Below are 57,671 nucleotides of genomic sequence, written 5' to 3'. Positions count from 1 at the left end.
CGTCCGCTTCTGGTGGTACGGCGACGGCAGCGGCCGCAAGCTCACGTTCGAGATCAAGGACGGCGGCGCGCACGGCGAGGCGTCCGAGCTGTGGAACACGACGTTCACCGACGACTTCTCCGGGTGGAAGCAGGTCGAGCTGCCGTTCACGCAGTTCGCGTACCGCACCGACTACCAGCCGGTCGGCGGCATCGACCACGTCCTCGGGCTCGACGCGATGTGGGGCTACGCGGTGACGCTGCCCGTCGGCTCGAAGTCCGGGTTCGCCATGGACCACGTGGAGCTGTACGGCAAGGCCGACCAGTCGCTGCGCGCGCAGGTGGCGACGGACGCCGCCGTGTACCCGGTGCGGGAGGGCGGCTCGGCCGAGGTGAAGCTGTCCGTGACGACCACCGGGAACGTACCGGTCGAGGACGCCGTCACCGTCGAGTACGCCACCGAGGGCGGCACCGCCGGCCCCGGCAAGGACTACACCCCGGTCTCCGGCAAGGTCACCTTCCCGGCGGGCACCGCGTCCGGCGCGACGAAGACGGTCACCGTGGCCACCACCAAGGACCGGGAGAGGGCCGAGTCCGCCGAGACGATCCCGCTGAAGCTCACGGTGACCGGCGCCAAGGCGCCCGCCGAGACCCCGCAGGTCGTCGTCGACGCGCACGGACTGCCGTACCTGGACGCGAAGCTCCCGGTGAGGAAGCGGGTCGCCGACCTCGTCTCGCGGATGTCCCTGGCGGAGAAGGCCGGGCAGATGACGCAGGCCGAGCGCGGGGCCGTGGGCACCGGCGGCGACGTCGCCGCGTACGACCTCGGCTCGCTGCTCTCCGGCGGCGGTTCGACGCCGACGCCCAACACCCCGCAGGCCTGGGCGAAGATGATCGACGGCTTCCAGCTGCGGGCGCAGGCGACCCGGTTCCAGATCCCGCTGATCTACGGCGTGGACGCGGTGCACGGCCACAACAACCTGACCGGCGCGACGATCATGCCGCACAACATCGGCATCGGAGCCACCCGCGACCCGGAGCTGGCCGAGAAGAGCGGTGCGGTCACCGCCTCCGAGGTCCGCGCCACCGGCATCCCGTGGGACTTCGCGCCCTGCCTGTGCGTCTCGCGCGACGAGCGCTGGGGGCGTTCGTACGAGTCCTTCGGCGAGGACCCGGCCCTCGTCCGCTCGATGGAGACGATGATCCAGGGCTTCCAGGGCCGCGCCGACGGCAGCGACCTGGACCGCGGCGACAAGGTCCTCGCCACCGCCAAGCACTACGTCGGCGACGGCGGCACCGCGTACGGCTCGTCCACCACGGGCACGTACACCACCGACCAGGGCGTGACCACGGTGACGCGCAAGGAGCTGGAGGCCGTGCACCTCGCGCCGTTCGACGACGCGGTGAAGCGCGGCGTCGGCACGGTGATGCCGTCGTACTCCTCGCTCGACGTCGTCGGCGACGCCGAGGGCCCGGTGAAGATGCATGGCAATTCGGCGATGATCAATGACGAGTTGAAGGGCAGGCTGGGCTTCGACGGGTTCGTGATCAGCGACTGGAACGGCATCGACCAGCTCCCCGGCGACTACGCGAGCGACGTCCGTACGTCGGTGAACGCGGGCGTCGACATGGTGATGGCTCCGTACGCGTACAAGGACTTCCGCGACGACCTGGTCGCCGAGGTGAAGGCCGGGCGCGTCACCGAGAAGCGGGTGGACGACGCCGTCGCGCGCATCCTCACGCAGAAGTTCCGGCTCGGCCTGTTCGAGAAGCCGTACGCGGACACGTCCCGGATCGACGAGATCGGCGGCGCGGCGCACCGGGCGGTGGCCCGGCGGGCTGCGGCCGAGTCGCAGGTCCTGCTCAAGAACGCGGGCGGCGTCCTGCCGCTGAAGAAGTCCCAGAAGGTCTACGTCGCCGGGTCGAACGCCGACGACCTCGGCAACCAGACCGGTGGCTGGACCATCACCTGGCAGGGCCAGTCCGGGAACGTCACCGACGGGACGACGATCCTCCAGGCGATGCGGAAGGCCGCGCCGGACACCACGGTCGCGTACTCGAAGGACGCGTCGGCCGCCACGGACGGCTACGACGTGGGCGTGGTCGTGGTCGGCGAGACCCCGTACGCGGAGGGCGTCGGTGACGTCGGCAACGGCAACGACCTGGAGCTGACCGCCGCCGACAAGGCCGCCGTGGACAAGGTCTGCGGCGCCATGAAGTGCGTGGTCCTCATGGTCTCGGGCCGCCCGCAGCTGATCGGCGACCGGCTCGGCGACGTCGACGGGCTCGTCGCGTCCTGGCTGCCGGGCACCGAGGGCGACGGCGTCGCCGACGTCCTGTACGGCAAGCGCGCCTTCACCGGTCAGCTCCCGGTCACCTGGCCGAAGTCGGAGGCCCAGCTGCCGATCAACGTGGGCGACACCGCGTACGATCCGCAGTTCCCGTACGGCTACGGGCTCACGACCCTGACCAAGGTCCCGGCCGGCGGGGAGCGGACCCTCGCGTCCCTGGCGCGCGCGGCCCGGCACGTGCACGACGCGACGGCGGGCCGTGCGCTCGTCGCCCGGGCCCGCCTGATCGTCCAGGAGAAGGCGGGCGGACGGGTCACGGCGGGCTGGGCGAAGCCGTTCGCGGACGCCGACCAGCTGTCGCTCGGCGGGGACTACGCCGGGGCGATCGGCAAGCTGGTCGCGGCGTACCGGGCGGCGTGACGCAGCGGGTTCCGCGCGGTCGCCCCGGTGACCGCGCGGAACCCGTTCTCGTACCCGGCAACTGAGCACAGAGGCAGCGGAGTTGATGCCCGGGGCCGCCCCGACACGCCGACCGCACCGTCGCACGGCTCACCCGCGCCGGCGGCGCCTAGCATCACGACATGGCAGCCGATATCCGCATCGTCCGTGAGACGCCGCTGGCCCCCGCCGAGGCGTGGCGGCGCCTCACCGACTGGGAGCGGCACGGCGAGGTCGTGCCGCTCACCCGGGTCACGGTGACCACGCCGCCGCCGGTCGCCGCGGGCACCGTGTTCGTGGCGCGCACCGGGGTCGGCCGCCGGATCGGCTTCGACGACCCGATGGAGATCGTCGCGTGGCAGCCGCCGCGCCGCTGCCGGCTGCTGAAGCGGGGCCGCCTCGTCATCGGCTGGGCCGAGTTCGAGGTACGGCCGCTGGGGGGCGGCGGGTCGCGGGTGGAGTGGCGGGAGGAGCTGCGGGTGCGCGGGGTGCCGGCCGTGGCGGATCCGGTGCTCGCGGTGCTGGGGCGGTGGATGTTCGGCCGTGCGGTGAACGGGCTTCTGCGGGACAGGAGTTGACGAAGCAGGCAAGTCGGCCAACTCGTCCGCAACGCGGATGAGTTGTATCTTGTCGCCCTTGGTCACCCTCCTTCGTACGGAAGTGAGCTCCTCATGGCCATAGCCGTCTACGGCGCCACGGGACACACCGGACGCCTCGTCACCGCCGAACTCCTCGCCCGCGGCCAGGACGTGATCCTCGCCGGACGCAGCACCGGGCGGCTGCGCGCCCTCGCCGACGAACTCGGCACTCCGGAGCGGGTCGTGGTCCGCGCCGCACCCCTCGACGACAGCACCGCCCTGCGCCGGCTGGCCCAGGAGTGCGACGCGCTCAACCACTGCGCGGGCCCGTTCACCACCACCGGCGCCCCGGTCGCCGCCGCGGCGGCCGAGGCCGGGATCCCGTACGTCGACCACGCCATCGAGCCGCACCCGGTCAAGCACCTCTTCGACGCGTACCAGGGCACGGCCGAGCGCACCGGGGCCGTGCTGATTCCGCAGATGAGCTTCTACGGCGGCCTCGGCGACCTGCTCGCCGCGGCGGCCGCGGACGGGCTCGGGGACGTGGAGAAGGTCACCGTCGGCTACGCGGTGACGGGCTGGCGGATGACGCAGGGTGCGGTGGACACCGCGAACCTGCTGATCGGCGAGATCGACCGGATCTCGTACGCCGACGGCGCCCAGCGGATCGGCCCCGTCGAGATCCGCAACTCCGTCTTCCCGTTCCCGCCGCCGGTCGGGCCGCGCACGACGCTCGTGCCGTTCCCGTCCGGCGAGGTGGTCACGGTGCCCCGGCACGTCCCGGCCCGCGCCGTCGAAGTGCAGCTGACCGCCTCGACGTTCGAGGAGGAGCAGATCTTCAGCAGCGTCGACGCGAGCGCCGAGGAGCGGGCCGGGACGGAGTTCACGGTGGCCGTGCAGGTGGTGCGCAGCGGCGGTGGCGGACGTAATGCCCATGTCCGCGGGCGGGACATCTGGCGGGCCGGAGCACTGGCCTCGGTGGAGGCCGTGCTCCGGCTCACCGGTGGTGAGGGGCCGCGCAAGGCCGGGGTGTTCAGCCCGGCGGAGGCGTTCGAGGCGGCCCCGTTCCTGCGGACGCTGGCCGATCAGGGGGCGTTCGAACTGACCCTGCCCACGGCCTGAACCCGCTTACAGAACGGGCGGATTGGCGTAGCGGACGAGTTCGAGGGCCTGCTGCGGGAACCAGTCCCCCGCCTTGGGGTCGAGGTATCCGCGCTCGGGGTCCTCCGGCCCCTCGGTGCCGCGCAGGCACAGCCCGTCCGACTCCCCCGGCGTCTTGATCCACAGGCGTGCGTCCTGCAAGGGGTCGCCGGTGCGCAGGGTCGGGCGGGCGCCCAGGCCGCGGTCCGGCGGGTTGCACCAGTCCTGCGGGTCGGTGTACTTGCCGGCGGGCGGGGTCCACGGCCCCTGTCCGTTGCGGCTGGAGTCGGTGACGAAGTGCGCCATCCGGGACGGCGGGACGTGGACGTGCGCGTCGAGCCAGGCCTGCGCCTCGGCGCGCGGGACGCTCTGGCTCGGGCAGTCGGCCGCGTCGCCGCCGCCCTCGACGTACGCGATGCACGACGAGATCAGCTTGCCGTACCAGGAGTTGGCGTCGTCCGTTTGGTAGTTCGAGGCGTTGGTGTAGAAGCCGGAGGCCCGCCCCACACCGCCCTTGATCAGGCGCGGCACGATCGAGCTGACGGCGTGCCAGCCGGGGTGCCCGGTGTCGAGGTAGACGCGGGTGCCGCGCAGCGGTTCCAGCGTGTCGACGGCGTAGTTGACCTCGACGTACCGGGCGGCGGTCCTGGTGCCCTCGGCGTCGTCCTGGCCGCAGTCGGCGGGCAGCAGGGCGAGCGCGTCGGGTTCGAGGACGACCATGGCGTCGCGCGATCCGATGCCGCGCGCCACGGCGTCGATCCACGCCCGGTACTCGGCCGTGTTCGCGGCGCCGCCCGCCGAGTAGTTGGAGCAGTCGCGGCCGGGGATGTTGTAGAGCGCGAACACGGGGGTGGCGTCGGAGCGGTCGGCGTCCTTCACCACGTCGCGGGTGAGCTTCTCGACCTGGGCCGGGGTCTGGTCGCCGAACCACACGGCCTGCGGGGTGGCGACCATCGCCGCGACCCCGGCGGCGTCCCGGTACTGCCCGGCCTTGACCAGGTCCACGACCTGGCGCAGGGCGTCGGGGTTCGGGTCGGGGACGTAGAGGCGGGGGCCGCGCGCGGCGGCGTCGGCCGGTTCGTCCGCGCCGGCGCCGGGCGCGCCGGCGAGCAGTGCGGTCAGCGCAAGGGACAGGGCGGCCACGGCGGTCGAAGCGCGTCGCGCCGCGGGTATTCGGGCACGTCTGAAGGGACCTCGCACGGGTTCACTCCTGGGTCGCAAGGGCAACATGGGGCTTGCTGGGAGCGCTCCCATAAGAGGGTGGGTGTCGCGGCGCGTGGCGTCAAGGGCGGTGCAGGGGGCTGGTGTTGCCGGGTCGGCACCGTCGCACGTGGGTTCCGTTCCCGGGTGCCGGCCGAGTGAGCTTCTCGCGCAGTTCCCCGCGCCCCGGGAAGGCGACTTCGACTGCGGGTCCGGTGGGGGCTGGGTGCGCAGTTCCCCGCGCCCCTGGAAGGCGACTTCGTCTGCCGGTTCGGTGGGGGCTGGGTGCGCAGTTCCCCGCGCCCCTGGAAGGCGACTTCGACTGCCGGTCCGGTGGGGGCTGGGCGCGCCGTTCCCCGCGCCCCTGAAAGGCGACTTCGACTGCCGGTCCGGTGGGGGCTGGGCGCGCCGTTCCCCGCGCCCCTGAAAGGCGACTTCGACTGCCGGTCCGGTGGGGGGTCTCGCGCCGTTCCCCGCGCCCCCAGAAAAGCGGACTTCGTCCGCCGGTTCGGTGGGGGGTGGGTGCGTCGTTTCTCGCGCCCCTGGTGGCGTGCGCTGGGGTGTGGTCTTCCCCGGTGGGGGGATGGCGCACGCAGTGCGCATCTCAGGGGCGCGGGGAACTGCGCGAGGAGCCCCGCCGGGGGTGCACCCGGATCATGGCGGACGGAGTTACGGCGCCCCGCGGCGACGCTACGCCACGGATCCGATCCGCCGAGTCGCCCCCGCCTCGTGATGGATCGGCGTGTGCGCCCCGGTCAGCGAGACCCCGCTGCCGCCCCGCCGGTTGGCGACGATCTCCGAGGCGATGGAGAGGGCCACCTCCTCCGGCGTACGCGCGCCGAGGTCGAGCCCGATCGGGGAGCGCAGGCGGGCCAGCTCGATCTCGGTGACGCCGACTTCGCGCAGCCGCTCGTTGCGGTCGAGGTGGGTGCGGCGGGAGCCCATGGCGCCGACGTACGCGACCGGCAGGCGGAGCGCGTACTGCAGCAGCGGGACGTCGAACTTGGCGTCGTGGGTGAGGACGCACAGCACCGTGCGGCCGTCGACCTCCGTACGCTCCAGGTACGTGTGCGGCCACTCGATGACGATCTCGTCGGCCTCCGGGAAGCGCGTGGCCGTCGCGAAGACGGGGCGCGCGTCGCAGACCGTGACGTGGTAGCCGAGGAACTTGCCCATCCGGACGAGCGCCGACGCGAAGTCGATCGCGCCGAACACGATCATCCGGGGTGCGGGCACGGAGGACTCGACGAGCAGCGTGAGCGGCGCTCCGCACCTCGATCCCTGCTCGCCGATCTCCAGGGTGGCGGTGCGTCCCGCGTCGAGGTACGCGGCGGCCTCGCCGGCCACCGTACGGTCCAGCTCCGGGTGCGCCCCGAAGCCGCCCTCGGACGAGCCGTCGGCGCGGACGAGCAGCGCCCGGCCGACCAGGCCCGCGGGTCCGGACACGATCCGCGCGACCGCCGCCGCCTCCCCCGTGGCGGCGGCGGCCAGCGCGGCCGCCAGCACGTCCCGTACGGCCGGGTCCGCGGCACGTACGGGCGTGACGAGTATGTCGATGACGCCGCCGCAGGTGAGTCCCACGGCGAAGGCGTCGTCGTCGCTGTACCCGAACCGTTCGAGGACCGGCTCGCCGTCCTCCAGCGCCTGTCGGCACAGTTCGTACACGGCGCCCTCGACGCAGCCGCCGGAGACCGAGCCGATCGCGGTGCCCTCGCTGTCGACGGCGAGCGCCGCGCCCGGCTGCCGGGGCGCGCTGCCGCCGACGGCCACCACGGTGGCCACGGCGAAGTCGCGTCCCTGCTCGACCCACCGGTGCAGTTCCTCGGCGATGTCCAGCATCTGTCGGTCTCCTTAGCGGTTGCGTACGGGAATCGGCGGGCGTCAGTGGACGCCGAGCCAGCTCTCGATCGGGTTGAGGGCGAAGTACACCAGGAAGATCACCGTCAGTCCCCACATGAAGGCCCCGATCTCCCGGGCCTTGCCCTGGGCGATCTTGATGGCGACCCAGGAGATGACGCCGGCGGCGACACCGGTGGTGATGGTGTACGTGAAGGGCATCAGGACCACGGTCAGGAACACCGGGATCGCGGTGGCGCGGTCCGCCCAGTCGACGTGCCGGGCGTTCATCATCATCATGGCGCCGATGACGACGAGCGCGGCCGACGCGACCTCCTGCGGGACGATCGCGGTGACCGGTGTGAAGAACAGGCAGGCGGCGAAGAACAGGCCGGTGACGGCGGAGGCGAGACCCGTGCGGGCCCCTTCGCCGACGCCGGTGGCCGACTCGACGAAGACGGTCTGCCCCGAGCCGCCCGCGACGCCGCCGATCGCGCCGCCCGCGCCGTCGATGAACAGCGCCTTGGACAGGCCCGGCATGCGGCCCTTGTCGTCGGCGAGCTTGGCCTCGGTGCCGACGCCGATGATGGTGGCCATCGCGTCGAAGAACCCGGCGAGCACGAGCGTGAAGACGATCATGCCGACCGTCATCGCGCCGACCTCGCCCCAGCCGCCGAACTCGACGTGCCCGAAGAGCGAGAAGTCGGGTGAGGAGACGGCGCTGCCGTGCAGCTCCGGCGCCCCGTTGGCCCACTGCTTGGGGTCGATGACGTCGAGGGCGTTGAGGATCATCGCGACGATGGTGCCCGCGACGATGCCGATCAGGATCGCGCCGGGGGTGTTGCGCGCCTGCAGCATGAAGATCAGGAGCAGGGTGCCCGCGAAGAGCAGGACCGGCCAGCCGGCCAGTTCGCCGGTGGCACCGAGCGTGAGCGGGGTGGCCTTGCCGACCTGCACGAAGCCGGACTTGTAGAGGCCGATCAGGGCGATGAAGAGGCCGATGCCCATGGTGATGCCGTGCTTGAGGGCCAGCGGGATCGCGTTCATGATCATCTCGCGCAGGCCGGTGACGACCAGGAGCATGATCACGACGCCGTACATCACGCACATGCCCATGGCCTGCGGCCAGGTCATCTCGGGGGCGACCTGCGAGGAGATCACACCGGAGACGGAGAGTCCGGCAGCAAGGGCGAGCGGGACCTTGCCGACGAAGCCCATCAGGAGCGTGGTGAACGCGGCGGCGAAGGCGGTCGCGGTGATCAGGGCCTTCTGGCCCATGGTGTCACCGGCGGCGTCCTTGCCGGACAGGATCAGCGGGTTGAGGAGCAGGATGTACGCCATGGCCATGAAGGTCGTGACGCCACCGCGCACCTCTCGCGCGACGGTGGATCCTCGTTCGGATATGTGGAAGTAGCGGTCGAGCCAGGACCGTCCGGCGGGGACGCGCGAGCCGGAGCCCGCGTCCTCTGCGGTGGTCCTCGGCTCCACGGACTGCTGGGTCATGGTGCCTCGTTTCCCAAGGTTCACAGGGACACCCGCGAACTGCTCTGCTGCATGCGGGATTTGGGATGGCTGCACAACCCGGGGGACGGCCCGAGGCGCATGGAGGTCGGAGGACGGGGTCCTCCGAGGGGCCCGGCCCGGCCGGGGAGGGCTGGGCCGGGCAGCGGGCTAGGCGGAGGCCGTGCCCGTCAGGTGCTCGGGCCGGACGGGCGTCCGGTTGAGCTCGAGACCCGTCGCGTTCCGGATCGCCGCGAGGACGGCCGGGGTGGACGACAGGGTCGGTGCCTCGCCGATGCCGCGCAGCCCGTACGGGGCGTGCTCGTCGGCGAGTTCGAGCACGTCGACCGGGATGGTCGGCGTGTCGAGGATCGTGGGGAGCAGGTAGTCCGTGAAGGACGGGTTCCTGACCTTGGCCGTCACCGGGTCGACGACGATCTCCTCCATCACCGCGATGCCCATGCCCTGGAGCGTGCCGCCCTGGATCTGGCCGATGACGGAGAGCGGGTTGAGCGCCTTGCCGACGTCCTGGGCGCAGGCCAGTTCGATGACCTTGACCAGGCCGAGCTCGGTGTCGACCTCGACGACGGCGCGGTGGGCGGCGAACGAGTACTGCACGTGCCCGTTGCCCTGGCCGGTGCGCAGGTCGAAGGGTTCGGTGGGGCGGTGCCGCCACTCCTCCTCGACCTCCACGGCCTCGTCCTCCAGGACGTCGACCAGATCGGCGAGCACCTCGCCGCCGTCGGTGACGACCTTGCCGCCCTCCAGGAGGAGTTCGGCGGTGGCCCACGACGGGTGGTAGCTGCCCATCTTGCGGCGGCCGATCTCCAGGACCTTCTCGCGGACCAGCTCGCAGGCGTTCTTGACGGCGCCGCCGGTGACGTACGTCTGGCGCGACGCGGACGTCGAGCCGGCCGAGCCGACCTGGGTGTCGGCGGGGTGGATGGTCACCTGCGCGACGCCCAGCTCGGTGCGGGCGATCTGCGCGTGGACGGTGACGCCGCCCTGGCCGACCTCGGCCATCGCGGTGTGCACGGTGGCCACGGGCTCGCCGTTGATGACCTCCATGCGCACCCGGGCGGTGGAGTAGTCGTCGAAGCCCTCGGAGAAGCCGACGTTCTTGATGCCGACCGCGTAGCCGACGCCGCGGACGACGCCCTCGCCGTGCGTGGTGTTGGACAGACCGCCGGGCAGCTGGCGCACGTCCGAGCCCTCGCTGGACTCCCACTGGCGCTCGGGCGGCAGCGGCATCGCCTTGATGCGGCGCAGCAGTTCGGCGACCGGGGCCGGCGAGTCGACCGGCTGCCCGGTCGGCATGATCGTGCCCTGCTCCATCGCGTTGAGCTGCCGGAACTCGACCCGGTCCATGCCCAGGGCGTCGGCCAGCTTGTCCATCTGCGCCTCGTAGGCGAAGCATGCCTGGACCGCGCCGAAGCCGCGCATGGCGCCGCAGGGCGGGTTGTTCGTGTAGAGGGCGACGGCCTCGATGTCGACGTCGTCGATCACGTACGGGCCGACGGAGAGCGACGAGGCGTTGCCGACGACGGCCGGGGACGCGGAGGCGTAGGCGCCGCCGTCGAGCACGATCCGGCACTTCATGTGCGTGATCTTGCCGTCCTTGGTGGCGCCGTGCTCGTAGTGGAGCTTGGCCGGGTGGCGGTGCACGTGGCCGAAGAACGACTCGAACCGGTTGTAGACGATCTTGACCGGCTTGCCGGTGCGCAGCGCGAGCAGGCAGGCGTGGATCTGCATCGACAGGTCCTCGCGGCCGCCGAACGCGCCGCCGACCCCGGCCAGCGTCATCCGCACCTTGTCCTCGGGCAGGCCGAGGACGGGCGCGATCTGCTTGAGGTCGGAGTGCAGCCACTGGGTGGCGACGTACAGGTCGACGCCGCCGTCCTCGGCCGGCACGGCGAGTCCCGACTCGGGGCCGAGGAACGCCTGGTCCTGCATGCCGAAGGTGTAGTCGCCGGTGACGACGACGTCGGCCCGCTCGGCGGCCGCGGCGGCGTCGCCGCGGACGATCGGCTGGCGGTGCACGATGTTCGGGTGCGGGACGTGGCCGCTGTGGTGGTCGTCGCGGCCCTCGTGGACGAGGATCGCGTCCGGCGCGGTCGCGGACGCCTCGTCGGTGATGACAGGCAGCTCGCGGTACTCGACCTTGATCTTGGCTGCGGCGCGGCGCGCGGTCTCCGGGTGGTCGGCGGCGACCAGGGCGACGGGCTCGCCGTGGTGGCGGACCTTGCCGTGCGCGAGGACCGGGGTGTCCTGGATCTCCAGGCCGTAGTTCTTCACGTCGGTCGGCAGGTCGTCGTAGGTGAGGACCGCGTAGACGCCGGGGGTCGCGAGCGCCTCGCCGGTGTCGATGGAGACGATCTCGGCGTGCGCGACGGTGGAGCGCAGGATCTGGCCCCAGAGCATGTCCTCGTGCCACATGTCGGACGAGTAGGCGAACTCGCCGGTGACCTTGAGGGTGCCGTCCGGGCGGAGCGTGGACTCGCCGATGCCGCCCTTGGTGTGCGACCCCTGCGTGACGTTGAAGGGGATTCCGGTGGTGCGTGTGTCAGCCATGACCTCAGACCCCTTCAGGCTCGGACTGGCGCGCGGCGGCGAGCCGGACCGCGTCCATGATCTTCTCGTAGCCGGTGCAGCGGCACAGGTTGCCGGAGAGCGCCTCGCGGATGTCCGCGTCGGACGGGTTCGGGTTGCGCTCCAGCATCTCGTCGGCCGCGACCAGCAGACCCGGGGTGCAGAAGCCGCACTGGACGGCGCCGGCGTCGATGAACGCCTGCTGGATCGGGGCGAGTTCCGTGCCCTCGCCGGTCTGCGAGTCGGTGCCCTCGGCGGACCAGCCCTGCGCCTCCTGCAGCGTCGTGCCGCAGGAACTACCCGCACAGGAGCGGTTGTTGGCGTAGTCGGCGAGGCCCTCGACGGTGACGACCTCGCGGCCCTCGACCTGTCCTGCGGCGACCAGACACGAACACACCGGGACGCCGTCGAGCCGGACGGTGCAGGAACCGCACTCGCCCTGCTCGCAGGCGTTCTTGGAGCCGGGCAGGCCCATCCGCTCGCGCAGCACGTACAGCAGGGACTCGCCCTCCCACACGTCGTCGGCTTCCTGCTTGCGGCCGTTGACCGTGAAATTGACGCGCATTACGCGGCACCTCCCATGCGGTGGTCGTTGCGGTAGGACTCCCAGGCCCAGGTGAGCGTGCGGCGGGCCATGATGCCGACCGCGTGACGGCGGTACGAGGCGGTGCCGCGCACGTCGTCGATCGGGTTGCAGGCGGCGGAGCAGAGGTCCGCGAACTGCTTGGCGACCGACGGGGTGATGATCTTGCCGTTGTCCCAGAAGCCGCCCTCGTCGAGCGCCGCGTTGAGGAACTCCTCGGCGGTCGTGGCGCGGATCGGGGTCGGCGCGGCCGAGCCGATGCCGGTGCGTACGGTCCGGGACCCGGGGTGCACGGCGAGGCCGAAGGCGCACACGGCGATCACCATGGCGTTGCGCGTGCCCACTTTGGAGTACTGCTGCGGGCCGTCGGCCTTGTCGATGTGGACGGCGCGGATCAGCTCGTCGGGGGCGAGCGCGTTGCGCTTCACGCCGGTGTAGAACGCGTCGATCGGGATGCGCCGCGAGCCGCGGACGGACTCGACCTCGACCTCGCAGTCGGCGGCGAGCAGCGCGGGGTGGGCGTCACCGGCCGGGGAGGCGGTGCCGAGGTTGCCGCCGACGCCGCCGCGGTTGCGGATCTGCGGCGAGGCGACGGTGTGCGAGGCGAGCGCCAGACCCGGCAGCTCGGTCCGCAGGTGGTCCATGATCTGGCTGTACGGGACGGAGGCGCCGAGCCGGACGGTCTCCTCGCCCACCTCCCAGTCGCTCAGCTCGCCGATGCGGTTGAGGTCGAGGAGGTACTCGGGGCGCCGGTGGTCGAAGTTGATCTCGACCATGACATCGGTGCCACCCGCAATCGGCACGGCTGTGGGGTGCTCGGCCTTGGCGGCGAGCGCCTCCTCCCAGCTGGCGGGGCGAAGGAAGTCCATGAGCGGCTCTCTTCTGGTTCGTGGATCGTTCGATGCGATCGAGCCACGGATGTGCGGATCACGAAGGCTCGTTCATGTGCTGTTCACGCGGAGTGGCCCAAGTACACAGCGCTGTGCTCCGCCTGTGTCAGTCACGGAAACCATGAAGGAGTTGGCTGGCCCGCCGAGGTGTCTTGTAGATTCATATGAACGGAGGACATCAGTAACCTCTCCGTTTTCCTGAAGAAACGCAGGAAACAGTTCGAGACAGATCGGCGGCGACGACGACATGCGGCTGCGCGCATTGCTGGACACGGACGCGCTGGGCCTGCGGCTCCTCGGCGGCGAGGACGAGCTGGACCGCACGGTCCGGGGCGTGATGACCACGGACCTGAGCGACCCCAGCCGCTATCTGACCGGCGGCGAGCTGGTCCTCACCGGTCTCGCCTGGCGCCGGGACGCGGCCGACTCGGAGCGCTTCGTGCGGCTCGTGGTCGCGGCCGGCGTCGTCGCGCTCGCCTCGGGCACCGCCGAGCTCGGCTACGTCCCGGACGATCTGGTCGAGGCGTGCGCCCGGCACCGGCTGCCGCTGTTCGCGGTGAACGAGTCGGTGGCGTTCGCGACGATCACCGAGCACGTCGTACGGCAGGTCTCGGGCGAGCGCGCCGGTGACCTGGCGGCCGTGGTGGACCGGCACCGGCGGCTGATGACGTCGGGCCCGACGGGCGGCGGCCCCGACGTGGTCCTCGACCTGCTCGGCAGCGACCTGGACCTGCGGGCCTGGGTGCTGTCCCCGGCCGGCCGGGCCGTCGCGGGGTCGAGCGCGGCGGGGCCGGAACTGCCGGCGGACGTCTGCGCCCGGCTCGCGGGCGAGCACCTCGCGGCCACCAGGACGGGCCGCAGGGCTCCGCACCGGGTGACCGTCGACGGCACCACGTACTCGCTGTTCCCCATCCGCTCGGGCGCCCGTGGCGCGACGGCCCCGGGCTCCCGTGACGTGCGCGAGACGGTGCTCTCGGACTGGCTGCTCGCGGTCGAGGCGGACGCGGGCGACTGGCCCGAGGAGCGGCTCGACCTGCTGCAGGGCGTGACCCAGCTGATCTCGGTCGAGCGCGACCGGCGCGACGCGGCCCGCACCGTGCGCCGCCGCCTCGCCCAGGAGGTCCTCGAACTGGTCCAGACGGGTGCGGCGCCCGCCGAGATCGCGGCCCGGCTGCGCGTCGCGGCGCCGGTCCTGCTGCCCGGCCTGGGCGCGGCCCCGCACTGGCAGGTGGTCGTGGCCCGCGTCGAGTGGGCGGGCGGGGACGTCGAGGGCGGTCCGGTGGCCCAGTCGCTGCTGGAGGAGATCCTCGTCGACCCCCTGTCCTCGGGCCCCGAGCCGTCCGACCGGATCGCGGTGGCGCACACCGGTGACGAGGCGATCGCCCTGGTCCCGCTGCCGGCGGTCTCGTCCGAGCACGACGGCTCGGAGCAGGGACTGATCGCGGACACGCTGCTGGGCTCGGTCCGGGACCCGCTGGCGGCGGGCCTCGCCGACGACGGGCGCCTGACGATCGGCGTGAGCGCGGCCGTGCACTCCGCGGAGGGGCTGCGCGGCGCCCTGGAGGAGGCCCGGCACGCCCGCCGGGTGGCCGCCGCCCGTTCGGGTCTGGTCTGCGCGGCCGGGCACCAGGAGCTGGCGTCGCACGTCCTGCTGCTGCCCTTCGTGCCGGACGACGTGCGCCGCGCCTTCACGGCCCGGCTGCTCGACCCGCTGCGCGACTACGACCGCAAGCACCGGGCCGAGCTGATCCCGACGCTGGAGGCGTTCCTCGACTGCGACGGTTCGTGGACGCGCTGCGCGTCCCGGCTCCACCTGCACGTGAACACCCTGCGCTACCGCGTGGGCCGGATCGAACAGCTGACGAACCGTGATCTTTCGCGGCTGGAGGACAAGTTGGACTTCTTCCTGGCCCTGCGCATGAGCTGACCCCTCGTCAGCGCGTTACCGGTTACGGGGAAGGCCCGGAACCCCATCCCTTTGTGAAATCTTTCACCCAGCCCCTTGGCCGGGTGCCGTGATCCGTGCTGAGATGCCCCACGGCAACTCGGCTCGATGGCGTGCTCGGGGAGGGCAATGTGGCGCATACCGCCATGTCTGGTACCGGAACCAACGCAGGGGACGATCCACTCCAGACCGCGGTATGGCGGCTGCGCTCGCGCGGCTGCTGGGCCGATGCGGCGGCGCTCCTGGACCGCCACGCGGCGACGGACCCCCTGGCGGCCCTCCAGCGGGCCGCGCTCCTGGTGGAGCGGTGCCTCTACACGGAGCAGGGCTGGGCGGAGGCGGAGGACGCCCTGCGCGCCGCCGAGGCCGTCGCGCACACCGACGAGGAGCGGGGGGCCGCGGCCTGCGAGCGCGGCCAACTCGCCTATGCGGCAACACTGTTGAAAGTACGGGACCGGGTCGACGAGGCCCGGTCGGCGTTCGGCAGGGCGGCGGCGCTGATCGCTCCCGGTGCGGCCGGGCGGGCGCTGCTCGACTTCCGGCGCGGTCTGATGGCGGAGAACCTGACCGACGCCCCGCAGGCGGCCCGCTCGGCGTACCGCAGGGCCCACGCGGGGGCGACCGCGCACGGTGACGTCCTGCTGCTCTCCTTCACCTGGCGGCACCTGGCCGGGCTCGCGCTGCGGGAGGGGGAGCTGGCGGAGGCCCGGCACGGTTTCGCCGAGTCGCTGCGGCTCAGGGAGGAGCTGGGTTACCTGGTGGGCACGGCCCCGGCCCTGGTCTCCCTGGCGGAGGCCGAACCGGAACCGGAGACGAAGGCCCGCCTGCGAGCGGAGGCCGGCCGCCTGTTCCGCCTCCTGGGCGGCGTCCCGACGTGGCTGGCAGGAGCGCTGCCTGCGGCGGCCTGACGCGGCACCGGGGCCCACCCGACGCCCTGGCACGCGGCACCGTGCGCCGCCTTGCCCACCCTGCCGCCCCGGGCGGCAGACTGCCCAAGGCAGGGTGGGCCCACCGCCCCGCACCCAAGGGGCAGGCGAAGCCGCCCCTCCAGGGGCGCGGGGAACTGCGCGAGAACCCCCACCGCCCCGCACACGAGACAGCACGCGGCAGGCGAAGCCACCCCTCCAGGGGCGCGAGGAACTGCGCGAGAACCCCCACCGCCCCGCACACGAGACAGCACGCGGCAGGCGAAGCCACCCCTACAGGGGCGCGGGGAACTGCGCGAGAACCCCCACCGGCCCGCAGACGAGACAGCACGGGGCAGGCGAAGCCGCCCCTTCAGGGGCGCGGGGAACTGCGCGAGAACCCCCGCCGGCCCGCACACGAGGCAGCACGCGGCAGGCGAAGCCGCCCCTTCAGGGGCGCGGGGAACTGCGCGAGAAGCCGCGCCGGCCCGGGCTCGGCGACGCTCAGGACGCCGCAGACGCGGTCACGACACGGCGGACGGCGGGACGCCGAAGTGGGCGTGCAGCACCTCACGGACCGCCACCACGTCCTGCGCCTCCAACGCATCCAGCAGAGCGACGTGCTGCGCCGCATCGACCGCGAGCTCACCCGCCGACCACACCACACGCCGCCGCAGATCATCGGCCACACACACCAATTGCTCGTTCCCGGCGAGGGAGAGCAGCGCCCGGTGGAAGGCCCGGTCGGCCTCGGCGTACCGCGCCAGGTCACCCGATGCGGCCGCCACGACGGTCGCCTCGGCACCGGTCCGCAACGGCCCGAGCCGCCCCGCGACCCCCGAACGGACCAACCGCAGCACGATCGGCACCTCGATCAGCGCCCGCACCTCGGCGAGCTCCGACAGCTCCCTGGCCGTCCGCTCGGTCACCCGGAAGCCGCGGTTCGGCACGACCTCCACGGCACCCTCGCGGGCCAGCTGCTGCATGGCCTCGCGCACGGGCGTCGCGGAGACCCCGAACCGCTCCCCCAGGACCGGCGCCGAGTACACCTCGCCGGGCGCCAGCTCACCGGAGAGCAGCGCGGCGCGCAGGGCGTCCAGCACCTGCCCGCGCACGGACGAGCGGACGACGGGGACGCGCGGGGCGGGCGGTTCGCTGTGAGTGTGGTCACCACGGCTCCGCTCGGGCGCCGCCGACGGCACCCACGCGGCGGCGGAACGCTGCTCGGGCACCCCGAGCGCGCGCGGTCTGGCCTGCTCCACCCCGGTCATCCCCTTCGCCGCCGTTCCTCGCCGTTTGTCCGAAGCTCAACGAAGAACCATAGGCCGCCCGGGCCGCAGTTCAAACCCCGAATCCTTCGGGTAAGGTAAGGCTTACCTGCAAACGATCGTGATTCGGTGGTCCCTGCATGACCCTCGTCACCCCGGCGCCCGCCGCGACGCACAGCGCGGTCACGGCCGCGTACGCCCGCCTCACCGAGGTGTTCCCCGGCCTGCGCATCACCGAGCTGGCGCCGGACGAGCGGCTGCCCGAGGGGGCCGGCTGGGTCGGGACCCGGCAGCTCGCGGAGGGCGGCGCCGCCCTCGACGCCTTCCTGGCCTGGGACGACGCGCAGGTGCTCAAGGACTACGGGCAGCAGGCCCGCCCGGACGTGATCGCCAGCTTCGGGCTGCACCGCTACGCCTGGCCCGCCTGCCTCCTCATCACGGTCCCCTGGTTCCTGCACCGCCGGGTGCCCCGGTTCCCCGCGGCCAACGTCTCCTTCCAGCGCACGCTGGGCCGGATGGCCGTCCGCGTCACCGATGTCGCCTGCCTGCCCGGCGATCCGGCGGCGGCGCTGCCCGGCGCCCACGTCGTCCCGGACGAGGAGGCCCTGCGCGCCGAGCTGCGCGCGGCCGTCGCCGACCACCTCCAGCCCGTCCTGACCGGCTTCGGACCGCGGATGCGGCGCGGCCCGCGCGCCCTGTGGGGCATGGCGACGGACGAGATCGTCGAGGGCCTCTGGTACATCGGCCATCTGCTCGGCGAGGAGCGCCGTGCGATGACGGAGCTGGAGCAGCTGCTGCCGGGCACGACGAAGCCGTACGTCGGGAAGGCCGCGTTCCGCGAACTCTCGGGCCCCGAGGGCGAATCGCTGCCGACCAGGGACCGCGCGAGCTGCTGCCTCTTCTACACACTGCGCCCCGAGGACACCTGCGTGACCTGTCCGCGCACCTGCGACGCGGACCGCGTCGCGCGGCTCACCGCGGCCTGAACGGAACCGAACCACCCGTACGGGTGAGGTAAATCGAACTCAACTGTCTTTATTGCGGCGGGAGTTCGAGCGTACGACCGCTTTGCACGCCCCCTCGCACTCCAATGGCGTTCTCTTGTCCCGAAACCCCCTGCGGGCTCGGGCGGCTGGGCCAATATGGCGCCCGAAACGCCCTAACGCGATGCAAGGGACCCCAGATGAGACTGACCGACATATCGCTGGACTGGCTGCTTCCGGGCGCCGTGCTGCTCCTGGGCCTGCTGGCGGCGGTGGCGGTGCTCGCGCGCAGCAAGCGCGCCGGGGAGAAAGCCGCGGCGGCGTCGTCCGACGACTCGTGGGAACGCAGCGAGGAGCGCCGCAGGCGCAAGGAGGCCGTCTACGGGACCGCCTCGTACGTGTTGCTGTTCTGCTGTGCCGCCGTCGCCGCCGCACTCTCCTTCCACGGCCTGGTCGGCTTCGGCCGGCAGAACCTGAGCCTGTCCGGGGGCTGGGAGTACCTCGTCCCGTTCGGGCTCGACGGCGCGGCCATGTTCTGCTCGGTGCTCGCGGTGCGCGAGGCCAGCCACGGAGACGCCGCGCTCGGCTCGCGCATACTCGTGTGGACGTTCGCGGGCGCCGCCGCCTGGTTCAACTGGGTGCACGCGCCCCGGGGGCTCGACCACGCGGGCGCCCCGCACTTCTTCGCGGGGATGTCCCTCTCGGCGGCCGTCCTCTTCGACCGCGCCCTCAAGCAGACCCGCCGTGCGGCGCTGCGCGAACAGGGCCTGGTGCCGCGGCCGTTGCCGCAGATCCGGATCGTGCGGTGGCTGCGCGCGCCCCGGGAGACGTACAGCGCCTGGTCGCTGATGCTCCTGGAGGGCGTACGGACGCTGGACGAGGCCGTCGACGAGGTGCGCGAGGACAAGCGGCAGAAGACCCAGGACCGGATGCGGCGGCGCGAGCACGAGAAGCTGGAGCGGGCGCAGCTGCGCGCGCTCAGCCGTGGCCACCGCGGCCTGACCGGCCGGGGCGGCGGACGCCAGGTGGAGGTGCCCGCCGTGACCGCCGGGACAGGCTCCGCGCAGGCCGGTGCGGAGCCTGCCATATCGCCGGGGAACCAGCCCTCGCAGGACCAGTTGCCGTTGCGCGCCCGGCCCTCGCTCCAGGCCGTCAAAGGAGGACCTGAACAGACCGCGCCCCTCACCGTCGATCTGACGGCGGAGGACGACACCCAGACGCTGCCCCGGCTCGACACGCTCGAGCAGAAGCTCAAGGATCTTGAGCAGCAGTTCGGTTGACCGTTCCTCAGCTGCGGCGGCGTCGTGTCACACGGCGCCGCCGTCCAGTTCGAACCACACCACCTTCCCCGTGCCGGATCCGCCGAGCGCCATCACGCCCCAGGCGTCCGCGAGGGACTGCACCAGGACCAGGCCCCTGCCGTGGGTACCGTCGTCGGCGTTCGGTACCCGAAGCTTCGGGCGGCGCGTGACGAAGTCGCGCACCTCGACCCTGAGTCCGCGCGGCCCCACGGTCGCCGTGAGTTCCGCTTCACGGTCCGTGTGCACCAGCGCGTTCGTGACGAGCTCGCTGGTGAGCAGCTCGGCTATCTCCGATCTTCCCGGCCTGCCCCAGTGGTGGAGCAGCTCGCGCACTGCGCGCCGGGTCTCCGGTACGGCCCTCAGATCCGCCCTGCCCAGTTTGCGCGTGAGCTGTTTGGGCGGATCATCCCCCCTTTGAGCCGGTTTTTCCTCCGTGTCCTGTGCCTGCCGTTTCATGACCCCCGCCCACACGCCGATCCCGATGCCTTCCTCGCTCTGGACTCGTGCTGCTCGGCCTGCCTGTCGAACGCGTACACGGGAATGCATGCCCCGCTGCCATGTCGGCACTCTTGTTGATTCGTCCATCAGTCGCGGGTGTCCACCGGCGCTCCGGGGAAGGAAGCGTGGGGACCCCGACCGGACGAGCACCTCAAGGAGCCGCCGTGCACGACGACCGACACCTCGTGGAGGGCCGACTGGAGCGGACCATGCGCCAGTTCGTACGGCCCGCGCAGTACGCGGCGAGGACGCCCCTCAGCCTGAGCGTCTGGCACGCGCCGGGCGAGCCGGTGCCCGTGGCCGATGCGCTGCGAGGCACGTACGAGCCGTTCGAGACCGGCACGGCGTGGGGCAAACCCTGGTCGACCAGTTGGTTCCGGCTCCAGGGGCAGGTGCCCCGGGAGTGGGCGGGGAGGCACGTCGAGGTGGTCGTGGATCCCGGGTTCTCCGGACAGGGTCCCGGCTTCCAGGCGGAGGGGCTGCTGTACGACGCGTCGGGCGTGCCCCTCAAGGGCATCCATCCGCGCAACCGGCACCTCACGGTCGCGGCGCCCGCCGTCGGAGACGAAACGGTGCATCTGCTGCTGGAGGCGGCGGCCAACCCGACGGTGCTGCGGGACTTCGAGCCCACCTCCCTCGGCGACGTGCTGACCGCAGGGGATCGCCCCATCTACCGATTCCGCTCTGCCGACTTGGCCGTACTGGACGAAGACGTCTGGCACCTGGTGCTGGATGTGGAGGTGCTGTCGGAGCTGATGCACGAGCTGGACCCGGACCGGGCCAGGCGCCACGACGTGCTGCGGGCCCTGGAGCGGATGCTGGACGCGCTCGATCTGCACGACGTGTCCGGCACGGCGGCCGCCGCCCGCGCCGAGCTCGCCGAGGTCCTCGCACGTCCCGCGCACGCCAGCGCGCACCGGGTGTCGGCGACGGGGCACGCGCACATCGACTCGGCCTGGCTGTGGCCGCTGCGGGAGACGGTCCGCAAGGCGTCCCGCACGTTCGCGAACGTCACGGCGCTGGCCCGCGACTATCCGGAGCTGGTCTTCGCCTGCTCGCAGGCCCAGCAGTACGCGTGGGTGAAGGAGCACCAGCCGCACATCTGGGAGCGCATCAAGAAGGCCGTGGCGGACGGGAACTGGTCGCCGGTCGGCTCGATGTGGGTGGAGTCGGACGCGAACATGCCCGGCGGTGAGGCCCTCGCCCGCCAACTGGTGCACGGCAAGCGGTTCTTCCTCGACGAACTGGGCGTGGAGACCGAGGAGATCTGGCTGCCGGACTCCTTCGGGTACACCGCCGCGTTCCCGCAGCTGGCGAAGCTGGCCGGGGCGAAGTGGTTCCTGACGCAGAAGCTGAGCTGGAACCAGACGAACAAGATGCCGCACCACACGTTCTGGTGGGAGGGCATCGACGGCACCCGGGTCTTCACCCACTTCCCGCCGGTGGACACGTACAACGCCCAGTTCCACGCCCGTGAACTCGCCCACGCGGAGCGGAACTTCGCGGAGAAGGGCGGCGCGTCCCGCTCCCTGGTCCCGTTCGGCTGGGGCGACGGCGGTGGTGGTCCGACCCGCGAGATGCTGGAGAAGGCGCGCCGTCTGCGGTCCCTGGAGGGGTCGCCGCGGGTCGAGATCACGAAGCCGTCGGCGTTCTTCGAGGCGGCCCACGAGGAGTACGGGGGCCGCGCCCCGGTCTGGTCCGGCGAGCTGTACCTGGAGATGCACCGGGCCACGTACACCACGCAGGCGAAGACCAAGCAGGGCAACCGGCGGTCCGAACACGCCCTGCGCGAGGCCGAGTTGTGGTGTGCGGCGGCGGCGCTGCGCGATCCGTCGTACGCGTATCCGTACGACGCCCTCGACCGGATCTGGAAGACGGTGCTGCTGCACCAGTTCCACGACATCCTGCCCGGCTCGTCCATCGCCTGGGTGCACCGGGAGGCCCGGGAGACGTACGCCCGCGTCCTGGCCGAGCTGGACGGGATCACGGCCGACGCCGTACGGCACCTCGGGGACGGTGAGCCGTCGGCGCTGAACGCCTCGCCGTACCCGCGCAGCGAGGTCGTCGCGCACGACGGCGCGCTGGTGCACGTGAACGTCGACGGGCTCGGCGCCCGCTCGCTGGCCGAGGCGGCGGCGCACACCCGGGGGCCCGGCGCGCACGCGGCGGCGACCCGTGAGGCGGACGAGCAGATCGTCCTCGCGAACGAGCACCTGACCGTCACCATCGACAGCGACGGACTCCTCACCTCCGTAAGGGACTTGGGCAGCGGCGGCCGGGAGACCCTGGCCCCCGGCACCCGCGGCAATCTGCTCCAGCTGCACCCCGACCACCCCACCCAGTACGACGCCTGGGACCTGGACGCGCACTACCGGCACACCCGCACCGACCTCACGGAGGCGGAGTCGGTGGAACTGGTCGAGGAGGGTCCGCTGCGGGTCACGGTCCGGGTCACCCGCTCCTTCGGAAAGTCCCGGATCACGCAGGAGTACCGCCTCGCGGCGGGCAGCCGCCGCCTGGACGTCGTCACGGACGTCGACTGGCAGGAGTCGGAGAAGGTGCTCAAGGCGGCGTTCCCGCTGGACGTGCACGCGGAACGGTCGTCGGCCGAGATCCAGTTCGGCCATGTGAACCGGCCCACGCACGCCAACACCGGCTGGGACGCGGCCCGTTACGAGATCTGCGCGCACCGCTGGCTGCGCGTGGCGGAGGAGGCGTACGGGGTCGCGCTGCTCAACGACTCGACGTACGGCCACGACGTGACCCGCACCGAGCACGGCGACGTGCTCGGCACCACGGTCCGGCTGACGCTGCTGCGGGCCCCGCACAGCCCCGACCCGGAGACGGACCTCGGCACGCACCGGTTCACGTACGCGCTGCGTCCCGGTGCGACGACGGGCGACGCGGTCGCGGAGGGGCTCGCGCTCAACCTGCCGCTGCGGGTCGCCGGGGCGCCCGCCGTCACCCCGCTGGTCACCGTCGACGACCCGGCGGTGACGGTGGAGTCGGTGAAGCTCGCCGAGGACCGCAGCGGTGATGTGGTGGTGCGGCTCTACGAGTCGCGGGGCGGGCGCGCGGAGGCGACGCTGACGACGGGATTCCCGGTGGCGGGCGCGGACGAGACGGATCTGCTGGAGCGTCCGCTGCGGCCGGCGGAGACGTCCGACAGCGGACTCGCGCTCTCGCTGCGCCCGTTCCAGATCCTGACGCTGCGGCTGCGCCCGGTGTGATCCGGACAGGACGGTGCCCGGCCTCCCGAGGGGGAGGCCGGGCACCGGTGCGTCAGGGGCGCGGCACGTTGCGCAGGTTCGAGCGGGCCATCTGCACCATGCGGCCCACGCCGCCGTCGAGCACGATCTTCGACGCGGAGAGCGCGAAGCCGGTCACCATCTCGGCGCTGATCTTCGGCGGGATGGACAGGGCGTTCGGGTCGGTGACGATGTCGACGAGCGCCGGGCCCTTGTGCTTGAAGGCGTCCTTCAGGGCGCCCGCGAGCTGCTTGGGCTTCTCGACGCGGACGCCGTAGGCGCCGGCGGCCCGGGCGACGGCGGCGAAGTCGGGGTTCTTGTTGGTGGTCCCGTACGACGGGAGCCCGGCCACCAGCATCTCCAGCTCCACCATGCCCAGGGAGGAGTTGTTGAAGAGGACGACCTTCACGGGCAGGTCGTACTGGACCAGGGTCAGGAAGTCGCCCATCAGCATCGAGAAGCCACCGTCGCCCGACATGGAGATCACCTGGCGGTCGCGGTCGACGAACTGCGCGCCGATCGCCATCGGCAGGGCGTTCGCCATCGAGCCGTGCGAGAACGAGCCGATGACGCGGCGCCGTCCGTTGGGCGAGATGTAGCGCGCGGCCCACACGTTGCACATGCCCGTGTCGACGGTGAACACGGCGTCCTCGGCGGCGAGTTCGTCGAGGACGGAGGCGACGTACTCGGGGTGGATGGGGGTGTGCTTCTCGACCTTGCGGGTGTACGCCTTGATGACCCCTTCCAGGGTGTCGGCGTGCTTCTTGAGCATCTTGTCGAGGAAGCGGCGGTTGGACTTCGGCTTGACGCGTGGGGTGAGGCAGCGCAGCGTCTCGCGCACGTCGCCCCAGACGGCGAGGTCCAGCTTGGAGCGGCGGCCGAGGTGCTCGGGCCGCACGTCGACCTGGACGATCTTCACGTCCTTCTGCGGCAGGAACGCGTTGTAGGGGAAGTCGGTGCCGAGCAGGATCAGCAGATCGCACTCGTGGGTGGCCTCGTAGGCCGCCCCGTAGCCGAGCAGCCCGCTCATCCCGACGTCGAAGGGGTTGTCGTACTGGATCCACTCCTTGCCGCGCAGCGCGTGCCCGACCGGCGACTTGATCTTCTCGGCGAACTCCATGACCTCGGCGTGGGCGCCCGCGGTGCCGCTGCCGCAGAACAGGGTCACCTTCTCCGCCTCGTCGATCATCTCGACGAGCTTCTCGATCTCGGCGTCGCCGGGGCGGATGGTGGGCCGGGACGTGACGATGGCCGTCTCGACGGACTTCTCCGGGGCGGGCTCGTCGGCGACGTCGCCCGGCAGGGTCACCACGCTCACGCCGGACTGTCCGACCGCGTGCTGGATGGCGGTCTGCAGCACCCGCGGCATCTGCTTCGGACTGGAGATCATCTCGCTGTAGTGCGAGCACTCCTGGAAGAGCCGGTCGGGGTGGGTCTCCTGGAAGTAGCCGAGGCCGATCTCGCTGGAGGGGATGTGGGAGGCCAGGGCGAGGACCGGGGCCATGGAGCGGTGGGCGTCGTAGAGGCCGTTGATGAGGTGCAGGTTGCCCGGCCCGCAGGACCCTGCGCAGGCGGTCATCTTCCCGGTGATCTGGGCCTCGGCGCCGGCGGCGAAGGCGGCGGTCTCCTCGTGCCGGACGTGGATCCAGTCGATGGCGCTGTTGCGGCGGATCGCGTCGACGACCGGGTTCAGGCTGTCGCCGACGACCCCGTACATGCGCTTGACGCCCGCGCGGACGAGGATGTCGACGAACTGCTCGGCGACGTTCTGCTTGGCCATGACTCACGCGCCCCTTCGGAACCCGGTTTTCCCGATGCGTACGGTGCTTCTGGGTTCCATGAATTCACACGGGGCGCGGTTACGCCTCCCAAACGGCCGCTGCGGTCCGGTCGTCGGCATAGCCCTTCACCCTGACCTGGGTGTCCGCGAGGAACGCGGCGAGCCCCGGCGGCTCGGCCTTCGCCCACTTGGCCGCGAGGTGCCGGGCGAGCTCCGGCTCGCCGCGCAGCGGCTCGGCGAGGCCCGCCGTGCACACCAGCAGGGCGTCGCCCGGTCGGGCGACCGAGGCCCGGAACCGGAACGGGTCGCGGGGTGGCTCGGGGGCCGGTTCGTAGGGGCTGGGCGGGGTGGTGATGCCGAGGTCCATGGTGAGCCGGTCGCCCTCCGGGGTCTCGGCGGCGGGCAGCGACCCGTACCCCATCACGGGGGCGCCGCTCTGCTCGACGACGCTCGGCTCGATGTCCTGCCACGCGCCGTCGCGCAGCCGGAAGAGGCCGCCGCCGCCGACGCCGAAGAAGACCCGGGTGCGGCACTCGGGGTCGGCCGGGACCAGCAGGCAGCGCAGCGTGGCGCTGTACTCGTCCGGGTCGAGGCCCTGCTCGGCGGCGCCGGCCCTGAGCTTGCCGAGGCTGCGGTCGGTGAGCCGGTGCAGCCCCGACTTGAGGTCGCCGCGGCGCCCGCCCCTGATGTCCTCGGCGAGCCGGGCGTGGCTGAGCCCCACGGCCCGGCCGATCCAGTCGCAGGCCTCGGCGGCGGCGCGGTGGGCGCCGGGGGTGGCGCGGGCGCCGGTCGCCATGGCCACCAGGATCAGTGCTCCGGGTCCGCTGCCGAACCGGGCGGTCAGCAGGCTGTCGCGGCGCGGCTCGCCCCGGAACCGCGCGGAGTCGCCCCGCACGGACGCGGCCCGCAGGGTGCTGGACCCGTAGCGCGCGCCGTCGAGCACGGTGTCGGCGACGAGGTCCTCCAGCTCGTCCGGATCGGCGGCCGGGAGCGCGGTCGGCTCGGCGTCGTAGGTGGGCGGCCCGTCGCCCACGTAGGGCACGACGACCGGAACCGCCTCCCTCGGTCCGGTGGTGACCGGGCCGAGGTGGACCGTGCCGGTGGCGTGACCGGTTCCGGCGGGCTCCGGCGGGGGTGCGGTGGGCTTCGGCGGGGGTGCGGCGGCGGGCTCGCGGCGGGCTTCCGGGACGTCCGGCGCGGGGGCCGGGTCCGGGGCGGACCTGCGGGCGGGCGGGACCGCCGCCCCCGGAGTGGTCAGGGCCCCGGCCGACGCGAAGCGGTCGTCCAGGCTGTCGGCGGCCGGGCTCGACCCGGTGTCGGCGGCGTCCTCGTCGTACAACTGGCCCCACCAGTCGTCCTCGTGGACCGGGCGATCGGTGGGCCTCTCCCCCTGCTGGCTCATGCCCTTATTGTCCACAGCACGGGCCGTACGAAAACGGGGCATCGGGAAAATTACCCCGCCCAAATGGTCCGCCGGGCGGCCCCACCCCCCACGGGAAGGCCGCCCGGCGGACCGGATCGGGTGAGCGTCCGAACTAACGCACGTCGTACGCCCGGGTCACCGTCTGGGTGACCGCGTTGCCCTTGGAGTCGGTCAGCCGCACCTTCAGCGTGACCTCCTTGCCGGTGGCTCCGGTGTGGTCGACCGTGGCCGTCCAGCGTCCGCCCTGGCGCGAGGTGGTGGCCTCGGTCCAGGTCTCCCCGCCGTCGTACGAGTAGGAGAGGGACGCCTTCGTCAGCTCGCCGGGCGTGTAGCCCGCGTGGCCCGTCGCCGTCAGGGCGATCTTCTGGCCAGGGGCCGCCGCGACGGTCTTCATGTCGTCCTCGGGCAGGGCGAGGTGCGGGAAGAGCAGCGGGATGCCCTGCGAGTAGGTGTTCTCCTCCAGGTGCGAGCGGAACGACCAGGTGGTGCTGGTTCGCGGCGAGCGCTGCCAGACCTTGCTGCCGCTGTTCAGCTTCGCGGTGTTCAGGGTCAGTTCGTAGGCGGAGTCGTCGGCCGGGACGGTGAAGACGCCGAACGGCCAGCCGTTGGAGCCGAGGGACTCGCCGTTCCGCTTGAGCTCGACGTTGCCGATGTCGCCGAACGAGCCCTGGACGCCCTGGTGTTCGCCGTCGCCCCAGAAGCCGGGCGCGACGCCGATCAGGTCGCCCTGGCGTTCGGCGGCGAGGACCTGCTCGCCGGAGTCGTCGAGCGGCGTCGTCGGCGCGAGCGCGCCGCCGTACCACTCCTCGGTGCGCTTCTCGCCCTTCTCGTACGTCCGTACCGGGTCGATCATGAACTCGCCCCAGGGGAAGCTGCTGGACACCTGGTGTCCGTAGCCGGTGGTGCCGGGCGAGAAGAGTTCGGTGCGGGTGGACGGCGCGGCGACCAGGCCGAGGTCGCCGAAGGAGGTGGCCAGGCCGTTCGGGCGGGACACCGACGGCAGGTCGATGTAGTCGGTGGCGACGCCCATCGCCTTGTACGTGGCCCTGTTCGCGGCGAGGTCCTTGTCGGCGACGCGGTAGGTGCGGGCGGAGCGGATCTGGCCCTTCTCGGGGAAGGCCAGCGTGTAGACGTACGGGCTCCTGGCCGTCGCCTTCCAGCGCAGCGTCGTGCTGCCCGCGGCGACGCGTGCGGCGAGCGCCGTGCCCTCCGCCGTCTCGACGGCGAGCATCGGCAGCGGCGCGCCGACGAAGCCGACCGCCGGGTACCAGCGGCCCGCGGCCTCCCGGTACAGGACGACGCCCTGGGTGCCCGCCTTGACGGCGGCCTGCGCGACGGTGGTGGCGCTGCCGCCCTCGGGCAGCTTCACCAGGGCCAGTCTGCCCTTGGACGCGGCCAGTTCGGCGGCCGTGCCGGCGCCGCCGTCGACGATCTCGGCGGTGCCGGTGCCGTCGAGGTTCGAGGAGTTCGTGGAGCCGGTCACCGGGTGCAGGGCGGGTCCGCCGACCACGCCGAACTCGCTGATCTGCGGGGCCGCGGCGCGCCAGAAGCTGTCGAACTCGAAGTCGCCGTCGCGGACGTCGCCCTGGACGTCGGCGTAGTAGCCGCGCACGGTGCGCGAGCCCTGGATGCTGGCCGCGTGCAGCCAGTGGTCGGCGCCGAAGGTGCGGGCGAAGCCGAGGGTGGCGCCGCGGACCTCGGACGTCCGCTCGGTCCTGACGCTCAGCTCGTGGGCCTTGCGGGCGTCGAGGACGACCGTGGTGTCCTTGGTGAGGTTCAGCTGCGGGCGGGCCAGGAACGTCGCGGAGTCGACGAGGGTGCCCTCGGCGGCCGGGGTCGCGACGAACGCGGAGAGGAAGTACGCGCCGGGCCTGACCTGGTACGTCTGGTCGGTGGCGCCGTCGTTGACGCGCCGCTCGCCGGACACGTCGTCGGTGCCGATGAGGTCGAGCGAGGAGGCGCCGGCGGCGGGGGCGCCGCGGCGGTCGACGACCTTGACGCGCAGGGTGACCGTCTCGGGCTGGACGTACAGCGAGAACGGGGTGCTGAGGTGCGTGCCGCCGGGTCCGGTGGCGAGGACGCGGCCGGTGACGTCGCCGTACTGGGCGGCCCTGAGGGTGGCCGTCGGGTCGATGGCGAGCGGGACCTGGGCGGTGCCGCCGGCCGGGACGGTGACGGAGCGGGCGCCGAGCCTGGCGACGGGCGACTTCACGGCGGAGCCGTCGTTGCCGGTGACGCCGTCGACGGCGAGGGTCAGCTTCACCGGCTTGTCGGTGGTGTTGGTGTACGGCACCTGGACGGTGGTGCGGTCGCTGCTGTCCTGCGGCCAGTTGAAGGTGCCGCCCTGGACGGCGCCGGCGCCGAGGACCGTCTGGTCGACGGCGGCCTTGACGTCGAGCCGGCCGCCGCCGGTCTCCCGCACGTCGCCGGGGATGCCGGCGTCGGCGGAGGCGACCAGCGCCTGCTTGATCTGCTGCGCGGTCCAGTCGGGGTGGCGCTGCTTGACGAGGGCCGCGGCGCCCGCGACGTGCGGCGTCGCCATCGACGTACCGCTCATGGACTGGTACGCGTACACGCCGCGGCCACCCGCGGCGGCGGCCTTGATCGCGACGCCGGGCGCGGCGATCTCCGGCTTGAGGGTGTGGGTGCGCTGCACGGGGCTGCGGCTGGAGAAGCTCGCGGTCTCGTCGTCGCTGTCGACGGCGCCGACGGTGAGCACCTCGGGGACGCAACCCGGCGAGGAGACGGTGTTGTTGTGCGGTCCGGAGTTTCCGGCGGCGATCACGAAGAGGGTGTTCTTCGCGGACCGGGCGAGCTCCTGGGTGGCCTGCGACATGGGGTCGGAGCAGTCCAGCTCGGACGGGTTGCCGAGGCTCATGGAGACCACGTCGGCGCCCTCGTCGACGGCCCACTGCATGCCCGCGATGATCCACGAAGTGGCGCCCGAGCCACCGTCGTTGAGGACCTTGCCGTTGAGCAGCGTGGTGCCGGGGGCGACGCCCTGCTCCTTGCCGCCGCTCGCCGCACCGGAGCCGCCGACCGTGGACGTGGTGTGCGTGCCGTGGCCCTGGTGGTCGTCGGTGTCCGCGGAATCGGTGAAGTTCTTCGACTCGGCGACCCGGCCCTTGAGGTCGGGGTGCTCGGTGTCGACGCCGGTGTCGAGGACGGCGACCTTCGTGCCCTTGCCGTCGTACCCGGCGGCCCACGCCCGGTCGGCGTGCACCTGCTGCGTGGAGTCGGCGAGCAGCGACTGGACCTTGGCGTCGAGCCAGAGCTTCTTGAGGTCGCCGGCCGCGCGGGAGCGGGGGCTCGTGACGTCGGCCCAGAAGTCGGCGGCCCGCTTCTTGTCGGCCTTCAGGGCGACGCCGCCGACCGGGTCGAGGACGAGACCGCGCTCGGCGCCGCGCGGGGTGGCGGGCACGCTGCGGGCGACGTCGACGGACGTGTCGTAGGTGGCGATCAGCGGGAGCGTCGCGCTGTGCGCGTCGTCGTAGCCCTGCCGGATCAGCCCGGTGACGTTGAAGAGTTCCTCGTCGACGCGGCCCGCGGCGAGCGCGGCGGCGGCGCCGTCCGGGTAGACGTAGAGGTCCTTGCCGGACTGCCGGGTCTGCAGCAGGGCCGTGCTGCCGTCGGCGGCGGGCAGGGCGGTGGCGGTGGCGGTGCCGTCGGCTCCGGTGGTGACCAGGACCCGGTCGCCGTTGACCAGCGTGACCGTCGCGGTGGTGCTCTTCGCGGACGCGGCGGCGGCGCTGCCGACGAGCGGCCGGCCGCCGTCCGGGGCACTCCCCTCCGCGGCCCCGGACGGGACGGCCGCCGTGACGGCCAGGACGGCAGCGGTCGCCGCTCCCAGGGCCGTACGCGATATCGGGCGCATCGCTCTCCCCAAGTGAAGAAGCGCAGGTGAATACGGGAGAAACCCCGTATTCCCGGCGGGTGTTGGTGCTGCGGTGGCGCCACATTGGCAGAGTGACGGCCGGTACAGGGAAGATGGGCGCGGCGGGAATGCGCCGTGGCTGTTTCCCGCCACGGGGGTGACGGAACGGAACGCCAGGGAGGGGCATCGCCGCATGCTGGGTGCGATAGGTCTGGACGAGGTGCACGAGACGGCGTACCGCGCCCTGGTGTCGGTGGGCGCCGCCGACGTGCAGGATCTCGCGCGCCGGCTCACGCTCGCCGAGCACGACACCGAGCGCACCCTGCGCCGCCTGGAGCGGCACGGTCTCGCCGCCCGGTCGTCGGCGCGGCCGGGACGCTGGGTCGCGGCGCCGCCCGGGATCGCGCTCGGCGCGCTGCTCATCCAGCAGCGGCACGAACTGGAGAAGGCGGAGCTGGCGGCCGCGCTGCTCGCCGAGGAGTACCGGTCGCAGGCCTCCGAGCCCGCCGCGCACGACCTCGTCGAGGTGGTCACCGGGTCGGCCGCCGTCTCGCAGCGCTTCCTGCAGATCCAGCTCGGCGCGTCCGAGGAGGTGTGCGCGCTCGTCACCGGCAACCCGATCGCGGTCACCGCGGGCGACAACGACGCCGAGGCGCAGGCCGTGGGCCGGGGCGTGGCGTACCGGGTGGTGCTGGAGCGCGAGGTGCTCTCCCAGCCGTCGGGGCTGACCGACCTGTCCGCGGCGATCGGCCGGAACGAGCAGGTGCGGGTGGTGGACCGGGTGCCGACCAAGCTGGTCGTCGTCGACCGGAACCTCGCCATGGTGCCGCTGACGTCGAGCGAGGCCGAGCCGGCGGCGCTCGTGGTGCACGCCAGCGGACTGCTGGAGTCGCTCACCGGGCTCTTCGAGGCGGTGTGGCGCGAGGCGCTGCCGCTGCGGCTCGGCGAGGGCGGCGACGTGGACGAGGCCGACGGCTCCGGGCCGGACGGCGCCGATCTGGAGATCCTGTCGCTGCTGCTGGCCGGGCTCACCGACGCGAGCGTGGCGAAGCAGCTGGACCTGGGGCTGCGGACGGTGCAGCGGCGGGTGAAGCGGCTGATGGAGCTGGCGGGCGTGACGACGCGGCTGCAGCTGGGGTGGCATGCGTACGAGCGGGGCTGGGTCGCCCGCTGAGGTCCCATTGGGCCGCTGCTGACCTGCGCTTTCCCCACGGCTGGGGGACCCTTGGCAGATGGGACCGTGGGAACTCCTGCTGGTCGGGGCCGTGATGGCGCTCGGTGTGTGCGGGGTGCTGGTGCCGGGGGTGCCCGGTTCGTGGCTGGTGTGGGCCGCGGTCGCCGTGTGGGCGCTGCGCGATCCGTCCGGTCTGGCCTGGGGCGTGCTGGTCGGCGCCACCGTCGTGCTGCTCGCCTCGCAGGTGCTGCGCTGGCAGCTGCCGCCGCGCCGGCTGCGGCAGGCGGGCGCGACGCGCAAGCTCGCGCTGTGGATGGGCCTGGGGGCGGTCGTCGGCTTCTGCGTGGTCCCGGTGATCGGGGCGATTCCCGGCTTCGTCGGCGGGATCTACGTCGCGGAGCGGCTGCGGCTCGGCGGGCACGGGGACGCTGCCGCGTCGACCCGGACGGCCATGCGGGCCGGAGGGTCCAGCGTGCTGGCCGAGTTGTTCGCGTGTCTGCTGATCGTGGGCGCGTGGGTGGGAGCCCTGATCTGGGGCTGAGGCGCCCGGGCCGATGGTCCGCCGTGCCGGTGCGCCGCTGCGTCCGCGGGTCGTCGGTGGCTGGTCGCGCAGTTCCCCGCGCCCCCGAGGCGGACGAGTAGGTCGGATCTATCCCTCACTATTGACTCACCAGTGCCTCATCTCTAGCTTTCAGCGCGGGATAGCTCCGATGAATCGTCGAGCCCAGGAGGCGCCATGCCAAGCCCGTCCAGACGAACCGTGCTCGCCACCGGACCCGCGCTGGGCGGTGCGGCCCTGGTGGGCACCCTGCCCGGACAGGCGACCGCGGCCGGGCCCGGCGGCGGACCGGTGCGGGGCGGACCGGTGCAGGCGGGCCCCGACGCCTGGCGCACGGTCCTCGACGACGCCGACCTGGTCTGGCAGAAGATGCCGACGACCTGGTACGAGGGCCCGTACCTGGGCAACAGCCTGCTCGGCAGCGGCATCTACCAGGAGCCGGGCAGGAACGCGGTCCGCTTCAACGTCCAGCACTCCGAGGTGCAGGACCACCGGCCGGAGTTCGGCTCGCTCTTCGGTCTCGCCCGGCTGCCGATCGGCCACTTCACCCTGGAGCCCGTCGGCACGATCACCGGCCTCGACTGGCGGCTGCGGCTGCGCGACGCCGAACTGACCGGCACGCTCACCACCGACAAGGGCACCCTGACGCTGCGCGCCCAGGTCACCAACGCGCTGTCCGTGCTCGCCGTCGAGGTCACCCCCAGCGCGGGCGAGGCCGGCTTCCGGTGGGTCTTCCACCCGGCCGAGGCGAAGAGCCCGCGCGCCGCGTTCCAGCCGATACCGGCCGGCTACGAGGGCAATCCGCCCGCCGAGGTCGGCGCGTACGACGGGGACGTGACGGCGTCCGTGCAGTCGCTGCTGTCCGGCGGCGAACACGTCACCGCGTGGCGCGAGCGGGACCGGGACGGGGTGCGCACCCTGTACGCGACCGTGCGGCACTCGTTCCCGAAGGCCACCGCCCGCGACAAGGCGCTCGCCGCGGTCAGGGACGTCGCCCGGCTCCCCTACGACGCCCTCGCCGCCGGGCACCGCGCCTGGTGGCACGCGTACTACCGCAAGAGCTTCCTGTCGGTGCCGGACGCCCGGATCCAGCGGTTCTACTGGATCCAGCTGTACAAGACGGCGTCGGCGGCCCGCCGCGACGCCCCGGTCATGGCGACCAGCGGCCCCTGGCTGGAGCCCACCCCGTGGCCCGCGACCTGGTGGAACCTCAACGTGCAGCTGGAGTACTGGCTGATCCACGGCTCCAACCACCTCGAACTCGACGCGGTGACCCGGGCGCTCGGCGAGTTCCGGGACAACCTCACCGCCGAGATGGCGGCCCCGTACCGCGCCGACTCCCTCGGCATCCCGCGCACCACCGACATCCACCTGGTCAACGGCGGCGCCACCAGCAACGCCCAGGGCTACGGCGTCGGCATCCCCGGCCAGGCCACCCCCACGCCCGAGGTCGGCAACCTCACCTGGGCGCTGCACAACGTGTGGCTGAGCTACCGCCACACCATGGACGAGCGCATCCTGCGCGACACCCTCTACCCGCTGCTGCGCAAGGCGATCAGCTACTACCTGCACTTCCTGGAACCGGGCGCGGACGGCAGGCTCCACCTGCCGGCGACCTTCTCGCCCGAGTACGGCGGCAACACCCGCGACTGCAACTACGACCTGATGCTCCTCACCTGGGGCTGCCGGACCCTGCTGGAGTCGGCCGAACTGCTCGGCATCGACGACGACCTGGCGCCGCGCTGGCGGGAGGTGCTCGCGAAGCGGGTGGCGTACCCGACCGACGCGAACGGCTTCATGATCGGCGCGGACATCCCCTTCGCGAAGTCGCACCGCCACTACTCGCACATGCTGGCCGTCTATCCGCTGTACGAGCTGACCGGCGAGGACGCCGACGAGCGGGCCCTGATCGAGAAGTCCCTCGCCCACTGGGTCGGCTTCGAGGGCGCCCTCCAGGGCTACACGTTCACCGGCGCCGCCTCGATGTCGGCGCTGCTCGGCAAGGGCGAGGACGCCCTGAAGTACCTGGGCCAGCTGATGAGCCGCTTCATCCAGGCGAACACCATGTACAAGGAGTCGGGGCCGGTCATCGAGACGCCGCTGTCGGCGGCCCAGTCGCTGCACGACATGGTGTGCCAGTCGTGGGGCGGAACCGTCCGGGTCTTCCCGGCGCTGCCCGCCGCCTGGGCGGACCTGGCCGTGCACGACTTCCGCACGCAGGGCGCGTTCCTGCTGAGCGCCGTCCGCGAGGAGGGCGTCACGCGGTGGGTGCGCGTGACGAGCGAGGCCGGTGCGCCGTGTGTCGTGCGGCACTCGATCCCCGGCGCGATCGACGTACGGGACGGGCACGGCGGCCGGAAGCTGTCGTACGAGGACGCGGGCGACGGCACGATCCGGATCAGGCTCGGCAAGGGCGAGTCGGCCCTGATCACGGCCGCGGGCGAGCGCCCCGACCTGCGGATCGCCCCGGTCACGCCGAACGCGCAGGCGCCGCGCTGGGGGCTGCCCGCATAGGAGCCCCGCACGCGCCGGTGACCCTGCGGAAAACCGCGGGGTCACCGGCGCGGATCACCGCACTTTGCCAAACGGTTACCCTCGTAGTGGCACTGATCAGCGGTTTCTAGCCTGGGTGGGAGTTCGGGCAGCAGCCACGGACCGAGTCGATCCCCTTGCCTGGAGACCTCGTATGCACCTCGTGACCACGGCCGCCGCCGCGGAGCCGGCCACCGGCACAGCGGGCTGGGCGGCCCACCTCGTCGACGTGCTCGGCGGCCCCGGCGCCGGGCTCGCCATCGCCCTGGAGAACCTGTTCCCGCCGCTGCCCAGCGAGGTCATCCTGCCGCTGACCGGATTCGCGGCCGGGCAGGGCGTGATCTCCCTCGTCTCCGCGCTGTTCTGGACGACGCTCGGCTCGGTCGTCGGGGCGGCCGCCCTCTACGGGATCGGCCGGGTCATCGGGCGGGAGCGGATGTACGCGGTGTGGGGCCGGCTGCCGCTGGTGAAGGTCTCCGACCTGGAGAAGACCGAGGCGTGGTTCCAGCGGCACGGCACGAAGGCGGTGCTGCTCGGCCGGATGGTGCCGATCTTCCGCAGTCTGATCTCGGTCCCGGCGGGCGTCGAGCGGATGCCGCTGCCGGTGTTCCTGTCGCTCACCGCGGTCGGCTCGCTGGTCTGGAACTCCGTGCTGGTCCTTGCCGGTTACTGGCTCGGCGACCAGTGGGACCTGGTGGAGACGTACGTGGGCGTGGTCTCGAAGGTGGTGCTCGGGGCGGCGGTCGTCGCGGTGGCCGGGTACCTCGTCGTCCGGCTGCGCGGCCGGGGCAGGCACCGGGAGGCCCGGCCGCGCGTCCGGCAGGACGGGTAGGGTCGGCTTCCGTGCAGGTGACGGGGGCGGACACGGGGGCTGGCACGGGGATGGGGCGCAAGGGGGCCGGGGTGCTCGCCGGGTGTCTCACCGCGTGCGCGGGGCTGCTGTACCTCACGGCCGCCGGGGCCGTCCTCGGTCCCTTCCTGCTGTGGCCGCGGACCCGCGAAGGGGCGCGGGCCGCGCTGACGGCGGGGGCCCGCCGGATCGCCGCCCTGGACCGGCGCCGCCGCACCGTCCTCTTCGGCGACCGCTTCCCGCTGCACTACGCGCCGCGCGACGGGCAGGTGCTGCGGTACGTCGCCGCGCGGGCGTACGCGGGGACGGTCACCACGGTCACGCTCGCCCTGTTCGCGTTCGGCGGCGTCCTCGCGGCGGTGTTCCTCGCCGCGCTGGTGACCGGCCGGGTCGGCGTCGCCGAACTCCTCGGGCAGCTCCTGCTGGGCGGCGCCCTGCTCTTCCTCGGCGTGCAGGGGCTGCGTTCCCTGTACGCCCTCGACGCCCGGCTGGCCCGCGACGCCTTCGGCCCCTCCGAGCGGGAACTGCTGCGGCGCCGCATCGACGAACTCGCCACCAGCCGCGCCGCGGTGGTGCACGCCGTCGACGCGGAGCGCCGCCGCATCGAGCGCGATCTGCACGACGGCCTCCAGCAGCGGCTGGTCGCGCTCGCGATGCTGCTCGGCCGGGCCCGTCGCCCCGGCCGCACCCCCGAGCAGGCCGACGCGCTGCTCCGGCAGGCGCACGAGGAGTCCCGGGCCGTGCTGACCGAACTGCGCGAGGTGGCCTGGCGGGTGTATCCGTCGGCGCTCGACGGGCTCGGTCTGCGCGAGGCGCTCGGCGGTGTCGCGGAGCGCAGTCCGGTGCCGCTGCGGCTGGCCTTCGACGTACCGGACCCCCTGCCCCAACTCGTCGAGACGGCCGCCTACTTCGTCGTGTCAGAAGCGGTGACGAACGCCGCCAAGCACGCCGCGGCCACCGCCGTCAGCGCCGAACTCGCCGTGGCGGGCGGCGTGTTGACCGTGTCCGTGCGGGACGACGGGAGCGGCGGCGCCGATCCCGCGGGCAGTGGACTCGCCGGACTGCGCGGCCGCGTCGAGGCGCTCGACGGCCGGCTGCGCGTCTCCAGCCCCGCAGGGGGACCCACCGTCGTGACCGCGGAGCTGCCGTGCGTGTGATCATCGCCGAGGACTCGACCCTGCTGCGCGAGGGTCTGGTGCGGCTGCTGGCCGAGGAGGGGCACGAGGTCGTCGCCGCGCTCGGCGACGCCACGACGCTGCCCGACACGGTCGACGAGCTCACGCCCGACGTCGTGGTCGTCGACATCCGGATGCCGCCGACCCACACCGAGGAGGGCCTGCGGGCGGCCCTGGAGATCCGTGAACGCCGCCCGCGAACGGGGGGTGTTGGTCCTCTCCCAGCACGTGGAGCGCACCTACGCGGCGCAGTTGCTGGCGGGCGGCGCCGAGGGCGTCGGCTATCTGCTCAAGGACCGGGTCGCACAGGTCGAGGAGTTCCTCGACGCACTGACCCGGATCCGGGCGGGCAGCGCGGTCATCGACCCGGAGGTCGTCCGGCAGCTGGTGGGCCGCTCCACCCGCGCCGACCCGCTGTCCCGGCTGACGCCGCGCGAGCGCGACGTCCTCGACGTGCTGGCGCAGGGCCACACGAACGCGGGCATCGCCGGGCGACTGCACCTGTCGCTCAGCGCGGTCGAGAAACACCTGAACACCGTCTTCGACAAACTCGAACTGCCGCGCACCACCGGCTACAACCGGCGGATCCTGGCGGTCCTGCGCTATCTGGAGGCATGACTGATGGACCGGGTGAGGGAGTTGCCGCCCGCGGGGGCGGTGCGCCTGTGGCTGGTGACGACGGACACGGACCCCGCGGGGGCCGCCGGCGGCACGGACGTCCTGGACGCCGACGAGCTGCGGCGGGCCGCCGCCTTCCGCCAGGACCGGCACCGGACGCGGTACGTCGCCGCGCACCTGGCGCTGCGCGGCATCCTCGGCGAGCGTCTGGGCCGCCCGCCCGGCGCGGTGCGCTTCGTCCGGCTGCCGTGCCCCGACTGCGGCCGGCCGCACGGCCGCCCGGCCCTCGCGGACGTCCCCGGCCCGCACTTCTCCCTCTCGCACAGCGGCGACCTCGCGCTCGTCGCGGTCGCGGACGCACCGGTCGGCGCCGACATCGAGGAGCTGCCCACGCCGGAGACCGCCGACGAACTGGCGGTCGTCCTCCACCCCCGGGAGCGGGCCGAACTCGCCGCCCTCGCCGAACCGTCGGAGCGCTGCCTCGCGGTGGCCCGCACCTGGGTCCGCAAGGAGGCCTACCTCAAGGGCATCGGCACGGGCCTGGCCCGCGGCGCCGACGTCGACTACGTCGGCACCCTCCCCGGCTCCCCCGCCGCTCCCGAGGGCTGGACGGTGCGCGACGTCCCGGTGCCGGCCGGCTACACGGCGGCGGTCGCCATCGCTCCGGCCGTCAGCGCGGGTGGCCGCCCTCCAGGGTGAGCAGCTGGACCTTGCGCTCCAGGCCGCCCGCGTACCCGGTGAGCGAGCCGTCGGCGCCGATCACCCGGTGGCAGGGGCGGAGGACCAGGAGGGGGTTGGCGCCGACCGCTCCGCCGACGGCCCGGACGGCGGCCCGTGAGGCACCGATGGCGGCGGCCACGGCCCCGTAGGTGGTGGTGGCGCCGTACGGGACGTCGTCGAGCGCGTCCCACACCCGCCGCCGGAACTCGGTGCCGTGCGGTCGCAACTCCAGCTGGAACTCCTTGAGTTCACCGGCGAAGTAGGCGTCGAGCTGCTCCCGGACCGCGCCGAAGGGCCCGGGATCGGTCACCCAGCCGGCCTCGACCGTGCGTCCGCCCTTCTGGCCGGGGACCGAGAGGGAGGTGAGGGCGCCGGTGGAGTCGGCGGTCAGCAGCAGCTCGCCGAGCGGGCTGTGCAGGGTGGTGCAGTACGTCTGGTCGAGGCTCACAACTGTCCTTCTACGTCGAGGTGTCGGCGCGCGTACGACCGCCAGGGCCGCCACGCTTCGCAGGAGACGAGGTCGCCCGGTACGGCCACGTCGGGATCGCCCAGGGCGCGCAGCCTGATCAGGGCGACGGTGCGGGCGTCCATCCCGGGCAGGGCGCGCAGCACCGCTTCGGCGTCGTCGCGGTCGGCGCCCGGGTCGAGGCGCAGGGCGCCGTCGGCGAGGGCACGGGCCAGGGCGCCCAGCGTGCCCGGTTCGTCGACCAGCGCGTCCGGCGCGGGGAAGACCCGGTCGAGGGCGCCGCAGGGCGCGTCGAGCCGCTTGCCGTACCGCTCGACCAGCCGGGCCGACTCCGCGGGTCCGGCCAGAATCCGCACGGCCAGCTCGTCGGGGTCGGCGGCGCCGGGCGAACGCAGTCCCGGGCGGGCGGCGACCAGCGGGGCGAGCCGGGGGTCGGCGCCGAGCCGCTCGTCGATCGCGTAGGGGTCGGCGTCCAGGTCGAGGAGCCGGCGCAGCCGCCCGACCGCGGTCGTCAGGTCCCGCAGGTCCGTGAGGTGGATCCGGGCGTCGAGCCAGCCGCCGCGGTGCTCGGCCTGCGCGCCGGTCTGTTCGTGCCCGGCCTCGTCGACGGAGACGATGCCGGTCCCGTAGGGCAGGCGCAGCGTGCGCCGGAAGATGCGAGAGCCGGGCGCCCCCGTCAACTCCTCTGTCCCTTCGATGAGTTCACGCCCGAGCAGATCGAAGACCGGGGCGGCCTGGTACGCGCCGCGGTGGGCGAGGCGCAGCGGGATCCCGGCGACGGAGGCGACGGCCCTGCGCTCCTCGGCGCGGCCCGGGGCGTCGGCCCGCAGCTGGGTGGGCGTGCGGGCGTAGACCTCGCGGATCGTGTCGTTGAACTGCCGCACGCTGGCGAATCCCGCCGCGAACGCGATCTCGGTGACCGGCAGCGGGGTGGTCTGCAGCAGGACGCGTGCGGTGTGGGCGCGCTGGGCCCGGGCGAGGGCGACCGGGCCCGCGCCGACCTCGGCGGTGAGCTGGCGCTGGACCTGGCGGGCGCTGTATCCCAGCCGGGTGGCGAGGCCGCCGACGCCCTCCCGGTCGACGATGCCGTCGCCGATGAGGCGCATCGCCCGGCCGACCACGTCCGCCCGTACGTTCCAGGCGGCGGAGCCCGGGACGGCGTCGGGCCTGCACCGTCGGCAGGCCCGGAAGCCGGAGCCCTGGGCGGCGGCGGCCGTGGCGTAGAACCGGACGTTCTGGCGCTTCGGGGTGACCGCGGGGCAGCTGGGGCGGCAGTAGATCCCGGTCGTCTCGACGGCGAAGAAGAACTCCCCGTCGAACCGGGCGTCGCGGCTGCGCACGGCTTGGTAGCGCGTGTCCTCGTCGATCATCACGCTCCCAGTGTCGCGCGTGGCGCTCCGCTGGGCTGGCGGGATTCGGACATGGCCTTGCCCCCGGCCCTGCCGTCACCGTCCGCGGGTCACGTCGTGGCTGGTCGCGCAGTTCCCCGCGCCCCTCAAAACACGGCCACGCGCCGTGGGCACGACCGCTGGGCCGCCGGGTGCGGGTCCGGTGGGGGCTGGTCGCGCAGTTCCCCGCGCCCCTGGGGGCATGCGGCTTCGCCGCTGCCCCCATCGGGCGCCCCCAGACGGCGCACGAAGTGCGCCCCTCAGGGGCGCGAGGAACTGCGCCCCTGAGGGGCGCGGGGAACTGCGCCCCTGAGGGGCGCGGGGAACTGCGCCCCTGAGGGGCGCGGGGAACTGCGCGAGAAGCCCCACGCACCAGCACCCCGCAACCAAAGCCCGGCCCGGCAGACGCAGTCGCCCTTCAGGGGCGCGGGGAACTGCGCGAGAAGCCCCACGCACCTGCACCCCACAACGAAAGCCCAGCCCAGCAGACGCAGTCGCCCCTCAGGGGCGCGGGGAACTGCGCGACCAGCCCCCGCCGGGCCCGCAGACGCCCTACGACATGCGGCCCCGCTTCATCTGCATCGCCTCACGCCCCATCCGCCCCCGCTGCTTCCAGACCTGCCGCATCTCGTCCCGCAACCGCGCATCCGTCCGCGCAGCAAGCCGCTGGTTCTCCCGGAGCAGCTTGCGGTAGCTGTCGAGGCGCCGCTGGTGCAGCGTCCCGTCGGCCAGCGCAGCGACCACCGCACAGCCGGGCTCGACCGTGTGCGCGCAGTCGTGGAACCGGCACCCTTCGGCCAGCGCCGTGATCTCCGCGAACACCTGCTCCACCCCGCCCTCGGCGTCGTAGAGACCGACTCCGCGCAGCCCCGGCGTGTCGATGAGGACACCGCCGCCGGGCAGCACGAACAGGTTCCGGGTGGTCGTGGTGTGCCGCCCCTTGCCGTCGAGGTCGCGGACGGCCTGGACGTCCATCACGTCGGCCCCGAGCAGCGCGTTGGCCAGCGTCGACTTCCCCGCGCCGGACTGGCCGAGCAGCACGGACGTGCCCCCGGCCACGACGGCCCGCAGCACCTCGGTCCCGTCGCCGTCGAGCGCGCTGACGGGCAGCACCTGCACGCCGGGCGCGGTCGTCTCGACGTCGGAGACGAGGTAGGACAGGCCGACCGGGTCGGGCACGAGGTCCGCCTTGGTGAGCACGACGAGCGGCTGCGCACCGGATTCCCAGGCGAGCGCCAGGAACCGCTCGACGCGGCCGAGGTCGAGCTCGGCGGCGAGGGACACCGCGATGATCGCGTGGTCCACGTTCGCGGCGAGGATCTGCCCCTCGGACCGCTTGGAGGAGGTGGACCGCACGAAGGCGGTCCGGCGCGGCAGGTACGCCTGGACGTAGCGGGGGTCGCCGCCGTCGGGGTCGACGGCGGCCCAGTCACCGGTGCAGATGACCTTCATCGGGTCGCGCGGCACGACGTACTCGGTGTCGGCGCGGACGACCCCCTCGGGGGTGATCAGATCGCACTGCCCGCGGTCGACGCGGAGCACCCGGCCGGGCACGAGCCCGCGCTCGGCGAACGGGGCGAACTCGGCCGCCCAGAGGCTGTCCCAGCCGTAGGCGGCGAGGGACGACAGGGGGGACTGGTCAGCGCTGTGAGAGCTGAGAGACAAGGGGTGACCCTTCGAGGGGTGGCCCCGGCTGCACGGAGAGGAGAAAAAGAAAGAGGAGGGTGTCAGCCGATGCGGGCCACGGAGGTGGACGGGACGAACTTCCGGATGCGGGCAACGCCCGTCGCAGCGACAGTCATCGGTCAACACCTCCAGGTCTCTCACACGCGGTGAACAGCGGCGGCCCGGAGCGGCCGCAGCAACGGGAACGACCATAGCCACCCGCCCCGGGACCGCGCCACCGGTTTTCCGCCGGGTGCACCGCGGGCCGGCGCGCGCGTCACACCGGCAGCCCCTTCGGTTCCTTCACCCGCTTCATGATGATCTGCGAGTTCACCTCGGTGACCCCGCCGAGCGTCGTGAGCCGCTCGATCCACAGCCGCTCGTACGCGGCCAGGTCGGCGACGGCGATCCGCAGCAGACAGCCGGGGCTGCCGAAGAGCCGGTACGCCTCGACGACGTCGGGGATGTCCTGGAGGGCGCGCTCGAACGCCTCGACGGACTCCCGGTCGCGGCGCACCTCGATGGAGACGAGCACCTCGAAGCCGCGGCCGACGGACTCCGGGTCGACGATCGCCCGGTAGCCCTGGATGACGCCGTCCTTCTCCAGCTGGCGCACCCGGCGCATGCAGGGGGACGGGCTGAGGCCGACGCGCTGGGCCAGCTCCTGGTTGCTGAGACGGCCGTCGCTCTGGAGTTCGCGCAAGATATTCAGGTCGATCCGGTCCATGGCGCAATCATGCGCTACGCAACGCGCGTCCACTCGCCAGATTCGCAATCCGATTGCGCACATTCCGCCTTATCCTTGCGGAAGATCGAACATACGACCCCTTCGCGAGGCATTCTCCATGGAACGCATACGGCCCGACGCACCGCGCCGCATCACCCTCATCAGCACCGGCGGCACCATCGCCAGCCGCTGGCAGGGCACCGGCTACGCGGCCGACGCCGGCGGCGACACCGTGCTGGCCAGCGCCGCCGTGCCGGACGGGGTCGAGGTGAAGGTCGTCGACCTGTTCAACATCAACAGTTCGCAGATGACGACCGAGCGGCAGCTGGCGCTGCTGCGCACCGTCCGCGAGACGCTCGCGGACCCGGACGTCGACGGCATCGTCGTGACGCACGGCACGGACACCCTGGAGGAGTCCGCCTTCCTGCTCGACCTGTACCACGACGATCCGCGCCCGGTGGTGTTCACGGGCGCCCAGAAGCCGCTCGGCGCGGCCGACGGCGACGGTCCGGGCAATATGTACGACGCCCTTCAAGTCGCCGGTTCCGTACGGGACTTGGGCGTGCTCGTCGTCTTCGACGGCAAGGTGCACGCGGCGCGCGGCACGGTGAAGACGCAGACCCTCGCCGCCGACGCGTTCGCCGATCCCTCGGCGGCCGGTCCGGTGGGCCGGCTGGGCTTCGGCCGGGTCGACATCCGCCGCGCCCCCGACCGCCCGGCCGCCCTGCCGGGGCCCGTCGCGGACTCCGGCGTCCCGCGCGTGGACGTCGTCATGCACCACAGCGACGCCGACCCCGCCCTCTTCGAGGCCGCTCTCGCCGCGGGCGCCCGGGGCATCGTGCTGGTCGCGACCGGCGCGGGCAACGCGACGCCCGCGTTCGTCGACGCGGTCGCCGCCGCCGTCCGCCGGGGCGTGCTGGTCGCCGTCTCCACCCGGGTCCCGGCCGGACCGCTCGCCGAGATCTACACCGGCGGCGGCGCCGTCGACCTGGTCGCCGCGGGCGCCGTGCTCAGCGGGACGCTGCGCGCGGGCCAGACCCGGGTCGCCGTCCTGGCGACCCTGCTCTCGGACGCCGCACCCGCCGCCCGCACCGACACGCTGCGCCGCCTCGTCGCGGCGCCCGCCGACACCTCCACGGACGAGCGGGCCGCCGCCTGAGCGGAGGTCGCTCGTCCGGCCTCCGGCGGGCGGTCAGACGACGCCCGCCGCCCGCAGGATGCGGTCCATCTCCGCTACCGGCAGGCGCGGGTTGCGGGCCGCCGATGACTCCGTGAAGGGGTCGGCGAGCAGGCGGGGCAGGTGGGCCGGGGTCAGGTGCGGGTGGGCCGCCGCGACGGCGCGGACCAGGTGGTTGGCGTCGTGGCTGAGGCGGTCCACCAGGGCCGGGTCCGCCCCCGGGTCGTACAGGGCCTCCCGGCGGATCTCCGGATTCTCGTGGTCGGCCAGGGACGCGAGTCGGTGCAGCGGGAAGCCCGGGTGCTGGAGCAGGGCGCCGCGGGTGATCACCTTGGCCTCCTGGTAGACCGGCCACAGGAGCTCGGCCGGCGCGTCGGGGTGGTTCTCGCACAGCAACAGCCGTACGGCGAAGTCCTCGTCGGCGGCGAGCAGCCGGACGAGGTCGGGCGGCAGGTGCGGGTTGCAGGCGGCGCCCCGGCGCAGACCGGTGTGCGCCGACGTCGCGGCCCGCCGCATCGTGTCCTCGTCGGTCGCCTCGTAGGTCCAGCGGGCCGGATGGATGCGGGCCTGCGGCAGGACCTCGTGGTCGATGCGGGTGCGCTGTTCCTCGGTGAGTTCCGGGCGCATGGACACGGCGAGCCGGACCAGCGGCTCGCCGTGCCGGGCCAGTTCGTCGACGAGGTCGGCGGGCAGGTGCGGGTTGGCGGCGAGCTTCCCCAGCGTCCAGATGTCGCCCGTCGCCCGCACCTCCAGCGCGAGGGCGCGGTCCAGCGGCGCCTGCTCGACGGCGCCGCCGTCACCGGCGCGCACCACCTCGGGGACGAGTTCGGGCCGTCGGCGCCAGCTGAGCGCGGCGGCCCTGGCCCGTACTTTCGGCTCCGGGTCGTCGAGCAGCCGGTCGAGGATCCCGGCGGGCGGGTCGGCCCACTGCTCAAGGACCAGTTCCCGCACGAGCGCGTGCTCGTCGCGGCTGAGCAGTTCGTACGTCTCCGCCGGCAGCGGCTCGACCTTCATGCGGAACGGTGTCGGGCCGCCCGCGACCGCCGCCCGCACCATCGGGTCGGGATCCGTGGCGAGGCGGGCGCGCTGGACGGCCGGGGCGCTCCAGACGTCGGCGAACCAGCCGCGCAGTCTGCGCTCGGGGTGCGTGACGATGGCGTCGTACACCTCGTCCGGCACGATCCCGCGCTGCGCGATCCAGTACGCCTCCTGCCGCCCGGACCGCAGGATCCGCAGCAGCACGGAGGCGGGAGCGGCCGGATTGCGCGCCACTCCCGCCAGCTGCGTGTCGTTGAGCACCGCTGTCCCCCGCTTCCCCGGCTCCTCTGATTCCGGGGGCAGAGGTTACGCCTGCGGCGTCTCGACCGCTTCCGAGTTCGGGGCCAGGCTGTCCATGAAGGAGCTGACCGAGAAGACGGCGCGGCCGGCGCCCGCGGGACCGTATCCGGGCGGGGACGACAGGCCGAACTCGTCCATCGTCGAGCGGTACGCGTCGAGCAGCCGGATGTGGTACTCCAGCGGCGCGCCGTTCGGGTTCTCCTTGCCGAGCGGCGTCGTCGGCTCCGGGCACCAGGTGGTGAAGCGCGGCGTGATGCCGTGCGACATGAAGAAGCGCAGGCCCTCCGTGGTGGAGGCGATGGCCTCGTCGACGGTCTTGAAGCCGAACGGCGCGGCCATCTCGACGCCCGCGACGAAGTTCGGGATCACGTTGCGCGCGCCGAAGACCTCGGTCGAGTCGAGGATGCGCTTGTGCCACTCGTCACGGCCGACGTACCGCTCCTTGCCGGGGCAGTACATCTTGAACAGGTACTCGTCCCACACCTCGAAGTTGGGGTGGTAGATCTGCACGCCGTAGTCCTTGAAGCGCTGCACGTCGTCCTTGGGCAGCGCCTGGGCGACGACCTTGCCGATCCAGCGCCCCGGGAAGTGCTCCTCGATGGCCTTGGCGTACCGGCCGTAGAAGTCCGCCTCGTCCAGGCCCTGGACCTTCGACGTGATCGCGCCGCCGGTGAGCGTGTACGCGGTGGACGCCTTCGCGGTGTCGTACTGGTCGATGATCGACAGCGCTTCGAGGACCTCGTCGACGTCCTTGACGCCCGTGTACGGGCGCCCCGCCGCCTTGTGCTGGCGCCAGTTGTGGTTGATGTCGCAGTACTGGCACTCCTCCTTGGCGCCGAAGTACTGGCAGACCCGGAACGCGGTCAGGTAGATCAGGTAGCCCCACTGGATCGTCGGGGCCACCTCCATGACCGACTTCCCGTTGGAGAGCTTGTGGCGGTAGTACTCCGGCATCGGCGGCACGCCCACGTCGGAGATGCGCTTGCCGTCGAGGTAGAGGCCGAGGACGCCGTCGTCGTTCGCCGCCACCCGGTACGGCGACGCCGGGTTCACGCGGACCGAGACGACGGTGCGGCGCAGGTCGTAGGGGCCGCCCGTGAGGACGATCTCCTCCGGCGGGCGGCGCAGCGCGGCCTCGCCGAGCTCGGGCAGCGTGCCGTGGTCGAAGGAGAAGATGAAGTACGACTTCGGCTTGACCTCGCCGTCCTCGTTGTCGCTGAGGGCCGACGGGTCGAACGCCACACCGCCCCGGAGCAGGTCCTCCTTGAAGACCGCTTCCTTGGGAACGTGCGGGAAGCGCTCCATCAGGTCCTCTACCAGCGCCGTACGGCTCTGCATCCCGTTGTCTCCTCGGATCGTCCTTCTGTGGTTCGACACCTCACGGTATGCCCCCGGTTGTCGCTCAGCCCTGCCGGGTCCCCGCTCGGGCCGCGATGTGGGCGGGCGCGGTGATGCCGGAGGGCAGCGCCGGGTCGGCGGTGGGGGCGCCCCAGCGGGAGGTCAGGGGCAGGGTGCCGGCCCACAGGCCCAGCTCGGCGTCGGCTGAGTCGGCGTCGTCCGGCGGGCCCGCGCTGATCTTGACGGAGGCCTCGTCGAGGGAGAGGGCGAGGACGGTCGTGGCGGCGAGTTCCTTGCGGTTCGGGCGGCGCGCATAGTCCCACTGGCCGGGGGCCGTGTGCTCGGTGAGGATGCGCAGCGCCTCCGTCTTCTCGGTGTCGTCGGTGATCCTGCGCGGCACGCCGTAGATCATCGCGCAGCGGTAGTTCACGCTGTGCTCGAAGACGGAGCGGGCCAGCACGACGGCGTCGACGTGGGTGACGGTGACGCATATGGGGGCGTCGGGGTCGGCGGCCAGGCTGCGGCTGGCCACCGACCCGTGCACGTACAGGTACCGCTCGTCACGGCCGTAGACGGTCGGGACGACCATGGGGCCGCCGTCGACGGTCACGCCCAGGTGGCAGACGAAACCCGTGTCGAGGATCACCTCGAGGTCCGTGCGCTCGAAGCTCGCCTTCTCCTTCATGCGGCGCAGCCGGGTGCGGTCCGTCGGCGTGAGGGTGCGGGAGGGCCCTGAGTGCGAGGAGTGCGTCATGCGCCGGAACAGTACTCCGGGGTGATCAAGCTGCCGTCACCGGTGCTTGAACCAGGCCTGCGCGTCCGTCGGCGCGCCGTCGTAGTCGAACAGGGCCTGGTTCTCCCACGCGTTGCCGCTGGACGGGTCCGTCGGGTCCCAGCCGTTGCCGGCGACGGCGGTCCAGGCGGCGTCCCACCAGTAGGCGCCCAGGCCGAGGCCGTTCGGGACGGCTTCGACGACGTTGAGCAGGTCGCGGAACCAGGCCGCCTGGCCGGCCTCCGTGGCGGGGTACCCGGACACCAGCTCGGAGTCCAGGTCGATCACGTTCTCCCAGCCGTCGTCGCCGCTCAGGGTGAACGGGTAGGCGGTCTCGGCGACGTACAGCGGCTTTCCGTAGCGGGTGGCGAGGTCGTCGGTGTTGGCCTGGAGGTCGGAGAGGGCGCCGTGCCAGTAGCCGTAGAAGGACAGGCCGATGACGTCGAAGGGGACGCCGTGGGAGACGGCGTTGTCGAACCAGGTGCGGTAGAGCGCGTTGTCGCCGCCGTTGGCGAGGTGGAGGGCGACCTTGGTGGACGAGGAGACGGCCTTGGCGGCGTTCGCGCCGGACGTCAGCAGGCCCGCGAGCTGGGACCAGTTGGCGGTGGATCCGGTCGGCCAGAGCAGGCCCGCGTTCAGCTCGTTGCCGATCTGCACCATGTCGGCGGTGGTGCCCTGCGCCTTGAGGGCGTCGAGGACGTCGTACGTGTGGTCGTAGACGTCCGTCCTGAGCTGGGCGGTCGTGTGGCCCGACCAGGCCGAGGGGATCGTCTGGGCGCCCGGGTCGGTCCAGGTGTCGGAGTAGTGGAAGTCGACGAGGAGCTTCAGGCCCGCGGCCTTGACGCGCTTGGCCACGGCGAGGGTGCGGGCCTTGTCGCAGTAGCCGTCGGCGGGGTTCACCCAGACGCGGAGGCGGGCGTGGTTCATGCCGGCGGCGGCGAGCACGGCGATCGCGTCCGCGGTGGCGCCGGACGCGGTGCGGTAGACGGCGCCCTTGTCCTCGTTCTTCTTCAGTGACGAGATGTCAGCACCCTTGATGGCGAGGCCGGTTGAGCCCGAGGTGAGGGTGATGTCGTCGAAGTTGGCCCAGTTGCCCGCGTTCGCGTCGGAGACGAGCCGGATCGTGACCGTGCCGTCGGTGACGGCGACTGAGGTGACGAGGCGGATCCACGCGCCGTTCGGGGTGGGCGGCAGGTCCGTGCGCTGCTCGCCCGTGGCGCCCTTGAGGGCGAGGTAGGCGGCGTTCTGGCCGCCGCTGGAACGCACCCAGGCGGTCAGTCTGTACGTGCCGTTGGTGAGGCCGGTGAGGTACTGGTACGTCTCTACCTTGTAGGCCGACGCGGACCAGTGGGCGAGGCGGTGGCCGCCGCTGTGGCCGCCGGCCTCGGCGTAGGCGGCGGAGGTGGTGCCGTAGTGCGTCCAGCCGGTGACGCCGCTCTCGAAGCCGCCGTTGGTCAACGTGGCTGCCGCTGACGCGTGTTGGGTGGGCAGGGTCAGGGTCGCGGCGCCCGCGAGTGCGGCTGCCAGGACGGCTCTGCGGGTGGTGGTGGCGCGTGGTCCAAAGGTGCCGTGCATCGTCGATGTCCCTTCGGTCGGGCGTCTGCCGTGTTGCCGTGTGTTCTTCGGATGCGGGCCGGTGGGGGCTGGTCGCGCAGTTCCCCGCGCCCCCACAAACACGGCTTCGCGCCGCGGGCACCGCTGTGTATCGCCGGGTGCGGGTTTCGTCGTGGCTGGTCGCGCAGTTCCCCGCGCCCCTGGAGGTGCGCACTTCGTGCGCCACCTCCATCAGGAGAAGGCCGCAGACCTTCAGGGGAAAGCGCGGCGAAGCCGCAGCTTTCAGGGGCGCGGGGAACTGCGCGAGAAGCCCCACCGGACCCGCAGACACAGTCGTCTCTTCAGGGGCTCGGGGAACTGCGCGAGAAGCCCCCGCCGGACCCGCCCCGGCCACCCGCGGCGGAGTTACGGCGCGACGTCCAGCCGCACCACACGCACCGCCCCGCCCGGCACCCCCACCTGCCCGGACACCCGCTCCCCGGTGAGGAGTTCGGTGCCGTGCGCGGGAACCTTGACGTCGTCCCCGGTGTGGTTGATCGCGAAGACGTACGTGCCGGAGGCACCCGCGCGCGTCACGACCTCCACGTCCCGCGGCACCTCGGGCCGCGCCTCGACCCCGGCGTCGTCGCCCGCCGCACCGAGGACCACGTCGAGCGCCGCCGCGGGCAGCCGCGTGGAGACGTACCAGGCCGTGCCCGCGCCGAAGCGGTGCCGGGTGACGGCCGGGCGGCCCGCCGCGAGGCCGTCCGCGTACGTCCAGACGGTCTCGGCCCCGCGGGGCACGACGAACTCCGTCCAGACGTCGCCGGTCAGCTCGGCCCCGTCGGGCCCGGACAACCGGACCGTCTCCCCCGCGAGGAGCGGCGAGAACTCCTCGACGGTGAGCCCGAGCACGTCACGGAAGGCACCCGGGTACGGGCCCTCGTGGACGGCGTCGTGCTCGTCGACGATGCCGGAGAAGTAGGAGACGACGAGCGTGCCGCCGTTCTCGACGTACTCGCGGAGGTTCAGGGCGGCAGCCTCCGTCGCGAGGTAGAGCGCGGGGACGACGACCATCGGGTAGGCCGACAGATCGGCCTCCGGGTGCGCGAAGTCGACCGTGAGGTGGCGGTCGTAGAGGGCCTCGTAGTACGTGTCGGCGCGCTCGCGGGCGTCGTGGTCCTCGCTGGGGCGCCACTCCAGGCTCTGCGCCCACCACGACTGCCAGTCCCAGAGCACGGCGACGTCGGCGACCGTGCGGGTCCCCTCGATGTCCGCCAACTCGCCGATGGAGGCGCCCAGTTCGCAGACCTCGCGCCAGACCCGGGAGTCGGTCCCGGCGTGCGGCAGCATCGACGAGTGGAACTTCTCGGCGCCGCGCCGGGACTGCCGCCACTGGAAGAACATGGCGCCCTCGGAGCCGCGGGCCACGTGGCCGAGGGAGTTGCGGGCCATCTGGCCGGGGGCCTTGGCCGGGTTGCGGGCCTGCCAGTTCACGCCGGACGTGGAGTGCTCCAGGAGCAGCCAGGGGTCGCCGCCCGCCACGGACCGGGTCAGGTCGGCGGCCATCGCCAGGTTCACGTGCGTACGGCGGCCGTCGGTGATCAGGTAGTGGTCGTTGGTGACGATGTCGACCTCGCGGCCCCAGGCCCAGTAGTCGACGGAGTCGCACTGGCTGAGGGCGGTCATGAAGTTGGTGGTGACCGGGATGCCGGGGGCGAGGCGGTGCAGGACGTCGCGCTCGCGCACGAAGTTCTCGCGCATGGTGGCGTCGGCGAAGCGCCTGTGGTCGAGCTTCTGGGCCGGGTTGCCGACGGTGGGGGTCAGGCGCGGCGGGTCGATCTCCTCGAACGAGCCGTAGCGCTGGCCCCAGAACGCGGTGCCCCAGGCGTGGTTGACGTGCTCCACGGTGCCGTACGTCGCGGCGAGCCAGCGCCGGAAGTGGGCGGCGCAGTTCTCGCAGTAGCAGGCGCTGACCGGGACGCCGTACTCGTTGTGGACGTGCCACATCACGACCGCCGGGTGCTTGCCGTAGCGGCGGGCGAGCTGCTCGGTGATGCGGGTGGCGGCGTCCCGGTAGGCCTGGTTGCTGTGGCAGATGGCGCCGCGCGAGCCGAAGGCGAGGCGGGTGCCGTCCTCGGTGACGGGGAGGGCGTCGGGGTTCTTGTCGTAGAACCACTTGGGCGGGGCGACGGTGGGGGTGCCGAGGTCGACCCGGATGCCGTTCTCGTGCAGCAGGTCGACGATCCGGTCGAGCCAGCCGAAGTCGTACGTGCCGGGCGCCGGTTCGAGCAGGGCCCAGGAGAAGATCCCGACGCTCACCGTCGTCACGCCGGCCTCCCGCATGAGGCGGACGTCCTCGTGCCACACGGATTCCGGCCACTGCTCGGGGTTGTAGTCGCCGCCGAAGGCGAGCCGCGCCATGAGGTACCCCCAAGGGAGATCGATCATTTTGGGAACGTGCACACACTCTGACGGCGGCACTGAGCCAACATAACCGCAGAGCAACAACCATTGACAAGTGTCCAGGATGTTTCTCTACTGTGAACGCTCACAGAGCCTGAACCATACGGCCACCGTCCAGTTCCCCGGTCAGGGACTTCGGTCAGGGAGACATCCAGCCATGCCATTCACGAAGCAGCACCGCCGCCTCGTCGCCACCGCCACGGCGGTCGTCCTCGGCGCCTCGGCACTCGCCGCCTGCGGCTCGTCCGACGACAGCGACACCCAGGACGCCTCCGGTCCGGCGAACCTGACGTACTGGACCTGGACCCCGAACATGGACAAGGTCGTCGACCTGTGGAACGAGGGGCCGGGCAAGAAGCAGCAGATCAAGGTCACCGTCAAGAAGCAGGCGTCCGGTGACACCCTGGTCACCAAGATCCTGACCGCGCACAAGGCGCAGAAGGCGCCCGACCTGGTGCAGGCCGAGTACCAGGCCCTGCCGACCCTCGTCAGCAACGACGCCCTCGCCGACATATCGGGCGACGCCGGCGACCTGAAGGGGAAGTTCGCGGACGGCATCTGGCAGCAGGCCACCCTGGGCACGGACGCGCTGTACGCGATCCCGCAGGACTCGGGGCCGATGATGTTCTACTACCGCGCGGACCTGTTCAAGAAGTACGGGCTCAAGGTTCCCGGCACCTGGGACGAGTTCGCCGAGACCGCCCGCGCGCTGAAGAAGAAGGCCCCGGACAAGGACCTGACGACCTTCTCCGCCAACGACTCCGGGCTGTTCGCGGGCCTCGCCCAGCAGGCGGGCGCGAAGTGGTGGACCGCCTCCGGCGACAAGTGGAAGGTCGGCATCGACGACGCGGCGACGAAGAAGGTCGCCGACTTCTGGGGCGGGCTCGTCAAGGAGGGCGCCGTCGACAACCAGCCGATGTACACCCCGGCCTGGAACAAGGCGCTCAACACCGGCAAGCAGATCGCCTGGGTCTCCGCCGTGTGGGCGCCGGGCACGCTGACCACCGCCGCGCCCGACACCAAGGGAAAGTGGGCCATGGCCCCGCTCCCCCAGTGGGACGCCTCGTCGAACGCGACCGGCAGCTGGGGCGGTTCGTCGACCGCCGTCACGACCGACAGCAAGCACCGGGCGGCCGCCGCGAAGTTCGCCGCGTGGCTCAACACCGACAAGGCGGCGCTGACCGCGCTCGCGAAGGAGAGCGGCATCTACCCGGCCGCCACGGACGCCCAGCTCAGCGGCGCGTTCCAGGAGCCGCCGGCGTACTTCTCGAACCAGGCCGACTTCTACCCGCAGGCCCAGAAGATCGCGAAGACGACCGCGCCCGCGGCCTGGGGCCCGAACGTGAACGTCGCGTACGCCACCTTCAAGGACGCCTTCGCCGCCGCCGCGAAGAACAGGTCGGACTTCGGCGCCGCTCTCACGAAGATGCAGGACGCGACCGTCGCCGACATGAAGAAGCAGGGCTTCGAGGTCGCCGAGTGACCTCGCGCAAGACCCGGCAGTCGTACGGGGTCAGGAGCGCCCCGTACGGCTTCCTCCTTCCCGCCGGGATCCTCTTCGCGCTCTTCTTCGCGCTGCCCATCGGGTACGCGGTCTGGCTCAGCCTGCACAAGGTCGAGGTCAAGGGCCTCGGCCTCGGCCGGGGCGCCCGCTCCGAGGTGTGGGCGGGCCTGGCCAACTACACCGACGCGCTCACCGACTCCGAGCTGCTGCACGGCGCGCTGCGCATCCTCGGCTACGGAGCGATCGTCGTCCCGGTGATGCTCGGCCTCGCGCTGGTCTTCGCGCTGATGCTGGACGCGGACCGGGTGCGCCTGGCCCCGTTCACCCGGCTGGCGATCTTCCTGCCGTACGCGATCCCGGGCGTGGTGGCGGCGATGATGTGGGGCTTCCTGTACCTGCCGGACGTCAGCCCCTTCTACTTCGTCCTCGACAGGCTGGGCCTGCCGCAGCCGGACCTGCTGGACGGCGGCCCGCTGTACGGGGCGATGGCGAACATCGCGGTCTGGGGCGGCACCGGCTTCAACATGATCGTGATCTACACGGCGCTGCGCGCGATCCCCGCCGAGGTCTACGAGGCGGCGCGGCTCGACGGCTGCTCCCAGTTCCAGATCGCGCTGCGCGTCAAGATCCCGATGGTGGCGCCCTCGCTGGTCCTGACGGCCTTCTTCTCGATCATCGCGACGCTCCAGGTCTTCAACGAGCCGACGACCCTGAAGCCGCTCACCAACGCCCTGTCCACGACGTGGAGCCCGCTGATGGGTGTCTACCAGGACGCGTTCGTGAAGGGCGACATCTACGCGGCCGCCGCCACCGCGGTGCTCATCGCGGTCGTGACCCTCGTCCTCTCCTTCGGGTTCCTGCGCGCCGCGAACTCCCGTACCAAGCAGGAGGAAGCCCGATGAGCTCATCCGTCGCCGTCCGCGAGGCGGCTCCCGCCGCGGGCACCACGCCCGGCACCACGCAGGCGCCGCCGCTGCGCCGCCGGATCGCCCTGGCCCCGACGGCCGTGCTGCTCCTCGGGGCCCTGTACTGCCTGCTGCCCGTTGCGTGGGTGGTGATCGCGTCGACGAAGTCGGGCAGCGAGCTCTTCTCCAGCTTCACGTTCCTGCCCGGCTCCGGCTTCACCGACAACCTCAAGGACCTGTCGGCGTACCGGGACGGCGTCTACTGGAAGTGGATGGCGAACTCGGCGCTGTACGCGGGGGTGGGCGCGCTCCTGTCGACGGCGGTGTCGGCGCTGAGCGGCTACGCCCTCGCGGTGTACCGCTTCCGCGGCCGCGAGTCGATCTTCAACGTGCTGATGGCGGGGGTGCTGATGCCGCCGGTGATCCTGGCGGTCCCCCAGTACCTGCTCCTCGCGAAGGCCGACCTGACCGACTCGTACCTGTCGGTGCTGCTGCCGCTCGTCCTCTCCCCGTACGGCATCTACCTCGCGCGGATCTACGCCGCCGCCGCCGTGCCGCCCGACGTGGTGGAGGCGGGCCGGATGGACGGGGCCGGCGAGTGGCGGATCTTCACGCGGGTCGCGCTGCCGATGATGGTGCCGGGCCTGGTGACGGTGTTCCTGTTCCAGTTCGTCGCGGTCTGGAACAACTTCCTGCTCCCCTACATCATGCTCAGCGACGACGAGAAGTTCCCGATCACGCTCGGTCTGTTCACGCTCCTCGAACAGGGCGCGAACACACCGGCGCTGTACACGCTGGTGATCACCGGCGCGTTCCTGGCGATCGTTCCGCTCATCGCGCTGTTCCTGGTGATCCAGCGGTTCTGGAGCCTCGACCTGCTGTCGGGGGCCGTAAAGTCATGACCATGAGCACCACGGGGGGCGGTCGGCGACGGCCGCCGACGATCCACGACGTGGCGCGCGAGGCGGGCGTCTCGCGCGGCACGGTCTCACGCGTCCTGAACGGCGGGCACTACGTCAGCCCGGCGGCGCAGGAAGCGGTCAACGCGGCGATCCGCAAGACGGGTTACGTGGTGAACCGGCATGCGCGGTCCCTCATCACCGGGCGGTCCGACTCGGTCGGCTTCCTGCTGACGGAGCCCCAGGAGAAGTTCTTCGAGGACCCCAACTTCAACGTGCTGCTGCGGGGTTGCACGTCGGCGCTGGCCGCGCACGACATTCCGCTGCTGCTGATGATCGCGGGGACGCCGGACGAGCGGCGCCGCATCACCCGCTACATCACGGCGGGCCACGTCGACGGGGTGCTGCTCGTCTCGTCCCACTCCGGCGACCCGGTCGCGGCCGAACTCCGCGAGGCGGGCGTGCCGTTGGTGTCCTGCGGCAAGCCGATCGGGCCCGGTTCGTCGGCGTCGAAGGTCAGCTACGTCGCGGCGGACGACCGGGACGGGGCGCGGGACATGGTGCGCCACCTGCTGTCGCTCGGCCGCCGCCGCGTCGCCACAGTGGCGGGGCCGCTGGACCTGCCGGGCGGCGTGGACCGGCTCGCCGGGTACCGCGAGGTGCTCGCGGAGGCCGGGCTCCCGGTCGACGAGGACCTGATCGTGTCCGGTGACTACAGCCGGGCGGGCGGCGAGGCCGCCGCGGCCCGACTCCTCGACCGTGCACCGGACTTCGACGCCGTGTTCGTCGCCTCCGACCTCATGGCGCAGGGCGTGATGTCGGCGCTCCAGAAGGCCGGCCGGCGGGTTCCGGAGGACGTCGCGGTGGGCGGCTTCGACGACTCGCCTGCGGCGCTGACGACGGAGCCCGCGCTCACGACGATCCGGCAGCCTTGGGATCGGATCAGTGCGGAGATGGTGCGGGTGCTGCTGGCGCAGATCGGGGGGGAGGATCCGGCGGCCGTGATTCTTCCTACGGAGTTGGTCCGGCGGGAGTCGGCGTAGGCCGTGTCCGGGCGGGGGCGCATCGGGGGCTGCCCGGTCGGGGTGCGTCGGCGGCTGTCGGGCGGTGGGGGTTCTCGCGCCGTTCCCCGCGCTCCTGATGGGGCGCGCCCCGTACAACCCTTCGGCCTCGTCCCGGGTCCCACTCCAGGCTCATACGTACCTTCGACCGGAGTGGATCCACGTGAAGAGACGAGTACAGACCCTTGCCGCGCTGCTCGGTGTGCTGCTGGCGTTCGTGGGGGTGGTGAGCGTGCCGTCGGCGCAGGCGGCCGACATCCTCACGCAGAAGTCGGCCGGCCGGAAGTTCACGCTCCAGTCGAAGGCCGCGAGCGACAGGGCGGGCAAGCCCGTCTGCGTCTCCGCCGAAGTGGAGGACGCCGGGAACCAGAACGGCAAGCTGCGGGCGCGCACGGACTGCTCGGCGGCGGGCTCGTGGGAGACGTTCACCCTGCACACCGACGACTCGGGCGCACACACCGCGCTGCGCTCCGAGGCCAACGGCCTGTACGTGTCGGCGGAGTTCCACGACGCCGACAACCACTTCGGCATGCTCCGGGCCCGGCAGGACGGCAGCATCGGCGGCTGGGAGCGGTTCGACCTGGTGCCGCAGGCCGGCGGCTGGTACGCGCTGCGCTACACGTTCACCGAAGGCGGCGTCACCTCGCGCTACTACGTCTCGTCCGAGATCAACGACTCGGGCACCGACGAAGGGCTGCTGCGCGCCCGCTCGACCACGACGCCCGGCTCCTGGGAACTGTTCCGCCTCGCCGAGGTGACGCCGTCGTCGGCGCCGCCCGCGGCGGCCGCCACCCCGGCCCGCTCCCTCCACGCCCTGACCTGGAACGTGTGCGCCAACAACGGCAGTTGCCCGATGTACGCGTACACCACCGACCAGTTCGCCGCCGCGGTCGCGCAGCGCGCGGTGGACGCGCAGGCCGACGTGGTCCTCTTCCAGGAGTTCTGCGAGAAGCTCGCCAAGCCCCTGGAGCAGCAGCTCGAAGCGCGCCTCGACGGCGGCGCCGACACCTGGGACGTACGGTTCGCCCCCATCCAGTACCAGATCGCGGGGACGGACACGTGGGCGCAGAAGACGTGCGCGAAGAACCGGGGCGCCTACGGGGTCGCGGTCGCCGTACCCGCCGAGAACACCTGGTACCGGGCCGTCGAGCTGGCCTCCCCACAGGGCAAGGAGCGGCGGACGGCGCTGTGCGCGGCGGTGCCGTCGTGGTCGGTGATGGCGTGTTCGGCGCACTTCAGCACCGGTGGCGCCGGCTACGACGACCCGGAGCGCGACGACCAGAGCAGGCAGGCCGCGTTCCTGGCCACGGAGGTCGCCAGGTACAGCGGCTACCGGCCGGTCTTCGGCGGCGACCTCAACGCCACCCCGACCGTCACCCCGACGGGCAGCACGGTGCCGGTCCTCCAGCCGCTGTACGACGCCTACAAGGAGTGCGACGAGCCCGCCGACCGGCCCACGAAGGGCTCGATCAAGCTCGACTACCTCTTCGCGCCCGGCAGCGCGACGTGGAGCGGCTGCACGATCGGCTCGGACACGGGCAACCCGTCCGACCACCGGCCGGTCCGGGGCACGGTCACGCTCCCCGCGCGGTAGCCCCGCGCACGGAGCCGGCCGCGGCAGTGCCCTTCGACACGGCACGAGGGCTCCCGGCGCCCGTCGTGATCCAATCGGCGGTAGGCCGACCTCGCAGAAAGGCAGTGCCGTGCGCGACACCGCATCCACCGCGCCCACCAACTGGGCGCGCAACATCACCTTCTCCACCGCCGGACTGCACCGCCCTGGACTCCGTCGACGCGCTGCGTGCGCTGGTCGCCAGGAGTCCGCACATACGGGTTCTGGGCAGCGGTCACTCGTTCAACCGGATCGCCGACGTGGACGCGGACCGGGACGGCGTCCTCGTGTCGCTGGCCGCGCTGCCCGGCGGCATCGAGATCGACACCGAGGGGCGGACCGTCCGGGTGGGCGGCGGCGTGCGCTACGCCGAGCTGGCCGCGCGGCTGCACGAGCACGGGCTCGCCCTGCCGAACATGGCGTCGCTGCCGCACATCTCGGTCGCCGGGTCCGTGGCGACGGGCACGCACGGTTCCGGCAACGCCAACCGGTCGCTGGCCGAGGCCGTGCGCGCCGTGGAGATCCTCACCGGGGACGGCGAGACGGTGACGCTGGCGCGCGGCGACGCCGGGTTCGAGGGCGCCGTCGTCTCGCTCGGCGCCCTCGGCGTGGTGCTGGCGCTCACGCTCGACGTGCAGCCCTCCTTCGACGTGGCCCAGTCCGTCTTCGGGCAGCTTCCCTTCCAGGGTCTCGACTTCGCGGCGGTCTCGTCGGCCGCGTACAGCGTCAGCCTGTTCACCACGTGGCGGGCGCCGCGGTTCGACCAGGTGTGGGTGAAGCAGCGGCAGCCCGCGGGCCTCGACTTCCCGTGGGCCGAGCCCGCCGTCGAGGCGCAGCACCCGGTGCCCGGATGGACGCCGTGCACTGCACCGAGCAGTTCGGGGTGCCGGGCCCTGGCACGAGCGGCTGCCGCACTTCCGGGCCGGTTTCACCCCAGCAACGGC

General features: G+C 72.6%; 40 protein-coding genes and 2 pseudogenes (2 of these 42 cut by a window edge). 22 read left to right on the top strand and 20 right to left on the bottom strand.

Annotation, left to right across the window (positions count from 1 at the left end):
• From RBJ77_RS31665 to RBJ77_RS31655, 3 genes are all read left to right on the top strand, one after another.
• Positions 1 to 2,689, top strand: partial view of a glycoside hydrolase family 3 N-terminal domain-containing protein gene (locus tag RBJ77_RS31665; RefSeq protein ID WP_372348099.1) — the 3' portion only. The gene continues 353 nt to the left of window position 1, outside the view; 2,689 of the gene's 3,042 nt are visible here — the last part of the coding sequence; its start codon lies beyond the left edge, outside the window; the stop codon is at positions 2,687 to 2,689.
• Between the two features lie 161 nt (positions 2,690 to 2,850).
• Positions 2,851 to 3,285 carry an SRPBCC family protein gene (locus tag RBJ77_RS31660; RefSeq protein WP_372348098.1) on the top strand — a complete coding sequence of 145 codons (435 nt, stop codon included), beginning with the start codon at positions 2,851 to 2,853 and terminating at the stop codon, positions 3,283 to 3,285.
• Positions 3,286 to 3,378: 93 nt separating this feature from the next.
• A complete protein-coding gene (locus tag RBJ77_RS31655; protein ID WP_372348097.1) occupies positions 3,379 to 4,407 on the top strand; it encodes a saccharopine dehydrogenase NADP-binding domain-containing protein in 1,029 nt (342 codons plus the stop codon).
• A gap of 6 nt (positions 4,408 to 4,413) precedes the next feature.
• Here RBJ77_RS31655 and RBJ77_RS31650 read toward each other — a convergent pair whose 3' ends face one another.
• The 6 genes from RBJ77_RS31650 to RBJ77_RS31625 form a co-directional block, all read right to left on the bottom strand.
• Positions 4,414 to 5,568, bottom strand: coding sequence for a glycoside hydrolase family 6 protein (locus RBJ77_RS31650; protein ID WP_372348096.1), 1,155 nt, complete (start codon positions 5,566 to 5,568; stop codon positions 4,414 to 4,416).
• Positions 5,569 to 6,315: 747 nt separating this feature from the next.
• Positions 6,316 to 7,464, bottom strand: coding sequence for an XdhC family protein (locus RBJ77_RS31645; RefSeq protein ID WP_372348095.1), 1,149 nt, complete (start codon positions 7,462 to 7,464; stop codon positions 6,316 to 6,318).
• Between the two features lie 42 nt (positions 7,465 to 7,506).
• The gene (locus RBJ77_RS31640; protein ID WP_255977056.1) at positions 7,507 to 8,964 is read right to left on the bottom strand and encodes an NCS2 family permease; all 1,458 of its coding nucleotides are present in this window, start codon (positions 8,962 to 8,964) and stop codon (positions 7,507 to 7,509) included.
• A gap of 168 nt (positions 8,965 to 9,132) precedes the next feature.
• Complete coding sequence (locus RBJ77_RS31635) at positions 9,133 to 11,532, bottom strand: xanthine dehydrogenase family protein molybdopterin-binding subunit (RefSeq protein WP_372348094.1); 2,400 nt, start codon at positions 11,530 to 11,532, stop codon at positions 9,133 to 9,135.
• 4 nt (positions 11,533 to 11,536) lie between these two features.
• The gene (locus RBJ77_RS31630) at positions 11,537 to 12,115 is read right to left on the bottom strand and encodes a (2Fe-2S)-binding protein (RefSeq protein ID WP_255977060.1); all 579 of its coding nucleotides are present in this window, start codon (positions 12,113 to 12,115) and stop codon (positions 11,537 to 11,539) included.
• Entirely contained in the window at positions 12,115 to 13,002 is an 888-nt protein-coding gene (locus tag RBJ77_RS31625) for a xanthine dehydrogenase family protein subunit M (RefSeq protein WP_372348093.1), read from the bottom strand. The genes RBJ77_RS31630 and RBJ77_RS31625 overlap by 1 nt, the downstream gene beginning before the upstream one ends.
• 268 nt (positions 13,003 to 13,270) lie before the next feature.
• Here RBJ77_RS31625 and RBJ77_RS31620 point away from each other — a divergent pair, with 268 nt between their 5' ends.
• A complete protein-coding gene (locus RBJ77_RS31620; RefSeq protein ID WP_372348092.1) occupies positions 13,271 to 14,950 on the top strand; it encodes a PucR family transcriptional regulator in 1,680 nt (559 codons plus the stop codon).
• Between the two features lie 149 nt (positions 14,951 to 15,099).
• Positions 15,100 to 15,876, top strand: coding sequence for a hypothetical protein (locus tag RBJ77_RS31615; protein WP_372348091.1), 777 nt, complete (start codon positions 15,100 to 15,102; stop codon positions 15,874 to 15,876).
• A 521-nt stretch (positions 15,877 to 16,397) separates the two neighbouring features.
• On the opposite strand, the gene RBJ77_RS31610 is transcribed toward RBJ77_RS31615, so the two are convergent.
• The gene (locus RBJ77_RS31610; protein ID WP_372348090.1) at positions 16,398 to 17,144 is read right to left on the bottom strand and encodes a GntR family transcriptional regulator; all 747 of its coding nucleotides are present in this window, start codon (positions 17,142 to 17,144) and stop codon (positions 16,398 to 16,400) included.
• A 137-nt stretch (positions 17,145 to 17,281) separates the two neighbouring features.
• Between RBJ77_RS31610 and RBJ77_RS31605 the strand changes: the two genes are divergently transcribed.
• Together RBJ77_RS31605 and RBJ77_RS31600 are read left to right on the top strand one after the other, a co-directional pair.
• On the top strand, positions 17,282 to 18,127 hold the full coding sequence (locus RBJ77_RS31605; RefSeq protein WP_372348089.1) for a (2Fe-2S)-binding protein: 846 nt from the start codon (positions 17,282 to 17,284) through the stop codon (positions 18,125 to 18,127).
• A 197-nt stretch (positions 18,128 to 18,324) separates the two neighbouring features.
• Entirely contained in the window at positions 18,325 to 19,404 is a 1,080-nt protein-coding gene (locus tag RBJ77_RS31600) for a DUF2637 domain-containing protein (protein ID WP_372348088.1), read from the top strand.
• 27 nt (positions 19,405 to 19,431) lie between these two features.
• Here the strand turns inward: RBJ77_RS31600 and RBJ77_RS31595 are convergent, their stop codons facing one another.
• Positions 19,432 to 19,881 carry an ATP-binding protein gene (locus RBJ77_RS31595; RefSeq protein WP_372348087.1) on the bottom strand — a complete coding sequence of 150 codons (450 nt, stop codon included), beginning with the start codon at positions 19,879 to 19,881 and terminating at the stop codon, positions 19,432 to 19,434.
• Between the two features lie 206 nt (positions 19,882 to 20,087).
• On the opposite strand from RBJ77_RS31595, the gene RBJ77_RS31590 reads away from it, so the two are divergent.
• Complete coding sequence (locus RBJ77_RS31590) at positions 20,088 to 23,153, top strand: alpha-mannosidase (RefSeq protein WP_372348086.1); 3,066 nt, start codon at positions 20,088 to 20,090, stop codon at positions 23,151 to 23,153.
• Between the two features lie 52 nt (positions 23,154 to 23,205).
• Here the strand turns inward: RBJ77_RS31590 and RBJ77_RS31585 are convergent, their stop codons facing one another.
• From RBJ77_RS31585 to RBJ77_RS31575, 3 genes are all read right to left on the bottom strand, one after another.
• Entirely contained in the window at positions 23,206 to 24,951 is a 1,746-nt protein-coding gene (locus RBJ77_RS31585; RefSeq protein WP_372348085.1) for a pyruvate dehydrogenase, read from the bottom strand.
• 79 nt (positions 24,952 to 25,030) lie between these two features.
• Entirely contained in the window at positions 25,031 to 26,353 is a 1,323-nt protein-coding gene (locus RBJ77_RS31580; RefSeq protein ID WP_372348084.1) for a protein phosphatase 2C domain-containing protein, read from the bottom strand.
• Between the two features lie 133 nt (positions 26,354 to 26,486).
• The gene (locus RBJ77_RS31575; protein ID WP_372348083.1) at positions 26,487 to 30,248 is read right to left on the bottom strand and encodes a S8 family serine peptidase; all 3,762 of its coding nucleotides are present in this window, start codon (positions 30,246 to 30,248) and stop codon (positions 26,487 to 26,489) included.
• Between the two features lie 193 nt (positions 30,249 to 30,441).
• Here RBJ77_RS31575 and RBJ77_RS31570 point away from each other — a divergent pair, with 193 nt between their 5' ends.
• The 7 genes and pseudogenes from RBJ77_RS31570 (at position 30,442) to RBJ77_RS31540 (ending at position 37,855) form a co-directional block, all read left to right on the top strand.
• On the top strand, positions 30,442 to 31,422 hold the full coding sequence (locus tag RBJ77_RS31570; RefSeq protein WP_372348082.1) for a helix-turn-helix domain-containing protein: 981 nt from the start codon (positions 30,442 to 30,444) through the stop codon (positions 31,420 to 31,422).
• A 58-nt stretch (positions 31,423 to 31,480) separates the two neighbouring features.
• On the top strand, positions 31,481 to 31,963 hold the full coding sequence (locus RBJ77_RS31565; RefSeq protein ID WP_255973249.1) for a DUF456 domain-containing protein: 483 nt from the start codon (positions 31,481 to 31,483) through the stop codon (positions 31,961 to 31,963).
• Between the two features lie 195 nt (positions 31,964 to 32,158).
• The gene (locus RBJ77_RS31560) at positions 32,159 to 34,495 is read left to right on the top strand and encodes a glycoside hydrolase family 95-like protein (RefSeq protein ID WP_372348081.1); all 2,337 of its coding nucleotides are present in this window, start codon (positions 32,159 to 32,161) and stop codon (positions 34,493 to 34,495) included.
• A gap of 172 nt (positions 34,496 to 34,667) precedes the next feature.
• Entirely contained in the window at positions 34,668 to 35,345 is a 678-nt protein-coding gene (locus tag RBJ77_RS31555; RefSeq protein ID WP_372348080.1) for a DedA family protein, read from the top strand.
• Between the two features lie 50 nt (positions 35,346 to 35,395).
• Positions 35,396 to 36,520 carry a sensor histidine kinase gene (locus RBJ77_RS31550; RefSeq protein ID WP_372348079.1) on the top strand — a complete coding sequence of 375 codons (1,125 nt, stop codon included), beginning with the start codon at positions 35,396 to 35,398 and terminating at the stop codon, positions 36,518 to 36,520.
• Positions 36,511 to 37,156, top strand: a pseudogene (locus tag RBJ77_RS31545) (response regulator). Before RBJ77_RS31550 ends, RBJ77_RS31545 begins: the two are co-directional and overlap by 10 nt.
• 3 nt (positions 37,157 to 37,159) lie before the next feature.
• Positions 37,160 to 37,855: a 4'-phosphopantetheinyl transferase superfamily protein gene (locus tag RBJ77_RS31540; protein ID WP_372348078.1), complete on the top strand. Its 696-nt coding sequence runs from the start codon at positions 37,160 to 37,162 to the stop codon at positions 37,853 to 37,855.
• Here RBJ77_RS31540 and RBJ77_RS31535 read toward each other — a convergent pair.
• The 4 genes from RBJ77_RS31535 to RBJ77_RS31520 form a co-directional block, all read right to left on the bottom strand.
• Positions 37,827 to 38,324 carry a methylated-DNA--[protein]-cysteine S-methyltransferase gene (locus RBJ77_RS31535; protein ID WP_372348077.1) on the bottom strand — a complete coding sequence of 166 codons (498 nt, stop codon included), beginning with the start codon at positions 38,322 to 38,324 and terminating at the stop codon, positions 37,827 to 37,829. The genes RBJ77_RS31540 and RBJ77_RS31535 overlap by 29 nt on opposite strands.
• A complete protein-coding gene (locus RBJ77_RS31530; RefSeq protein ID WP_372348114.1) occupies positions 38,321 to 39,712 on the bottom strand; it encodes a bifunctional transcriptional activator/DNA repair enzyme AdaA in 1,392 nt (463 codons plus the stop codon). The genes RBJ77_RS31535 and RBJ77_RS31530 overlap by 4 nt, the downstream gene beginning before the upstream one ends.
• 570 nt (positions 39,713 to 40,282) lie before the next feature.
• Positions 40,283 to 41,395: a ribosome small subunit-dependent GTPase A gene (gene rsgA / locus RBJ77_RS31525; protein ID WP_372348076.1), complete on the bottom strand. Its 1,113-nt coding sequence runs from the start codon at positions 41,393 to 41,395 to the stop codon at positions 40,283 to 40,285.
• A 277-nt stretch (positions 41,396 to 41,672) separates the two neighbouring features.
• Entirely contained in the window at positions 41,673 to 42,122 is a 450-nt protein-coding gene (locus RBJ77_RS31520; protein WP_372348075.1) for an Lrp/AsnC family transcriptional regulator, read from the bottom strand.
• A 118-nt stretch (positions 42,123 to 42,240) separates the two neighbouring features.
• On the opposite strand from RBJ77_RS31520, the gene RBJ77_RS31515 reads away from it, so the two are divergent.
• Entirely contained in the window at positions 42,241 to 43,281 is a 1,041-nt protein-coding gene (locus tag RBJ77_RS31515; RefSeq protein WP_372348074.1) for an asparaginase, read from the top strand.
• Between the two features lie 33 nt (positions 43,282 to 43,314).
• On the opposite strand, the gene RBJ77_RS31510 is transcribed toward RBJ77_RS31515, so the two are convergent.
• The 5 genes from RBJ77_RS31510 to RBJ77_RS31490 all read right to left on the bottom strand — a co-directional run bounded on the left by RBJ77_RS31510 (position 43,315) and on the right by RBJ77_RS31490 (position 50,731).
• Positions 43,315 to 44,598 (bottom strand): hypothetical protein, encoded by a 1,284-nt coding sequence (locus RBJ77_RS31510; RefSeq protein ID WP_372348073.1) that lies wholly within the window; start codon positions 44,596 to 44,598, stop codon positions 43,315 to 43,317.
• 45 nt (positions 44,599 to 44,643) lie between these two features.
• Complete coding sequence (locus RBJ77_RS31505; RefSeq protein ID WP_372348072.1) at positions 44,644 to 45,975, bottom strand: radical SAM protein; 1,332 nt, start codon at positions 45,973 to 45,975, stop codon at positions 44,644 to 44,646.
• A gap of 64 nt (positions 45,976 to 46,039) precedes the next feature.
• Complete coding sequence (locus tag RBJ77_RS31500) at positions 46,040 to 46,729, bottom strand: pyridoxamine 5'-phosphate oxidase family protein (protein ID WP_372348071.1); 690 nt, start codon at positions 46,727 to 46,729, stop codon at positions 46,040 to 46,042.
• Positions 46,730 to 46,765: 36 nt separating this feature from the next.
• Positions 46,766 to 48,322 carry a glycosyl hydrolase 53 family protein gene (locus RBJ77_RS31495; protein ID WP_372348070.1) on the bottom strand — a complete coding sequence of 519 codons (1,557 nt, stop codon included), beginning with the start codon at positions 48,320 to 48,322 and terminating at the stop codon, positions 46,766 to 46,768.
• Positions 48,323 to 48,706: 384 nt separating this feature from the next.
• Positions 48,707 to 50,731, bottom strand: coding sequence for a beta-galactosidase (locus RBJ77_RS31490; protein WP_372348069.1), 2,025 nt, complete (start codon positions 50,729 to 50,731; stop codon positions 48,707 to 48,709).
• Positions 50,732 to 50,903: 172 nt separating this feature from the next.
• On the opposite strand from RBJ77_RS31490, the gene RBJ77_RS31485 reads away from it, so the two are divergent.
• The 6 genes and pseudogenes from RBJ77_RS31485 to RBJ77_RS31460 form a co-directional block, all read left to right on the top strand.
• On the top strand, positions 50,904 to 52,229 hold the full coding sequence (locus RBJ77_RS31485) for an ABC transporter substrate-binding protein (RefSeq protein ID WP_372348068.1): 1,326 nt from the start codon (positions 50,904 to 50,906) through the stop codon (positions 52,227 to 52,229).
• Positions 52,226 to 53,152, top strand: coding sequence for a carbohydrate ABC transporter permease (locus RBJ77_RS31480; protein WP_372348067.1), 927 nt, complete (start codon positions 52,226 to 52,228; stop codon positions 53,150 to 53,152). Before RBJ77_RS31485 ends, RBJ77_RS31480 begins: the two co-directional genes overlap by 4 nt.
• A complete protein-coding gene (locus tag RBJ77_RS31475; protein ID WP_372348066.1) occupies positions 53,149 to 54,057 on the top strand; it encodes a carbohydrate ABC transporter permease in 909 nt (302 codons plus the stop codon). The genes RBJ77_RS31480 and RBJ77_RS31475 overlap by 4 nt, the downstream gene beginning before the upstream one ends.
• Positions 54,054 to 55,097 (top strand): LacI family DNA-binding transcriptional regulator, encoded by a 1,044-nt coding sequence (locus RBJ77_RS31470; protein ID WP_372348065.1) that lies wholly within the window; start codon positions 54,054 to 54,056, stop codon positions 55,095 to 55,097. The genes RBJ77_RS31475 and RBJ77_RS31470 overlap by 4 nt, the downstream gene beginning before the upstream one ends.
• A gap of 181 nt (positions 55,098 to 55,278) precedes the next feature.
• On the top strand, positions 55,279 to 56,709 hold the full coding sequence (locus RBJ77_RS31465; RefSeq protein ID WP_372348064.1) for an endonuclease/exonuclease/phosphatase family protein: 1,431 nt from the start codon (positions 55,279 to 55,281) through the stop codon (positions 56,707 to 56,709).
• Positions 56,710 to 56,818: 109 nt separating this feature from the next.
• Positions 56,819 to 57,671 (top strand): annotated as a pseudogene (locus RBJ77_RS31460) (FAD-binding protein); its annotated part runs 387 nt beyond the window's last position; the annotation flags it as partial.

It is taken from the genome of Streptomyces sp. KL116D (assembly GCF_030766975.1).
GTDB lineage: Bacteria > Actinomycetota > Actinomycetes > Streptomycetales > Streptomycetaceae > Streptomyces > Streptomyces longispororuber_A.
The sequence above is the reverse complement of the archived record's forward strand: the minus strand, read 5'-3'. Positions and strand labels throughout refer to the sequence as shown.

Coding starts and splice junctions, on each gene's coding strand:
- RBJ77_RS31500 (WP_372348071.1), bottom strand. CDS start 46,729: ATGACGCACTCCTCGCACTCAGGGCCCTCCCGCACCCTCACGCCGACG.
- RBJ77_RS31640 (WP_255977056.1), bottom strand. CDS start 8,964: ATGACCCAGCAGTCCGTGGAGCCGAGGACCACCGCAGAGGACGCGGGC.
- RBJ77_RS31490 (WP_372348069.1), bottom strand. CDS start 50,731: ATGATCGATCTCCCTTGGGGGTACCTCATGGCGCGGCTCGCCTTCGGC.
- RBJ77_RS31550 (WP_372348079.1), top strand. CDS start 35,396: ATGGGGCGCAAGGGGGCCGGGGTGCTCGCCGGGTGTCTCACCGCGTGC.
- RBJ77_RS31530 (WP_372348114.1), bottom strand. CDS start 39,712: ATGATCGACGAGGACACGCGCTACCAAGCCGTGCGCAGCCGCGACGCC.
- RBJ77_RS31610 (WP_372348090.1), bottom strand. CDS start 17,144: ATGACCGGGGTGGAGCAGGCCAGACCGCGCGCGCTCGGGGTGCCCGAG.
- RBJ77_RS31635 (WP_372348094.1), bottom strand. CDS start 11,532: ATGGCTGACACACGCACCACCGGAATCCCCTTCAACGTCACGCAGGGG.
- RBJ77_RS31505 (WP_372348072.1), bottom strand. CDS start 45,975: ATGCAGAGCCGTACGGCGCTGGTAGAGGACCTGATGGAGCGCTTCCCG.
- RBJ77_RS31645 (WP_372348095.1), bottom strand. CDS start 7,464: ATGCTGGACATCGCCGAGGAACTGCACCGGTGGGTCGAGCAGGGACGC.
- RBJ77_RS31485 (WP_372348068.1), top strand. CDS start 50,904: ATGCCATTCACGAAGCAGCACCGCCGCCTCGTCGCCACCGCCACGGCG.
- RBJ77_RS31655 (WP_372348097.1), top strand. CDS start 3,379: ATGGCCATAGCCGTCTACGGCGCCACGGGACACACCGGACGCCTCGTC.
- RBJ77_RS31515 (WP_372348074.1), top strand. CDS start 42,241: ATGGAACGCATACGGCCCGACGCACCGCGCCGCATCACCCTCATCAGC.
- RBJ77_RS31470 (WP_372348065.1), top strand. CDS start 54,054: ATGACCATGAGCACCACGGGGGGCGGTCGGCGACGGCCGCCGACGATC.
- RBJ77_RS31600 (WP_372348088.1), top strand. CDS start 18,325: ATGAGACTGACCGACATATCGCTGGACTGGCTGCTTCCGGGCGCCGTG.
- RBJ77_RS31580 (WP_372348084.1), bottom strand. CDS start 26,353: ATGAGCCAGCAGGGGGAGAGGCCCACCGATCGCCCGGTCCACGAGGAC.
- RBJ77_RS31605 (WP_372348089.1), top strand. CDS start 17,282: ATGACCCTCGTCACCCCGGCGCCCGCCGCGACGCACAGCGCGGTCACG.
- RBJ77_RS31520 (WP_372348075.1), bottom strand. CDS start 42,122: ATGGACCGGATCGACCTGAATATCTTGCGCGAACTCCAGAGCGACGGC.
- RBJ77_RS31495 (WP_372348070.1), bottom strand. CDS start 48,322: ATGCACGGCACCTTTGGACCACGCGCCACCACCACCCGCAGAGCCGTC.
- RBJ77_RS31565 (WP_255973249.1), top strand. CDS start 31,481: ATGGGACCGTGGGAACTCCTGCTGGTCGGGGCCGTGATGGCGCTCGGT.
- RBJ77_RS31575 (WP_372348083.1), bottom strand. CDS start 30,248: ATGCGCCCGATATCGCGTACGGCCCTGGGAGCGGCGACCGCTGCCGTC.
- RBJ77_RS31660 (WP_372348098.1), top strand. CDS start 2,851: ATGGCAGCCGATATCCGCATCGTCCGTGAGACGCCGCTGGCCCCCGCC.
- RBJ77_RS31585 (WP_372348085.1), bottom strand. CDS start 24,951: ATGGCCAAGCAGAACGTCGCCGAGCAGTTCGTCGACATCCTCGTCCGC.
- RBJ77_RS31475 (WP_372348066.1), top strand. CDS start 53,149: ATGAGCTCATCCGTCGCCGTCCGCGAGGCGGCTCCCGCCGCGGGCACC.
- RBJ77_RS31555 (WP_372348080.1), top strand. CDS start 34,668: ATGCACCTCGTGACCACGGCCGCCGCCGCGGAGCCGGCCACCGGCACA.
- RBJ77_RS31630 (WP_255977060.1), bottom strand. CDS start 12,115: ATGCGCGTCAATTTCACGGTCAACGGCCGCAAGCAGGAAGCCGACGAC.
- RBJ77_RS31595 (WP_372348087.1), bottom strand. CDS start 19,881: ATGAAACGGCAGGCACAGGACACGGAGGAAAAACCGGCTCAAAGGGGG.
- RBJ77_RS31560 (WP_372348081.1), top strand. CDS start 32,159: ATGCCAAGCCCGTCCAGACGAACCGTGCTCGCCACCGGACCCGCGCTG.
- RBJ77_RS31620 (WP_372348092.1), top strand. CDS start 13,271: ATGCGGCTGCGCGCATTGCTGGACACGGACGCGCTGGGCCTGCGGCTC.
- RBJ77_RS31570 (WP_372348082.1), top strand. CDS start 30,442: ATGCTGGGTGCGATAGGTCTGGACGAGGTGCACGAGACGGCGTACCGC.
- RBJ77_RS31540 (WP_372348078.1), top strand. CDS start 37,160: ATGGACCGGGTGAGGGAGTTGCCGCCCGCGGGGGCGGTGCGCCTGTGG.
- RBJ77_RS31625 (WP_372348093.1), bottom strand. CDS start 13,002: ATGGACTTCCTTCGCCCCGCCAGCTGGGAGGAGGCGCTCGCCGCCAAG.